The sequence below is a fragment of the Leclercia sp. UBA5958 genome (assembly GCF_002430365.1).
Lineage (GTDB): Bacteria > Pseudomonadota > Gammaproteobacteria > Enterobacterales > Enterobacteriaceae > Enterobacter > Enterobacter pneumoniae.
The window spans coordinates 397,672-453,731 of sequence record NZ_DJCE01000001.1 but is presented as its reverse complement, the minus strand read 5'-3'; the positions used below and the strand labels follow the sequence as shown (position 1 = coordinate 453,731).

Here is a 56,060-nt window from a genome sequence, read left to right as displayed (position 1 = left end):
CGATCGCTTCATCATCGCGTTAAGTAAAATGACTTCTGAATAAACAGAAATAGCACGGCAGAGAGAGGGATTTTTCATTGTCTGCCCCGCGCATTATAAGCCTAAAATCAGGTACTTTCGTGCCACCAGCCCGGTAATGCTTCATACCTGAACAGACTCTCTGCAGGTGAAGAGAATCTGAGGTTAACCTGCAGGCTTATCCCCGCTAAGGGATAATTCAGTATTTATCCCCTGTAAGGGATAATCCATTTACCAGACGTTGATGCAGTCGCAGCACCCCGGCGGTAATGGTTTTAGCTACCCTGCTGGAGAAACCAGCCGGAAGCGCATCGTTCACGCGACGCAGCGCATCAGGAACTTGTTGGGCGAAGGTTTGCATGATCCTCTCCATCTCGCTTTGCGCAAACCCCACTTCTTTTGCCAGCGCATAAAAATGACGCGGATAAATACGATCGATAGCGTTCTTTCGCCCTCTGGAAGCCTTGAGCCCCATCGCCAGCTTCAGGTCGCTGATGTGCAGACCCGCCCCGCCGAGCAGCGGATAAGCTGAAAGAATGTCGTAAAACGGGGTTAGACGGTAACTGCCGCCAGGCTGGATGAACACCGAGAAGTTTTTGGCGTGCCCGTCCGTCGCGGCCAGAAGCCACTGAAAAAGCTGGAACTGCATAAAATGATAGCGATCCTGCAGAGCTTCACTCGATCCCAGCAAAAACGACATAATCGGCAAAATACCGGGCCCGCCGTCGGATTCATACTTCACCGAAGAGGGTAAACCAAAGGCCTGACACATATCCTCCTGCGGCAATCGCAGCAACATAGTGCGATCGGCGTTCCAGCGGCGGTCAAAACGTTCCACCGCCAGCGCCCGAATCTGCCCGGCGGTAATAATGGTGGCGTCAGGAACCGACAGACCCAGCGCCCTGGCAAAGGCCAGACAGAAATATTCGTTATCCACGCTGTCGCGAAGATCAAGGGTGGCATTGGGCTGTCTGATCTCCCCGATGGGCAGCTTAATAATATGGTTGGTGGGGGTTATTCCCTTCGGAATGCACCACGCGTCGTTAATCTGTAACAGCGCCGTCTTTTCCTGGGCACCCGCCACTGAAATACGAAAATCGTTCTCGTCTTTAATCATGCCAAGCGGAATATCGGCCTGATAAGCTGAGAGCACCTTTTCGAGTCGGGGTTCATCCAGCGCCTCCCAGCGCATGATCGGGGCAGAGATGATCGCATCCGGGGGCAGCAAGGTCACGGCACCGACGCTGTCGCGGCCCACTTCCGCCAGCAGATCGAAGGGCTGTTTTGAGCGCGCCTGATAACGTTTAACAATGCGATCCCGCACGACAGCGCTATCCGGCAACAGGTTGTCAAAGAAATTGAAGACCGCATCAGAGGTGAGCGTGCCGGTCTGCAAGGGAAGCGACAGCGAGATGGGCCTGGCGTGGCGGTTATAGAGCCACTCACGATCATATTTAAAGGTATGCGCGCCGTTAGGGAGCTTGGTTAGCTCACCAACTCGCTCATTGTTCATCCACGTCACGAGCTTAGGCATTACCACTCTACATCCTGCTGCTGAATAGAGGTGCTATCCTCGACCGTTTCACCCTTGTCATATAGCACCATCGTTAACTCCAGCGCCTGTAATAGCTTGAAGAAAGTGGTCAGGGTGATGTTGTCGGGGTTGTTTTCGAAATTCGACACCGTGGCTTGCTTGATACCAATCTTTCGGGCCAGTTCACTCTGGGTCCAGTTATTCTTCTGACGCGTTAATTTCAGGTAATTTGCCAGCTGCACGGGGCTGTAGATCATGGGTGGTTTCATATCACTCTCAGGGTGGCGGTGAATATCCCCTACAAGGGATACAGACAGGTTTATCCCTTATCGGGGATAAAGTCAAGCCACTGCTGGCCCGGAGGGGCCAGCGGAAGGTGAAAGCACATAGATGACGAGTTAAAACAGAACGGAGTAGTTCAGGCCGAAGGTTCTGCCACGCCCTTTATAGGTATAGAGGCCGGCATCGCCGTAGGTCGGGCTATAGAGGCCCGGCGCGCGCTGCCCCCACGTGGTGGTGTAATCTTTATCAAGCAGGTTTTCGACGCTGAAGCTCAGCTTACCCAGCGGAAGTTCGTAGCTGCCCAGTAAGTCGACCGTGTTATAGCCGTCGATCTTTTTACCGGCTTCGTCCGACACGTCAAACGTCTGTGTGCTCTGCACACGCAGGCTTAAGGGACCCGGCGCCCATGTAAGCCACGCGCTCACTTTCGACGGGCTGGCGCTATCGACGGTCAGCTTCTGCCACTGCCCATCCACCTGCGTTTCTGATTTGATGGCGTTGAAATTGGTACCGGTACTCCATGCGCTGTCCGGGAAGAAGTAGTCAACCTGCCCTTCAATGCCATAGATCCGGCGCTTGTCGTCCTCAATATTAATGGTCATATCCGTCTTATTAATATTGATCGTTTTGTCAGAGAGCGAGTAATAGGCCGCAATCTGCGTACGCAGGTTATCGCCGTTATAACGCCACCCCAGTTCGTAGGCGTTGACTTTAATACCATCGAGTCTGGAGTCGTTGACGTTCACGCTATCGATCAGACGATAATGACCGTCCACCAGCTGATAAAGGCCAGAGCCGTAATACTTCGCCAGATCGGGAATTTCGAATCCCTGAGAGAAGTTGAACCACACCTGTTGGCGTTCCGTCACACGCCCCAGAATACCGGCGTTAAACAGCAGGTTGTTATAGCTGGTCTCTCCTCCAGGTACGGCATCGGCAGAGAGTGCATCCCCCCGGGCAATGGCCTGCTGTTGGTTATACCCCACAAAGTCATCAACTTTGTTTTTTGTGTACTGATAGCGCACGCCGCCGCTGAGCGTAATGGCACGAATGTCGTAGCTGGATTGCAGGAACGGCGCCAGGTTGGTAATGCTGTAGCTCGGATAACGCCCCACCCGGTATGCATTCTGCAGATCCATCCCCCCGCTCTGCGCGGCCTTCGTCAGGTCGAAGAACTGCTGATTAGCATCAAAGGTCTCATGGTCAGCGTCCACCCCATACGTCAGGGTCAGGTCGTCGACGGGTTGACTGTTGAGCGTCAGTTTGCCGCCCCAGTAATCGGTATTCTGCTGAGAGGCGCCAATGCTCCCCACGCTGCCGCCCGCAAGCGTCGGGAAAGGATAAAAAGTCAGTTTTTCGTCACGGTAGTAGATCTGCGCAACCAGATCCTGGCCCAGAAAATCGGTATTGGAGTACTGGAGGTTGATCAAATGCCGCTCGGTGCCTGGCAGACGATCGGCGTCGAGGTTGCCCGAGTTATAGGCTTTACCTTGCCCGGTAACGGCAGAGAAGTTCTCTCCAAGATGGAGACCGTGTTTACCGTCCGACTCACTTTTGTAGTACTGGGTCGTGAGCTGAATCTGCTGATGATCGTCAATATCCAGCGTACCGGTGCCCATCACGTCAAGACGGTCTGAATACTGCAGCCCCGTCTGGGTATTATCAATAATAACTTCGTCACCGTGGCCATCGTACCAGCCACCATAGCGCTGATACGCCACAGAGAGTCGACCGGAAGCGCGGTCTGTGCCACCGCTTACCGCGGCCGCCACGTTTTCATCATGATCGTTATGGCTGTTAAATCCGCTTTTTATCCCCGTCTGCAATTCAACTTCTTTCTCCGACTGCCCTTTTTTCGTGACAATGTTAATCAGGCCGCCGGTACTTCCGCCGCCGTACAGCGCTGTGGCCCCCGAGATAACCTCAATACGTGAGACATTAAATGGATCGATCGCGTCAAGCTGTCGGCTGTCACTGCGCGAAGAGTTAAGCCGAACCCCGTCAACCATCACCATCATGGAACGACCGCGCATATTCATGCCGTAATTCGTTCGTCCCTGGCTACTGACATCCATACCGGGAATTAACTGGGCAAGAACCTCTTTCAGCTCTTTCCCGCCCTGTACCTGCTGCTCAATCTCAGACTGTTCAATTACCCAGGTGGTTTGTGCCATTTCCGCCACGCTACGGTGCGAACGGCTGGCCGAGACAACGAGCTCGTCCTCTTCGGCGGCGGCCGCCCAGGCTGGGGTGGATAAAAGTGCAAGCAGGCAAGGATTAAGAGCCCATAAAAAGTGACGCTGCATGGGTGTAACGTTTCCTGTAGGTGGAGGTTAAACGTAACGCAGGCCGTACGATGAAGCTTTATCGTGCAAAAACAGGGGGTAAGAATCGTATTCAGCCTGCGGGCTTTGTTCGAAACGATTCTCGTTATGATATTTATTTTTGTTACTTAAACAATGCGGAATGTAATAATTTATTAACAGAAAGGCAGCAAGTATTTCTTTAACGGCTTGATTATTTGGAACAACATCCACTCCCTACCTTTTTTTGCCCATTCATTAAACAGGGTTAATCTCTGGCTGGAGAGGTTAATGACGATTTAAGGGTATCGATAAAGGTGGTCACCCGCAGCGGAAGGAAACGTGTGGTGGGCAGTACCGCCCAGATGGAGAGCGACTGCGGACGCACATCCGCCAGAACGATCTCGACCAGCGTGCCGTCGTTGAGCTCCTTTAATACATCCCAGCGGGTCAACTGTACCAACCCCAACCCCTGTACGCAGAGTTCGCGCACCCCTTCTACGTTATCGGAGCTGAAACGCCCTTCTACGGCGGCGCTGATGATCTCGCCATCACGCTCAAATACCCATTGCGGCACGCTGGTCAGACGTAAGCAGTTATGTTCCGCCAGGTCGGCCAGGGTTTGGGGATGACCGAAGGCGTGCAGATACGCCGGCGAGGCGCAGACAATGCGGGGGTTATCACAAATCTTACGTGCAATCAGGTTCGAGTCTTTCAGCGGAGCAATTCGGATCGCCACATCAATACCCCTGCCGACAATATCCACCACGTCTTCGCCGAGCTGCAGATCAATATTGAGCTTCGGATTCGCCGCAAGTAACCCGGGCACCAGCGGCAATATATTACGCCGACCAAAGCCGGTGGGCGCCGTGATCCGTAACAGTCCGGAAGCCCCCTGCGTGGTGGGTGAAAAGAGCGCTTTCGCCCCCGTTTCGGCATCCACCAGCGCCCGGGCATAGGGCAAAAACTCCATCCCTTCCTGGGTTAACGACACCGAGCGGGTTGTGCGTTGCAGCAGCCGGGTGCCCAGCTCCTGTTCCAGAGAGGCCAGCCTGCGTGAGACGGCCATCGGCGTGACATCCAACCGCTTCGCAGCCTGCGTCAGGCTACGGGTTTCGGTGATCGCCAGAAACAGCGAGACATCCTGAAGATTCATAACAACTCCAACATGGCGATTATAACGATAAATGATATACAGCCTTATCATTTTGCCCGGTTTATAGCGTATTCGTCAGTGATTATAGTGCGTAAAAGAGTTAAAACTGACAGGACTTTTATGAACAGCTCCCCCCTTCTTATCCCTGGCCGCATTGGGCATGTCGCGCTAAAAAACCGCCTGGTGGTGGCCCCCATGACACGCGTCACCGCAACCGTCGATGGGCATGCCACGGAAAGGATGAAGTCGTACTATCAGGATTTTGCGCGCGGCGGCTTCGGGCTGGTGATCTCCGAGGGGATCTATATCGATCGGGCATGGTCACAAACCTATGCCTTCCAGGCGGGGCTAACCAGCCCGCAGCAGGCGGCCGCCTGGCGTAGCGTCACCGACGCCGTGCACCGTCAGCAGGGTAAAATCTTCGCGCAGATCCAGCATGCGGGCGCCCTCTCACAGGGAAACCACTATCTGAGCGGTACCGTGGCCCCGTCGGCTATTCGCCCGGTCGGTCAACAGATGGCCTTCTACCGGGGGGAAGGTGAATACCCTGTTCCACGCGCACTCAATGAAGCCGAAATCGGCGCGATTATCGACAGCTTCTCAGATGCCGCCAGCTACGCCGTGAACGTTGCCGGATTTGATGGCGTGGAGATCCACGGCGCTAACGGGTATCTTCTCGATCAGTTCTTCACCGACTATACCAATACGCGTAACGACCGCTGGGGTGGCGATATCGCCGGACGGTTGCGTCTGAGCCTGGACGTGATCGCGTCGGTACGTGCTCGTGTAGGCGCAGATGTGGTTGTCGGCATACGTCTCTCTCAGGGCAAGGTTAACGACTTTTTCCATAAATGGGCTAATGGTGAAGAGGATGCGCGCACCGTGTTTACGTTGCTGGCGCACTCGGGCATTGATTACCTGCATCTCACCGAGCACGAGGCCTGGCAGCCGGCCTTCCCGGACAACCCGCTCTCGCTGGTGGAACTGGCGCGTAAATACGCCCCACAGTTGACGCTAATGGCGAACGGCAGTTTGCATGATAAGGCGCGAGCGGAAGAAGTCATGGGAATGGGGGCTGATTTTATCTCCCTGGGCCGGGGTGCCCTGGCCAATCATGACTGGCCAAACCGTATTGCCGCGGGGACGACTCCGCGTGATTTTGATAACGCGATTCTTTCACCCATTGCGGATATTAAAGAGAGCGAGCTGGTGGTCTGATAACACCCCGCGCAGCCCGGATTCTGTCCGGGCTCAGATCTTCAGTTCGGGTACCAGCGCATCTTTGCGCTTCATGCACGCAGTCCAGGCATTGCCCGGCGTCCCGTTATCCAGCACCGGTGATGAACGGGAATCCACCGTACGCGGCGGCAATCCATCCCCCATATCATAATCCACGGTCGTTGCTATGCTGTCGGCCGTTTGCCCCTCGGTGGAGAGCTCCATCGTGTGTGCTTTCACCTCTTCCGAGCAGACGCGGGCCGCCTCTTTGATTTGCTGATACTTCTGCTCCTGCGGGGTCAGTGGGCTGCTGGAGCAGCCACCCAACAGCAGGCAAGCGAGCGACACAATACGTATTGTTTTGATCATCATGCACTCCAGTAACCCCAGTCATTACTCTCTGAATAATAGGCCATGGCGTGCCGATACGCCTGAAAGGCCCAAAACCCACCAAACTTCAGGGTTAATTCGCGCATTGCCTGGCGCCTGTGTCCGGTAGGATCACCGGACTGTAAGCCATAGAAAAGACTGGAAAATGAGTGACCTGAGCACCGATTTTTTGCAGCAGCTGGATTCTCTGCCGCCAGAGGCCGTTCCGGAAGTGAATTTCTTTACCGCAGGCGGTTCGGGATATCTGGAGAATCCCACCTCGGATCTGCTGGCATTGTTTATGGGGGAAAACGCGGGGGTACCGCCCTGGTTGTTAAACGCATTGCTACATTGCCTGAACATCGGCAACGAGGGCGACGCGCTGGATACCACGTCCCTTGAGGTCAGCCGGGAGGTCATAACAGAAGACGGCAAGTTTCTCGATCTGCTGATCTATCATCAGGATTTTATTATCGGCATTGAGCATAAAACCTTTTCCGCCATTAATAACCCTTTTGCAAGCTACCAGCAGTTGCTTGAAAGCTGTGTGGACAATGGGCAGCCAATCTATACCTGCATTGTGAAGCCAGACGCTAACCGCTGTCCGCCACAGGCAGGCTGGCCATTTATCAACTACTCCACGCTGGTAGACGCGGCCCGAAACCGTCTGGGACACGACCAGGCGCGCCTCCCTTTCAGCAAGTGGCATGTTTTCTACACCGAATTTTTAAACCATCTTTATGCGCTAAGTGGAAAGGAACCTGAGCAGATCATGAATAACGACAAGCAGACCTTCGTGACGGAAAACTTTCAGCAGTTACTGAAAGCCAACGCGTTATTAGCGGAGTTTGAGGCGGCGATGATTGAAACCGCTAAGCTGACGATGGCAGAGATCTTCCCCGATAAGAATTGTCGCCACCGGGTGAATAACTGGGAGGGCGATTACAAGGCGATTCATCTCTATCCGGAAGGCTGGGGAAATGAAACCAGCTGGGTGACGCTGGTCTACTATCCGGCGGAAAGTGGCCAGACCATGAAGTTCTACGTCAACGGAATAGTGAACGTGGCGGATTGTCCGGAGCTGGTCACCCTGCATCAGGCGATTGAGGAAAACAAACATTCGGCGCTGTTCCTCCCCGCCGCCAACAAAGACGATGCAGAGATCCTGTTGTCGCGCAGCGGCAAAGAGTTAACGATCTCCTTCGGCACGCCGAACGGTACGCTGGAGGAAGGCCGACAGCTATTGAAAGAGATGGCGCTGTTTATTGAGGGCGCGCTAAAAGAGAATGCGTTTGTCGTTGAACTGCCGCGCTAACCTTTTCCAGTAGAGTCAACGCAAAGCAGAAGTGACACCTTTTTGCCATTCAAAAGGTCATGCGTTAAATCGGGTTGCTGACAGAGTTAATTGCAGTGTCCAGGGTGAGCTTCGCGTAACGCCTGTATAGCGTTTGCTATACATCAGTGCTAAGCTGTGTATATCATTTGCTATACAAAGGAGGAAGTATGAAATCTGATGTTCAGCTTAATATCCGGGCAAAAGAAGCGCAGCGAGCCCTGATTGATGCTGCCGCTGAGATTCTCCATAAATCACGCACCGATTTTATCCTGGAGATGGCCTGCCAGGCAGCTGAGAACGTCATCCTTGACCGCCGGATGTTTAATCTTAACGATGAACAATATGCCGAATTTATCGATATGCTGGATGCCCCGGTGACAGCTAATCCGGCGATGGATAAACTCCTGGCGAGAAAACCGCAGTGGGAAAAGTAACGGCTCCAGTACCATTGAATTCGTCACATATTCTCGCTGAATTTCACTGTGGTGAAGCGGCACTGGACGAATGGATTAAGCACCGGGGGTTAAAAAATCAATCCATGGGAGCCGCAAGGACATTTGTGGTATGCCGGGGCAACGCGTCTCAGGTGGTTGGGTTCTATTCTCTCGCGACCGGTAGCGTCACCCATGCTGTTGCACCGGGAAGCCTGCGCAGGAATATGCCCGATCCGGTCCCCGTCATCATTCTGGCCCGGCTTGCCGTTGATGCGAGTTTTCACAGCAAAGGACTCGGCGCTGATTTACTTCATGACGCCGTCTTACGCTGCTGCCGGGTGGCTGAGAACATTGGCGTACGGGCCATTATGGTTCATGCTATTTCCGACCGCGCCAGGCAGTTTTACATCCATCACGGATTCATCCCTTCGCAAACGCAGGAGAGAACCTTATTCCTGCGATTGCCGATCATGACTTGAGTAATAAGGCTGTGAGCCTGGCTGACATTCGCCGGCCCCGCTTTTTTTGCTCTTCTCCGCGACTGATTAAGCACCTACAACGGTTATCCCTTTTGCGCGTATCGCCTTCACCCACGCGGCGTCGGTATCCGGCTCGACCACAAGGGTGTTGACCAGGGAGAGTGGACCGATCTGAAACGGCGAGGCGCTGTTAATCTTCTCTGGCGACGCCATCACCACCGTTTCGGCTGCTCTGCCGGAAAATGCACGTTTGATACACGCTTCTTCGTAATCACCGGTTGTCAGTCCCGCCTCGGGGTGGATACCGGTAACCCCCATAAAGAAGAGATCCGCCTGAATACGTTCTATACCCTCAATGGTGGCCGCGCCGACGGTGACAATCGAGTGTTTAAAGAGCCGACCGCCAATCAGGATCACCTCAATCAGCGGATGTTCAACCAGCGCCAGTGCAATGCCAGGGCTGTGCGTCACCACGGTGATAGCCAGATCGTCCGGCAGACCGCGCACCAGTTCACCGGTGGTCGTCCCGCCATCAATGAGCACCACCTGCCCGGCTGAAATCAGCGATGCCCCCTGCTGCGCCACCCGCTTTTTCGCATCGGTGCGCAACGTTTTTCGTTCAGCAAAATTGGCCACCGCGCCCGAAGCCGGCAACGCGCCGCCATGAACGCGTTGCAAGCGCCCTTCTGCCGCCAGTTCGCGCAGATCCCGGCGGATGGTGTCCTCAGAGACCGCGAATTCAAGGCTTAACGCGCCCGATAATACCTGCCCTTCGGCGTTGAGTTTCTCAAGGATGCGTTGTTTACGTTGACTGGTGAGCATCGGGTTATTCCTGAAGTTGCACGCTTTAACTTGATATTGCACGAATGTGCTGCTTATGATGGTCAGACTACCGAGGGAGAGTAAAACATGCAATCAAAACGTGCAGAAGTACGTATTATCGATACCACAATCCTGTCTGATGACTGGTATAGCCTGAAAAAGTACACCTTCGAACTGCAGCGTCATGACGGGGAGTGGCAACGGCAAAATCGCGAAGCTTACGATCGCGGTAACGGTGCCACCATCCTCCTTTATAACCGTGAAAAACGCACCCTAATCCTGACCCGCCAGTTCCGCTTTCCTGTCTTTCTCAACGGACATGACGGCTATCTCATCGAAACCGCCGCCGGTCTGCTGGACAACATGGACCCCGAAAGCCGCATCAAAGCCGAAGCCGAGGAAGAGACCGGCTATCGGGTCGCACGCCCACAAAAAGTGTTCGAAGCCTTTATGAGCCCGGGCTCGGTGACCGAAAAACTCTATTTCTATATTGCCGAATATCAGCCTCAGGATCGCACCGGCGACGGTGGGGGCATTAAAGACGAAGGCGAAGATATCGAGGTTCTGGAAATGCCGTTTGAGGCGGCGCTACGCGCCATTGATGACGGCCTGATTGTCGATGGCAAAACCATCATGCTGATTTACCATCTCGCCCTGAAGGGCATTTTGTGAGGAAATAATGTCTAAAAAATTGATTTTGATTGCCGGCCCCTATCGTAGTGGCACCGATGGCGACCCTGTCCGTATTGAGGCTAACCTGGCGAAACTGGAGGCCGCGGCGCTGGCGGTGTGGGAGCGTGGGCACATACCGCTGATCGGCGAGTGGCTGGCGCTGCCGCTGGCAAAAGCCGCCGGTTCGCAGCAGCTGGGAGATGAGATAAGCGAAGCGATGCTCTATCCGGTGGCGCACCGGTTAATTACCCGCTGTGATGCCCTCTATCGTATCGCCGGCGCATCGCGAGGGGCGGATCTGGATATTGAGGTCGCCCGGGAGCACGGTCTGACCGTTTATACCGAGCTTGACGCGATCCCGCAGGCATAATAAGGCGGACAGAACAGGAGTTCTGTCCGGATCATCTACACTTGCTGTGTTCATAAAAACAGGAGGCGCTACGATGGATGACTGGAACCCCACCTTATATCTGCACTATGGCTCGGAGCGTACCCGCCCGGCCATCGATCTGCTTTCCCGCGTAAACGTCGAAGCCGCTGATCAGATTGTCGATCTCGGCTGTGGCCCGGGCAACAGCACCGCCCTGCTGCATCAGCGCTGGCCCACGGCCCATATCACCGGGGTCGATAGCTCATCCGCGATGATTGCAGAAGCCAGCCGCACCCTGCCCGACTGTCACTTTCTGCAGGAAGATATGCGTCACTACCGCCCGGATCGCCCCCTGGATCTGATCTTTGCTAACGCCTCGTTACAGTGGGTACCCGACCACTACGATCTGCTGCCGAAACTGGTCTCGCTGTTAAAAATGAACGGCGTGCTGGCAGTACAGATGCCGGATAACTGGCAAGAGCCGACCCACGTCCTGATGCGCGAAGTGGCCTGGGAACAAGGTTACCCGGATCGGGGACGGGAAGCGTTACCGGGTGTGCATGCTTATCATGATATTTTGAGCGAAGCGGGATGTGACGTGACATTGTGGCGAACCACCTATTACCATCAGATGGCGTCGCACCAGGCGATTATAGACTGGGTGAGCGCCACGGGCTTACGCCCATGGCTACAGGAGCTGAATGAGAGCGAACAGAAAAATTATCTGCTCCGCTATCATCAGCTACTGGAAGAGCACTATCCGCTACAGGAGAACGGCCAGATATTGCTTGCCTATCCGCGCCTGTTTATTGTTGCCAGACGCGAACCCTGAGGTGAATCAGAATTGATACACCACGCCGACGGCGACCACGTCGTCGGTATTAATACCAGCTTCACGGGTAAACCGATCTTCATCAACCAGGTTAACCATATAATCTACAAATACGTTAATATTTTTGTTGAAGTTATAGGTCGCACCAAAATCGACATATTTAATCAGATCTTCGTCACCGTAGGTATTTCCGGATACCGCCCTGCCGAGATTTTTACCTTTTAATACATCATAAGCGACGAAAGGTTGCAGCCCAAAATCGAACAGATAACCGGCGTAGAATTCCATAATCTGTGATTTATTGGCGTAACCATAGGCACTGTCACTGGAGCGAGAACCAAATCGGGAGGCATTATAGGCCTGGGTAAACATCGCCGCTAAATAGACATTATTCGCATCATACTTAATGGCGCCAGAATACGCTTCGGCCCGTTTACCTCTACCCATAATACCGGCGGCGGTATTTTGTTCATTAGTACGGTCGGAACTCATCATCGAGCCCGCTACGCTAAAGCCCGCACCGATGTCGTACGTAACAGAGGCCCCGAAGCCGTCACCATTCTGGCGCAGTACGTCACGCACGCCCGGCTCCCCGCCGCCATCGTTTTTACCCTGATACTGCAGCGCAACGTTGAGCCCATCAACCAGACCGAAGAAGTCGGTGTTGCGGTAGGTCAGCACACCATTGGTACGGCTGAAAAGGAACTGATCGGAACCGTAGGTCATGCCATCGAACTCTGGCTGCATGTCGGTATAGGCCAGCGAATCATAGACCACGCCCTTATTACGGCCGTAATCAATAGAGCCATAATCGGCGAATTTCAGCCCCGCAAACGCATAACGGGTGCGCGGGTTATTGCTTTCGCCTTCGGATTTAGAAGCATCGATGTGCATCTGCCACTGGCCATACCCGGTAATCTGCTCGTTAACCTGAGTTTCACCGCGGAAACCCAGACGCATATAAGTCTGGTCGCCATCGTTATCACTGCTGTTAGAAAAATAATGCTCTGCGGAAACTAAACCATAAAGATCCAGTTTGTTGCCGTCTTTATTATAAATCTCTGCTGCGTGTGCGGTTGTGCAGAGCATGGCTGCGCTAATCAGCATGCTCAGTTGATTAATTTTCATTTTTTTATACCCTGATAATCTGCCACTTGCCAAAATACAACCTGAATAAGGTTGCAGGGCATTATTGTTATCACTCCTGTAAATGTATGTAAAACAGTAAAAGCATTAGCGCACGGATCGTTAATTTTTCTTGAAATAAATTCACGCGAAAAGCGCACATATGGATAATGTGCGCCGTCATGATATAAAACCGTAAATTAAAAAATCAGGGGTGTTTATTTAAACAATCAGGTTCTGGCCTCTTTAAGTAATTGCTGAATAACCTGCTCCTGTTTTGCATAATCTCCTTCACCAAACGCGGTGTAACGGAGTTGCCCTTTGGCATCAAAATAGTAGTGTGCGGGCCAGTATTGATTACCAAACGCCGTCCAGATTTTGTAGTTATTATCTGTAACGACGCGGTAAGGGAGTTGCCACTTCGCTACCGCCTTTTTCACCGAGTCGAGCGGTTTTTCCCAGGGGTACTCCGGGGTATGTACGCCAATGACTACCAGCCCCTGGTCACCATATTTTTTTGCCCACTCCCGGACATGCGGGAGCGTGTGCTGGCAGTTGATGCAGTCCCAGGTCCAGAAATCAATCAATACCACTTTGCCCTTTAACGACGCGGGCGTGACCGGCTCACCGTTAATCCATGCCGTGCCACCGCTGAGGGAAGGCATCGCGCTGGACGGGGCCGTATCTACCACCGGCTGTAACTTCGCCGGTCGTGTGATATCGGGAGCCCATTGTAACAGGCGCTGCTCGACCCGATCGGCCACGCCATTTGCCCCCTGTAACAAGCTGTTCATCCCGCTGGCGGTGAGTACTACGGTGCCCAGCATCATCACACCGGCGGTTTTGCGCAGCCCTTCCATCACTCCTCCGCTGGCTTTCAGGCGAGTTAACACCCGCTGACCACAAAAGGCCAACAGCGCCAGCATCACAGCGCAACCGCTGCCATAGGCTGCCAGAAGCGCTCCGGTGGTCAGGGCACTTTCACCCGCCAGTCCCAGACTGAGGATCGCCCCTAATATCGGCCCGGCGCAGGGTGACCACAGTAACCCTACCGCCATGCCTGCGAGCCCGGCGGAGACCAGTCCGCGCGTTTTATGGCTCTGGTCATTAAGCACATTTCCCAGCTTCAGCGCAGGGCCCGCCACGCGCAGGGCTACGCCCGGAAAAATCAGCGACACGGCGGCCATTGCCAGCACCGCAAGGGCCAGCCAGCGCCCCACCAGCGTCGCATCAATTACCCAGTCGCTGGCGACGGTGATAAGCCCGGCAACCAGGGTAAACATCATTACCATGCCAGCCAGCATGGCGGCTATCTGCCGGGGCTGGCCACGAAATCCGGCAAAGAGCAGCGGGATCACCGGCAGCGTGCAGGGGCTGAGCAGGCTCACCATGCCCCCAAAAAAAGCGATTAACAGCGTCATATCGACCTCACTAAGCAGTTATCTGCAACGGCGCAGTGGGACTATTACAGCGGAGTGATGTGTGCGGGATATGTGCAGAAAGGCGAGATTTGTCAGCCTGGGTATCTACGACCCAGGCGGATACAAAAGACTACATTTGCGTAGCAGGTAAAGTCACGGTTACTGCCAGTCCTCCCTCCGGGCGGTTAACGAGCTGCAGTTTTCCGCCCATCTGGCCGGTGAGCTGGGCGGCAATCGCCAGCCCTAACCCCGTACCGCCCGTTTCGCGATTACGGGAAGATTCCACTCGATAAAAAGGTTGCAGCACGGCGGCCAGTTCATCCTGCGGGATCCCCGGTCCGTTATCAGCCACAACGATACTGACCTCACGAGGAGCAAAGTTGAGCGTCACGTCGGCGGCATCACCAAATTTCAGGGCATTATCCAGCAGGTTAGTCACCACCCGGCGCAGGGCTTGCGGTCGTGTCGTCAGCGGCTGTCCGACGCCGTTTGCACGAAATTGCACGTTTTTCCCAATGTCGAGATAGTCGCACACCAGGGTGTCAATAAAAGCGTGCAGATCCAGACGCCGGGGCGTCTCTTCAGACGATCCGGACGAGCGGGCAAAGGCGATCCCCTCCCGCACCAGTCGGGTCATATTATCCAGATCGGCGGTCAGCTTATCGCGCAGCTCTGGCTGATCGGCCATTTCGACACGCAGTTTCATACGGGTAATCGGGGTTTGCAAATCGTGGGAGATGGCGGCCAGGATCTGCGCCCTCTCCTGTAAATATGCCTGGATTCGCTGCTGCATGGCGTTAAAGGCCCGCGCAGCCTGGCGCACCTCCAGCGGCCCCTGTTCGGCCAGCGTCAGGGTCTGGCTGGCTGGCTCCAGCGCATCCACCGCCCGGGTGAATCGGGTAAACGGACGCACCACTTGCCGTACCGCCAGCCAGGAGCAGAGCGCTACAAGCAATACCTGCAGGATAAACACCACCGGTAACCAGCGGGCAACCGGCGGCATGCGCGGGATCAAATCGATGGTAAGCGGCGCGCCGTCGTGCAGGGTGACATGGGCCTGAATGTGCGACACTGGCCCCGGTACGGCGGTAAAGCGCAGCGGGTAGCGGCCCGCAAGGGTGTCGGTAATGGTGCGGATGGCATCCCGGGATCGGGCGTCGTGCGGCGGGTTGCCGGGCTCCCCCTCGCCCAAAAGGTAGCGGTAATTGCCCCGCGCCAGCTGGGGCAGCCACTCCGCCCGCTCATCGGCAGGCAGCCTGTCGAGGATCGCCACGCTGGTGGCAACATCCTGCTCGAGGTTACCCAGCATCACGTTACGGGCGCTGCTCATTCTTTCGATCATCACCAGCGTCAGGCTCAGACCGTTGGCCAGCAGCAGTCCCAGCAGCACAATCAGCAGCAACCGATAGAGGAGCGAACGTGGCCAGAACTTCATTCTCGCGCCTCAACGATGCTGACCGGCATGGAGAAGACATAGCCTTCGCTGCGCACGGTTTTGATATAGGCCGGGGTACGGGCATCCTCGTTCAGGCGTTGTCGCACCCGGCTCACCAGCAGGTCGATAGAGCGCTCGAACAGCTCGGCGTCTCGCCCCTGGGTGAAGTTGAGAAGCTGGTCGCGGGTTAACACGCGCTGGGGATGATCCAGAAACACCCGCAGGAGACGGTACTCCGCCCCGCTCAGCGCCACAATCGTCCCTGCGGCATCCAGCAGATGGCGGGCGCTGGTGTCCAGCTGCCACTCCCCAAAGGCAATGATCCGCCCGGCTTCTGTCACCTGCAAATTAGGTGGCAGGGTACGAAAACGACGCAGAATCGCTTTAATGCGCGCCAGCAACTCCCGGGCAACAAAGGGTTTCACCAGGTAGTCATCGGCCCCCATCTCCAGCCCAAGGATGCGGTCCATATCGTCGCTGCGGGCGGTGAGCATCAATACCGGCAGGTCCTGGTGCTTATCGCTACGCAGCTGGCGGCAGAGCGTCAAACCGTCGTCGCCGGGCATCATGACATCCAGCACCACCAGGTCGATATGTTGTTTATCAAGCACGGCGCGCATCTCTTTGCCGTTGGCCGCCCCGGTCGCGCGGTAGCCCGACTTATGCAGGTAATCAACAATCAGTTCACGAATATCCCTGTCGTCATCGACGACAAGGATATGGTCAGCTGCATCCACGGTAAGCTCCTGTTAATAAGCGATACGCAGAAATTAGCATAGTTTGCTTAAAGATGGTCCGCATCCACCACGGCCTGAACAAAATCGCGCGGATCTTCCTGCGGCGGGTTGTGCCCTATATTGCCCCTAAAGGTGCGGTGCTCATATTTGCCGGTAAATTTGGCGGCATAGGCGGCCGGCAGCGGATGCGGCGCGCCGTTGTTATCCCCTTCGATGGTAATGGTAGGCACAGTGATAACGGGCGCCGCCGCCAGTTTTTGCTCGTAGTTGTCGTATTTTTGCTCGCCGCGCTCAAGACCCAGACGCCACCGGTAGTTGCTGATGGTGACCGCCACATGATCCGGGTTATCCAGCGCTTTGGCGCTGCGATTAAAGGTGGCATCACTAAATTTCCAGCCCGGTGAGGCCAGAGTCCAGATCAGCTTCGCAAAGTCGTGGGTGTTTGCGGCATAGCCCTTCTCGCCGCGTTCGGTAGCGAAGTAGAACTGATACCACCACTGTAATTCGGCCTGCGGCGGCAGCGGTTTTTTACCCGCCTGCTGGTTACCAATCAGATAACCGCTCACCGAAACCAACGATTTGACCCGCTCAGGCCACAGCGCCGCCACGATATCCGCCGTTCTGGCGCCCCAGTCGTAACCTGCGAAAACCGCCTGTTTGATGTTAAGCGCATCCATCAGATTAATGACATCTTTCGCCATGGCGGCAGGTTGCCCATTTCGCGGAGTTTTCGAGGAGAGAAAACGGGTGGTACCAAACCCGCGGTTATAAGGAACAATGACGCGATAACCTTTCGCCGCCAGCGCCGGGGCTACCTCGGCATAACTGCTAATGTCGTAGGGCCAGCCGTGCAGCAAAATCACCGGTTCGCCATTTTTTGGGCCGATGTCAACGTAACCGACGTTCAGGTCACCGGCGTTGATCTGATTCAGCTGATTAAATGCGGCATGGTAATCCGTCCCTGCCGCTTCGGCCTGACAGGCCATCACGGTTGAAAGAGAGAGGGCTGCGACCAGGGTTGAATAAGCCAGTTTGTTTTTCATTTGTCTGTCTCCGGGTTGTGTTTACCCGGACATAACAACATGCCAGTGTAAGGATAATGTGTGCACAACCGGGCCGAACTGCATGCCTGCGTATCGGACCCGGCGCTATATACACTGTGATACAAACAAGGGAAAAATTTAGAGGGTGATGGCCATATTGACGCAGCGCAGCTCGGCGCGGGCCATTGCCGACGGGTGCATACTCTCACCCAGCCACTCAAACCCGTGGCGCAGGTAAAAATCGGCGGCATTCGGTGTCGCTTCGAGCGTCAGCCGGGCTATACCCCGCGCGATCGCCTCATCTTTAATAGCCGCAATAATTTGCGATGCCAGCCCTTTGCCGGTGTAGCCTGGCAGGGTAAAAATCGCTTCTACGCTCGCAGCATTCAGATCGAGATAACCGCTGGCGACCAGTACGCCCTGGGCATCAATAACATAAAACGGGTTATCGATAATCATCTTACGGTAATGTTCGGGCATGGCCTCAGGGGTCCAGTTACAGATAATCTCCGGGCTATAACTGCTGACACAACCGTGGCGGATCGCCAGATTACGCAGATTCCACAACGCTTCGGCTTCATGCGCCTGCGCTTTTCTCAACTGCATCGTCTCTCCTTATTGTTGTTATTTTTGATTATGAAATACAGGCGTTTGCGATGTGCGGTTTCAAATGAACATCGCGTGATCCGCGTCGAGACGCGTAATAATCTTTTAACATGAAAAGGCGGCAGGATGTCAGAGCCAATATTCAGTGCCGGGCAAGAAATTGCGTAATGGCAGCAACCACCCCGGGCGCCAGCGGAAGCGAGGCATCGGAATAAGCCGCCATGTTTTCTTGCAGGCTATCGGAGCGAACCGACTTCAGTACATGATTGGTATCCGGGAGCAGGACCAGAGTGGCATTGGGGTTAGCCGCGCTGAGGCGCCGGGCCTCCTCCGGCTCTACCTGCAGGTCGCGCTCGCCCTGTAAAATCAGCAGCGGTTTGCGCACGGTAGCGATCATGGCCTGCGGATGGCGGGAAAAGAGATCGATAAGAAAGCCTTGAACAGCGGGATTAAAGAGGCTTTGCAACGCCGGATGGGCGTGTGCAACATCGACACGGCAACCCTGCTCGAGCCCGGCAATAATAGCGCTGCCCTCCTCCTGAAGCGCGGCGTTTGCCAGCTGCTGACGCAAGATTTCACCCAGCGGACGCGCTGGCGTTGCGACCAGCATGACCCCTTTTACCTCCTCTTCCTGCGCAGCGAGCGCCACGACGCCGCCTTCGCTGTGGCCCAGTAGCCAGACGGCGGCGGTAGGCACTTCGCGTTTTAGCACTGCTATCCAGGCACGAACATCATCAACGTAGTCCTGCACTGTTACCGCATTGGCATCAGGCACGGCGGATGCGCTGGCGAACATCCCGCGCTTATCAATACGGAGCGTAGCAATGCCGTACGCGACCAGCGCCTGGGCCAAATGTCGATAGGTAGACGCACTCACGCCCAGCGGGTTATTGCCGTCCCGATCGGTGGGTCCGGATCCGGGAAGAATGAAAACGACCTGTTGAGGAGAAGGGACCGGCGAGAGTAACGTTCCCCTGAGCATACCGCAGGGGCCCTGGGCTTCCAGAAGCGTTTCGATAGTCGTGTCTGGCATAAGCGTGAAACCTGCAAAGGTTGCGAAGCTAAACAAAGAGATATCCGTAAGAGATAAAAGGATATCCCTCTGTTTGTCATAGCACAACGAGCCGTTTTCAGCCGTGAACCGTCAATCCGACCAGACGGCTCACCACCGGACGGACCACGAGGATGCAGAAAAAGGCCGCCGGCATGGCAACCTGATAAGCATTCATCACATTTTCCATGTAATGCGGGCCGGCGCCGAATTCAGCCAGGGTAATAACCAGGCTCATCAGAAAGGCCATAATGGTCGCCATATAGAGTGCGAAAACGTAAGGTGAGGCGTGCTTTGGCAAGCGAATACGGGGAGTTTTGTTTGCGATGGTGTCGTTCATGAACCGTCCTTCTTGATTTTGTCAGGTGAAAACAGCCGCTAAACTAACAAGTTAAGCGTTCTCTCAGTAGAGCGGCTGTGCTTTAATCATTATTAAGAGAATGTGATGAATAGAACCTCGGAGACGCGATGGACGTGTTAGGGCTAATCAGCAATTTTATTCGGGTGGTCGAGAATGGAAGCATCGCTGCCGCGGCGCGGGCAAAAGGGATGAGCCCAGCGGCGGTGAGCCAGAGCTTATCCCGGCTGGAGTCGCATTTAGGGGTGCGTCTGATTTCGCGCACTACCCGGAGCATGACGTTAACCGAAAACGGAAAACGTTATTTCGAGAAAGTTCGACATATTCCGCAGGATATTGAGATCGCTTCGCAGGCCGCGGCCACGGAGAGTCGACCGCAGGGCCCGCTCTGCATAGCCACCACGGCCGCGTTTGGTCGCCATGTTATCGCCCCGCTCATGCCGGCTTTTAATCAGGCTTTTCCCGATATTGAGGTGGAACTGATCGCAACCGACCGTAACGTCGATCATCGCCTCGAAGGGGTGGATGTGAGTATCCGCATCGAGGCGCAACTTAACGATCAGCTTATCGCCCGTAAAATCGCCTCCCTCCCCTTTGTATTCTGCGCAGCACCGGCCTATCTGGCGCTAGCCGGAACTCCCAGCTCGCCGGATGAACTGAGCCATCACGCCTGTCTGGTATTTCGTTATCCCACAGATGGACGTTTCCTTCCCTGGACATTCGCCGTCAACGGCCAGCAGGTTAACGCCAAACTCAACCCAAAATTTATCAGTGATGATATTGATATTATTGCCAGAATTGCCGTCAACGGCGGCGGGATAGCGCGTCTGGCAAGCTTTGTCGCACAGCCCTTTATTGATAATGGACAGCTGGTCCCTCTGTTTTGTCACGATACGGAATCCGTGCCGATGACGATTTTCGCCTGTGTTCATGAACGATCGGCGCTGAATGCGAAGGTCAGAGCGTTTATCGAATTCTTAGAAGAGGCAATCCGGGAGTGAGTCATGGCCTGGAGGGCCGGTGAAACGTCATAGCCTTGTACTCATTTACCATTGTTATTAGCGCTTTACGCAGGGCTAAAAATGTTCAATGCTTTTCTTGGCAGCATCTGACCATAAACTCCGGGAGAAGAGTGTGATAGTAGAAACGAAACGCCTGCAACTTCGGCCTGTCACAGAGACCGATGCACAAACGCTGTTCAGCATTTATGGTGACCCGGCGACCAATCAATTTAACCCCGCAGGCCCCTATCCCTCTCTCCAGCATGCAGAAGCGGTGCTTGAACGCTGGCTCACGCACTGGCGCGATAAGGGATTCGGCAACTGGGCGATCGCGTTACGCGAAAATCCTGAACAGATCATTGGCTTTGGGGGATTAAGCATCAGCCGTTATGCCGACATTACTATCAATAATCTCGGATATCGTTTTGCCACCGACGCCTGGGGTAAAGGACTGGCAACAGAGTTTTCTCTCTCTGTCGTGCATTACGGCTTTGAGACGCTCGGACTGAGTGAAATTTCTGCCGTGGTACGGAGTAACCATCTCGCATCGCAAAAGGTGCTGATGAAAACGGGGCTGACCTATAGCCGTGAAGTTGACGACGTGAAGAACGCGCCCCCGAGCCTGCTCTTTACTCTTTCACGAGACGATTGGCGCAAGCGTAGTCCACTGGCTATGTTCTGAACTGTTTGAATTTAAGGAGTAATGAGAGATGAAAATCGTGTTTATTCCCGCGCTGGTGGCAAAAGAGAGAAGATCATGGAGCATAAATGTTGGCCGGAACGGGCCTTTTGACCGGATGGCAACGTTTATCCCTGTCTGCGCAGGCGGATAAGACACGATGAAAAACAGGCTAATTTCTCTGCTTTTATTCCTTTCGGGAGTGCTATGTATGACTGAGGCAATGGCTACATCACCAGAGCAGATGGTAGTGGCATTTCAGCATGATTATAAAATCTGGAACGATGAATCCTTCCAGAATCGTCGTCCAGATGATGTCAATGCGATGAAAACGGCGGAGCAAAATTATGCCGCACTGCTAAAAAAATATACCCAACCTGACTTTCACGGTGAGCCCGTCGCTTATGGTTCTGACGCTTCGCACGACCCGGCGCGGGAGAAAATTATCGGCAAAAACATTCAACAGCAGGAGGCGGTTATCACCACCCAGCTGTCGGCTGAGTACTATTCGCCCGTGTATGAGTACCATTTTAAGCAGGAGAAGCAAAAATGGTATTTAACACAGATTTACCTGGTGGATGAGGATGGGAAATATCCCAGCCTGTGAGATAACTCGCCGGGAATCGCCTGGCGGGTTTTACATCAATTAAAAGCGCATCAACATAGCGACACGTCGGGCGGGATCGAACCCGCTGTTGATTTCATCGGTGATCCGATCCGCCAAATGACACGGCCTTGCTGACCCTTCGATTATTTCAAAACCCAGCGTGGCGTAAAAACGCGCATTAAATGCTGCCAGGCGATCGGTTGTCAGGGTTGCCCCAACAAGACCACGGGCTCGCCCGGTATCAAGTATCGCCCGCATCAACTGAGTCCCCACGCCCTGACGCTGCCAGTCAGGGTGCACATCCACTTCAGCAATATGCAGCCAGTTCTCTTCCACGCTGCCTGCTGCAAAACCGACCGGCACCGCCTCCGGCGTCAAAGCCGTCAGTAACACCCCTTCCTCGCGCAAGGCACCCAGTTCGTCCAGGCTTGCCGCAGAGGCCTCGCCGCTGACCGCGCCGGCGAGCCGTAATGTATCAAATGCCGCCAATTCAATGGCGCGCAACGCGGCAAACTGTTCAGGCTGCGCGGGCGTAATGGTGATATTCATGATTCCTTTCCAGATAGCGGACAGGATAACGACGCTACTGCAGGTTAGTCCTGCGCGCAAGGCCTGGCTGGCGGCTTGGTCGCGTTTACCGATGGGATAATAAACGTCGAGGCGTGCCAGCGTTGCCAACCGCCCCGAACCGTTTCAGGTTAGCTGGTAGTACTTATCAGGCAGGATGCGCGGCGGGATCTTTTGCTCGTCGTTCATTTGTAGGAGGTCTCTTTCCATCGCATTACAAATAGCATCCAGCGGCAGGTCATTGTTTTCAGTGCCGAATGGCTCTTCAAGCTCTTCTGCCAGCGCATCGAGAGAGATAAAGGTATAGGAGATCAACACCGAAACGAACGGCGTCATGTAATGCAGATCCCCCACCAGGGCGAAGGGCAACATGATGCAGAACAGATAGACCGTGCGATGCAAAATCAGCGTATAAGCGAACGGTACCGGTGTATTGGCAATACGCTCGCATCCGGCCAGCACCACAGACATATCATTCAGACGGTTATTGAGGCTGTGAAAGAGGATATCGGACAACTGCCCTTCCCGGCGCCGTACGGCCAGCCACTCCCCCATAATCAACAAAATGCGATTTGCCGGTGTACTGGAATCCATCGTGTGGCGCAGGTTTTCGGGTGACAGGTAGTTCGCCAGCTGGCTGGCCTGCGGTTGGCGGCGGAGCGACATACGCAGGCAATGGGCGAAGGCAATCTGCAGACGCACAAATTCACCCAGTGCCGGATCATCGGGTAGCGTGTTTTTCACCTCGCGGAACAGCGAGCGGGAAGCAATCATCAGTTGGCCCCAGAGTTGCCGCGCCTCGACATAGCGTGAGTAACAGGCGTTGTTACGAAACCCGAGGAAGATCGCTATCGCCACGCCGAGGATACTGAATGGCGCTACGGTCAGTTTGATGCCGAGTGAGGTATACCAGGGCAACAGGATAATGACGGCAATAGAGAGCAAAAAATTAAGAAACAGGCGGGAGGAAATTTTAACCAGCACCGAACCGTGCCAGACAAATATCATCCGCAGCCAGTGCTGTTGAGGACGAACGATCATAGTCAGCTTCTGAAGAATTAAGAGCGGCGACTATTAAACGTGATCGTTGTCACGGTTGCAAGTATGTTAAAGAAGTATTGCACCCTTGCCAGACCTCTGACAGTGCGCACGGTGCCCGACCTTAATCAAAAAAGCAAAATAGTATGTTGTAACTAATGGGCTTGGTGAAAAACCCGGCCGCAGCCGGGTACAGTTAAGGCAGAAGAATTAGCACAGCGGCTCCACCGCCGCACGCATCCCCTGGTGCAAAATCGCATCCAGATCCAGCGTCACCTGCTCGACCAGACCTTTCACCTGCGTCAGGTCTTCCTCCCAGTGTTCGCTTACGCTCAGAACCGCAGTGACCAGTTGGCTGGTTGCGATCTGCTTATCACGATGCTGAGCCCAGAGCTGTTGGAAACGGGTCAGCCAGTGGGCATCATCCTGCACCGGGTAGGATTCGCCGTTACGTTCACCACGGTAGAAGGCAATCAGCGCAGCCAGCGCAAAGGTCAGGCGCGCCGGGAGTTTACCGCTCGCCTGCTGCCCTGCCAGCAACTGCGGCAGAATACGGGTGCGATATTTGGTCATGCCGTTGAGCGCAATCGACAGCAGTTGATGCTTAATGTACGGATTGCGGAAACGCCCCGTCACCGCGCTGGCGAATGACTCCAGCTCGTCGCGCGGCAGATCCAGCACCGGGATAATCTCCTGGTAAATGGCTTTCTCAACAAAGGCGCAGATCTGCGCATCATTCATCGCTTCGCCAACGGTATCCAGCCCGGCCTGGAAGGCCACCGGCACCAGCGCGGTATGCGCCCCGTTCAGAATGGCTACTTTGCGCTCTTTATAGGGTTTGATGTCATCCACAATCAGCACATTAAGCGGCAACTGGTCGAGACGCAGCTCGGCGGCCAGAGATTTATGCCCCTGAATCACAAACAGGTAAAAGTGTTCGGCGGTGTCGAGGAAGGCGTCGTGATAACCCAGAGATTTCTCGAGCGCCGCCACTTCGTCACGCGGATAGCCCGTGACGATACGGTCAACCAGGGTGGAACAGAAGCTGTTGGCCTCGTTCAGCCATTGAGTAAAGGCCGCCGGCAGCGCCCACTCCTGGGCATAACGCAGCACCAGCTCACGCAGCGCCTCGCCGTTATAGTCAATCAGTTCACAAGGAATAATCACCCAGCCTTTATCGCTGGCGCCGTTAAAGTGGCTGAAACGCTCAAATAACAGACGGGTCAGTTTGGCCGGGTAGCTGACGGCAGGCGCGTCGTCGAAGCGATCTCCGGCGTGGTAACTGATCCCCGCTTCGGTGGTATTCGAGAAGACAAAGCGCATCTCCGGGTTGTGCGCCAGCTTCAGAAACTCATCGTACTGATCGTAGACGCTGATCTCGCGGTTAACAGAGCGGATAAGGCGCGCGTCGCTCACGGCTTCACCCTGCTCATTCAGACCGCGAATGATGGTGGTATACAGGCCGTCCTGAGTGCTGAGTGACGGGGGGAAATCACTTTTAATCGGACGCACAATCGCAATGCCGGCATTGAGGTCGGTATGCTCGTTTAGCTGGTCAATCTGCCAGTCGATAAACGCGCGCAGGAAGTTGCCCTCACCAAACTGGATGATACGTTCAGGGTAGAGGGCACCGGGGAAATCACGACGGTTGAGTGTGTTCACTAGGGGGTTCCTTTTATGATTAGTCATACAGCCTGATAAGATTGGTGTAATAACTTACCAAAACTTTACGACCACTAACCCCCGTTTTGATCAAAGCTTGTAGCAGTTTTGCTAAAGACTATAAAAATTTGTAGAACACCGAGGTCGCCGTCATTTCGCCGCCAGGCATCAGCGCATAGCGCGGGATCTCGCCCACTTTTTGCCAGCCGGTACGGGTATAGAAGGTTTCCGCCCCGCTACCGGTGGCGGTATCCAGCACCAGCACGCTTTTATTGTGGGAACGGGCGTGCTGCTCGAGCGCCTGCATCAGCTGTAGACCGGCCCCGAGACGACGCGCATTTTCATGGACCAGCAACTTGGCGACATCCGCGCGATGGGGTTGGTTTGGCGGCTGGTCGGTAATGAGCTGCACTGTACCGATCAGTTCGCCATCGGCGCGGGCCGCGGCCAGTACAACGCGTTCGCCACGCCCAACGCTATCGGCAACGCCGCGCCAAAAATCGCAGGCCTGATCCTGGGTAAACGGCAACATAAAGCTTACCGATGCGCCACCTTGTACGCAGTTGTGCAGAATGTCGGCTAAAGCGGGAAGATGCGTAAGGATTTGTTCACGCGAGAGAGATGAAATAGCGAGTGATGTGGTCATTATTTTCTCCATAATCAACCACATCAGCTTGCTCTTAACGTTTTATTAACACAAGAGGATTTACTTATGATACGCGTCCGGTACCGCGCTGCTGTTTCATGGAGTACATCTTCTCATCGGCGGTGCGTAACCAGCTATGCAGGTCATCGCGATCGTGATCAAACTCGCTCACCCCCCACGAGAAGGAGAGCGCCCACGGGTGCTGGGCGTGCTCATTCCAGACTGCCGCCTGTTCCGTTAGAAACTGCATTGCAATCCAGGCGCCCTTCTCATCACTGTTGGTAAAGAGAATGGCGAACTCATCTCCGCCATAGCGCGCCAGCACGTCGGCCTCCCGGAAGGTGGCTTTCAGCAAATCGGCCATGGCCTTCAGGGCCGCATCGCCATCCGCATGACCATAACGATCGTTAATCTGCTTAAAACGATCCAGATCGAGCCAGGCCAGCGTCAGTGGTTCGGCGCGACGACGGGCGTTATTGATACCCCAGGTCGCCATATGGTGGAAGCCCCGGCGGTTATAGAGCCCGGTCAGGTCGTCGGTGATGGCCGAACTGACGGCAGAAAACTCCACTTCTGCCAGCGCCGCCAGGTCACGCAGACTGGCGATATCCTGCTCGCTAAACTGTCGCGGCCGGTTGTCCAGCAGGCACAGAGCACCTACGACCGCCCCGTTCGGCAGGCTGAGAGGATAACCGGCATAAAAGCGGACCGGCGGGTCATCGGTTACCAGGGGGTTATCGAGGAAACGTTCATCTTTCAGGGTGTCGGGCACGATCAGCGCCGAGGATGAAAGAATGGTATGCCCGCAAAAAGAGATGTTCCGTGGCTGGGCAGCCTCGGACATGCCCACGGCCGACTTCACCAGGACGGTATGCTCGCTCACCAGATTCACCATCGCCATGGGCACATCAAATAACCGTTTCGCCAGCCTGGTCAATCGATCGCAGGTTGGGTGTAAATTGGCCTCAAGGAGACCTGAATCGCGCAGCGATGCAAGACGCTCCGCTTCGTTGGCAGGGAATATGGGTGGTTTCATGTCGTCTCCGGAGGGCGTCCTTTTTAAAAGCTTAGCGCATCTTGCAGTGAATCAATGGGCAAAAATGCGGTTTTTACCTTCCCGTTTCGCCTGATAGAGCGCGGTGTCTGCAGCCTGTAACCAGTCAGTAACACTCTTCATCTCTCTCGTGGCGCTGGCAATACCGATACTTACGGTACACAGCACCGGCTCATCGGCAACTTCATCAATAATAGCAGCGGCATCCATAATACGGGTAGCCACGCTCCGGGCCTCTTCGAGGGAGGTGTCAGGGAGTAAAATGACGAACTCATCCCCGCCCAGCCGCGCGGGAGTGTCGGTTGTCCGAGTAGCAACATGCAGAATATGTGACACTGTCACCAAAAGCATATCCCCTACCTTGTGGCCGAAACGGTCATTCACCTCTTTGAAGTTATCAATGTCGATAAACATCAGCGCCGATTCATGACAGCTTTTACGCAGCTTGTTCAGTTCATGATCGATGCGTGTTTCCAGCAGGCGGCGATTAGCGATATCCAGCAGCGGATCCATCATCGCGATGCGTTCCAGCTCACGGGATTTCAGGCGCAGGCGAATGGCAATGCTGTCGGTCAGCACGCTCAGCGCCAGGGAATAGACGGCAATCAGCGGCAGCGTGGCGTACATGGTACGTTGAGACACCTCAGCAACCAGTGCCATACCCTGAGTCAACCACGTCGCCAGAAATACGGCCACCATCAGCCCCAGCGCCTTTTTCATTAAGGGTACACCGCCTGCTGACAGGCGATCCGCCAGCAGGATGGTGGCAATGGTCACCGAAGGAAGCGGATTGGCGGCCATCATCGCAATCCAGAAACCGCCGGCCCCTGCATCGAGTATCAGGTTCTGATGCTCGGTTTTAAGCGGCGTTGCGGAGTGACGTGAGCGCATCCAGGCGAGAGTTGGCCAGACAAAGGCATTCAGCGCCAACAGGCCAATTAGCCAGCCGGAGCGGTGTTGCTCTACCAAGACGGAGCAGATAGGGATAAAGCAAAGAAAGGTGCCAAGGATCCGCATCAAGTACATGCGTTTGACGAACCGACTTCCTGGTATGCGGGGGGGCTTACTGATTTGGTCAGTTCCGTTCATCACACGTTTTTTCCGATACAATCACCCTGTTATAGTATTGGCGTTAAAAATACGTAGCAAGATATTTATCTGTTAAACAATGATATAAACCCCGCAGCCAGACTGGTCTGCGCGGTTATACCTGTTCACGCGCGGTGGTATTTTCGGCAGGCTGGACCCTTTCGTCCAGCCGACCGCTGGTACGATTTCGTCCCGCTTTTTTCGAACGATAGAGATAATCATCCGCTTCGGTCAGCAGACGGTTAAAGACCTCGGTGAGTTGCCAGGATTCAGATTTACCGCTTCCCAGGCCAATGCTGACCGTGATGAAGAGCGTCTGCCCACGCCAGTGGAAGGGATGCTGCTCAATAGAGGCCCGGATGCGTTCGGCCAGCGCATAGCCCTGCTGTGCCGATGGAGAGTTGACGACCACCGCAAACTCTTCGCCCCCCATCCGCGCCACCAGACCATCTTCTCCCACGGTGGTTTGCACCTGTTCTGCGAACGCCTGGAGCACCCTGTCGCCGCACTCATGGCCATAGTTATCGTTGATACTTTTAAAGTAATCGATATCCAGCAACATCACTGTCAGGAAGCGAGGGTGCCGGTGCGACTCCTCATGTTTGAGCGCTTCGTACAGTCCGGACCGGGAGTAAACACGGGTCAGGAAATCATAGTCCGCGCGCAGCGAGACCTGGCGGATAAGCGAGTTGATCGCCGCCACGCTCACTGCGACCATCACCGGACAAATCGCCATGGTAGCGACCCCCAGACGCGCCGAAAACATCATCGGCGTGGTTAGGGGCGACGTCACGGCGATATCAATAATCGAGTTGGCGATAAGCGTGATCTCTGTAGCACCGGTCACGAAGGTCAACAGACAGGTTGCCGGCACTGAATAGCGTACTGCACACCAGATGAGCGCAGGCAGCGGGAAGGCAAGGCTCCCGGCACCTCCGATCAATACAGAGGCGAAGACCGAGACGATCAGCGCCGCTACTGGCATCAAATTTTGCAGGCGAACCTGACGAGTCAGTTCAGGCCACCGGATGGTCAACAGACAGGGCACAATCAGCACCCCGGTAGAGAACTGTTCACTGAACCAGTCGGCCACCGACGGCCAGAAGGTCTGACTGGCAATACCCACAGCACCCGCCGCCCCGATTAACGCACAAAACAGCGCAGCAACAAGACAGTAGCCAAACAGGCGCAGGGCGTTGAGCGGATCCGGCGTACCTTTATTGAGCCGTTTATCGCGGATCACCAGCAGCGCCAGGGTCACGATAAACGCCATATTCGAGAGGTTGATCACCAGCGAGGCGATACCCCAGTTGGTTGTGATGGCATCGTAACCCAGCATCGCCACGTATGAGATGGCGTAGTAGCGCAACCGGTTGAGGTAGATATAGCGGGCAAAAATCCCGGCCATCACGCCATTAAGCGGCCAGAAGACCGACAGCGCTTCGATCAGACGTAACTTCGCACCGATAAAGTAAAACAGCGTGGTTAACAAAAAGATCCACACCGCGTTACGTAACGGGTTGTTCTTAGCAAAGAAAGTAAATCTGAAGAAAGGAGAAGCTGACATTCAATCTCTATCCATATCACTGCTTGTGACAGACAATGATCTAGCGGCTGGCGGAAGTGTTAAAAGATTAGCATCAATATATAACACAGAGGTAACACTGCGGTACCCATCAACGTTTTGCGTTCATTTCCTGCACCAGCCAGAAATGAATGACTTGGACAACATAGTGCTGCTGCGCGGCGGTCAGTGCAACCCCTTCCGGAATATTATGCCATTTGGCAAGACAGCCCCGACAGCAGGTCGCGGTAGCATGCTGTGCAATAAACACCGGGTGTCCACGCATCGGCGTCTGTTTGCCATCCTTCGCTGGGCGCGCCGGGGCTAACCGTTTGGCAATAAAATCGGCCGCATGCTGATCGATAGTTTCTGCCCCTTTATCCCAGCAGTACTGTCGCTCTTTCACTCCCAGACGAAAACTGGAACGAAACGGCGAACGTGCCAGCCGGGTAAACAGCGGAGTGAAATCAGTCATTAGTATACAGAACGCCCCAGTCGGTGGGTGAGCTGCTCCAGTGCCGCGACCCCCGCCAGTGAATTACCCGTCTCGTCCAGTTCCGGGCTCCAGACGGCTATGGCCATCTCATGGGGAACAATCGCCACCACGCCGCCGCCCACGCCCGATTTCGCCGGCAGCCCCACGCGCCAGGCAAACTCCCCGGCATTTTGATACATGCCGCTGGTCGCCATCAGGGCGTTAATCTGCCGTGCCTGTAGCGGTGACACCACCTCCTGCCCCAAATGGGGAGCCGAACCCTGGTGGGCCAGAAACAGGAAGGTGCGCGCCAGCTCTACGCAGTTCATCCGCAGCGCGCAGTAGTGGAAATAGTTTTGCAAAACGGTGGTCACGTCGTTGTGGAAATTGCCAAACGACTTCATCAGCCAGGCAATGGCGGCATTGCGCGCCGCGTGTTCAAACTCCGAACGGGCTACGGTGGTGTCGTAGGTGATATCCGACTGGCCGCTGAGCTGGCGCACAATTTCCAGCATCCGCTGACGCGGCGCGCTGAGGCGGCTTTGCAGCATATCGCACACCACCAGCGCCCCGGCGTTAATGAAGGGATTGCGCGGTTTTCCCTGTTCCATCTCAAGCTGGAGTAGCGAGTTGAACGGCTGTCCGGAGGGATCTTTTCCCACGCGCTGCCAGATCTCGTGCTCGTCGTACTGGCGCATGGCCGCTACGAGGCTCAGCACCTTGGAGATCGACTGGATTGAGAAGCGTTCGGTGGCATCACCGGCCTGAAACTGCTGTCCGTCGAGGGTGCAGATGGCGATGCCGAGCTTATTGCCCTTTACCGAGGCAAGCGCCGGAATGTAATCAGCTACCTTACCCTGCCCCAGTAATGGGCGCACCTGCGCCAGAATCTCTTCCAGCATCTGATTGTCGATGACCGCAGCCACGTCTTACTCCTTGCTCACAGCCCAAAAACGGGCTGCGAGTATACCAGAGGCAAATGTATTGCGTCAGGCTGGAAGTCGAAAACGCGAAACCGCCTGAATCAGCAAACCCGACTCATCATGCAGGCGTTGAGACGCTTCGGTGGCGGTGTTCACCAGGAGATCGGTTTGCTGCGCCACGTTGTTCAACCCCTGCAACTGGCGGGTCATATGGTGAATGCTCTCTCCCTGGCTCAGGGTCGCCACCGAGATATCATTCAGCAGGCTGCAGAGATTCCCCACCAGGCTCATGACCTGCTGCAGGTTATCTTCCAGTCGGGTCACCGCCTGCGAACCGTCATCGATCCCCTGCAGGGAGCGGTTAATCAGCTCCTGGATGGTTTGGGTCGAGTGGCTGCTCTTGCGGGCCAGCAGCCCGACTTCCCGCGCCACTACGGCAAATCCTCGCCCCTGATTACCGGCGTGAGCCGCCTCTATCGCCGCATTGAGCGCCAGAATATTGGTCTGAAACGCGACGTTATCAATCATTGCTACGATGCCGCGCATTTCAGACGAGCGCTCGACGATGGCCGCCATCGAGGCATTAACGGTAGCCATCATGCGATCCCCGCCTGCCGCCACCTGGCGGGCCTCGTCGGCGCGAGAACTGGCGAGCTTCGCATAGCCGGTGTTACCTTCCACGTGAGTCTCGAGGGTGGCGATATGGGCGGTGACCTCTTTCAGCTCTCGCGCCTGCAGGGTGGACTGGTGATATAACGCCCGGTTCCCCTCGGCCAGCGAGCCGATATTCTCTACCATCGCCGTGGTGGCGTCGCTCACCTGTCTCACCAGCTGCTGCAGGCCGCACTGCAAGGTATGAATGCTGTCATCCAGCTGCGAAATCTCCCGGTTGACCTGTTTTATCGCAGGCGGCGTACCTGAAAGATCCCCTGCGGCCAGCTGATTGATCCAGCCAATCAGGCCGCGCAGCGGTGTAATGACCCAGCGCGACATGCCAAACCAGACCAGTACAGCAATGGCCACCAGCAGTAGCGGAGAGAGCATAAACAGCGCCTGTAGATTCGACAGGCTACTGGTCAGACGCTGGCGCCCCTCGGCGGCAAGCTGGCTACTGGTCTGCTGATAGCGCGCATAGTTGTCGTTAAAATCGGCCTGGAATGCCTGGGCCGGTACAGCGAAGAAGGCGTCAATGGACTGCGTTTTCACGAGCCCTTCCACCTGCTCCTGAATCGCACCGAAGAAGAGTTGATAGCTGCTCACCAGCGCGTCGTCCTGTCGCGGCTGCATTGCCTGCCAGCTCGCCCAGGCCTTTCCCGAAGCCGCCAGGGCGCTCCGTGCCTCGTCCATCAGGCTTTGCCAGCTCCCTTCAGAACCTGTCTCTTTGTCCTGCATAAAGTAGACCCCGGCACGGTTGAGCAGATCGCTTGCCGACAGCAGAGCGATACGCGCCTCGTCGAGCTTTTCCTGCTGGGTCAGGGCGAGTTGATTTCGTTGATCGTTGCGCTGGGCGTCGCTCAGCGAGAACGTAAGCAGCACGGAGGAGGAGATTTGCAGTGCGGAGAAAAGCGCAATAATACAGAAGATCCCCGCCAGCAGGCCAAACTGCCGTGGCCTGAGTCGCTGAACAAGGGGACGAAAAATTTGCGTTAGGTTCATATTTGTGTTCTGTAACAAGACGTTAGACGCCAGCGAGTCTACGGTTTATAAATGACAGAACTATTTCAGCAGCATGACAAAGGCCTGCGATCCGCAGGCCTTTACCGGGTTTTGTTACAGACGATCTCTCCACACTGTCTGCACGTTACAGAACTCATGCAGACCAAAGTGGGACAGCTCGCGACCGAAACCGCTCTTTTTCACCCCACCGAACGCTACGCGGGCATCGCTGGCGCTAAAGCCGTTGATAAACACCCCGCCGCACTCCAGCCCATCCGCAAACTGCTGCGCAGTGGTATCGCTGGTGGTGAAGACCGTTGCCGACAAGCCAAAATCACTGTCGTTAGCCAGCGCCAGGGCATGGGCGGCATCGTTCGCCACGGTGATGGCCGCAACCGGCCCGAACAGCTCCTGGCGAAACGCGGTCATTGCAGGCGTAACGTTACCCAGTACGGTTGGCGCATAATAGTTGCCCTCGCCCGCTATTTTCTCGCCGCCCAGCAGCAACGTCGCCCCTTCGGCCAGGGAGGCCTGAACCTGCTGATGCAGTTCATCACGCAGATCATACCGCGCCATCGGCCCGATAAAGGTCTCTTCCTGCTCCGGCGCGCCCATCTTCAGTGCGGCGGTAGCGGCGACGAAGCGCTCGGTAAAGGCCCCGGCAATGCCCGCTTCCACAATAAATCGCTTGGCGGCGGCGCAGACCTGCCCGGTGTTCTGATAACGCCCCGCGACCGCCGCTTTGACCGCCAGATCCAGATCGGCATCGTTAAGCACGATAAAGGGATCGGAACCGCCCAGCTCCAGCACGCATTTTTTCAGCGCCGCCCCGGCCTGGGCGCCGATGGCGGCCCCGGCGCGTACGCTACCGGTGACGGTCACGGCGGCGATACGCCGATCGTTAATCGCCTGGCTCACCCCTTCGTTGGTGGCGTTGATCTGGGCGAATACCCCCTGCGGGAAGCCGGCGGCGGTAAATATCCGGGCGATCAGATCCGCGCATCCCAGCACGTTGGGCGCATGTTTCAACAGATAGCTGTTACCGGCAAGAATAATCGGTACCGCGCCGCGTAATACCTGCCACAGCGGGAAGTTCCACGGCATCACCGCCAGAATCGGCCCCAGGGGACGGTACTCAATGACCGCTTTTTCCACCTGCGTAGCTTCCGGGCTCAGCATCGCCGGACCGTGATCGGCATACCAGTCGCAAAGGCTGGCGGATTTCGCCACTTCGCCCCGCGCCTGAACAAGAGGTTTGCCCATCTCACGGACAATGGTCTGGGCCATCTCTTCGCCGTGCTGGCGCAGTGCCGCGCCGAGATCCCGCAGAAGCTGCGCGCGATTGGCCAGCGGTACGGTACGCCACTGGCGGTAGCCCGCATCAGCATTGGCGATCGCCGTCTCAACATCAGACGCCGTGGCCCACGGCCAGCGGGCAAGGGTTTCACCGGTCGTCGGATTGACCGAAAAAGCATGTGTAGCTGAGGAGTAATTCATCTTGTGCTCCAGTGAATAACAGTTGCCTAAGTGTGGCCTGGTCTGCTATTTCTGAAAAATGAATAATATTGACCACCTTTTTCACGAATCGAGAATGGCATGGATTTAACGCAGCTGGAAATGTTTAACGCCGTAGCTCAGACGGGGAGCATCACCCTGGCGGCGCAGAAGGTGCACCGCGTCCCTTCTAACCTCACCACCCGTATTAAACAGCTGGAGGCCGACCTGGGCGTGGCGCTCTTTATCCGCGAAAACCAGCGCCTGCGGCTTTCTCCTGCCGGGCATAATTTTTTACGTTACAGCAGGCAGATCCTCGCCCTGGTGGATGAGGCGCGGATGGTGGTGGCTGGCGATGAACCTCAGGGACTTTTCTCTCTGGGGGCGCTGGAGAGTACCGCTGCGGTGCGCATTCCCGCCTCGCTGGCGCAATTCAACCAGCGCTATCCGCGCATACAATTCGCTCTGGCGACCGGCCCCTCCGGCACCATGATCGACGGCGTACTGGAGGGGACACTCAGCGCGGCCTTCGTTGACGGGCCATTAACGCATCCGGAGCTGGAAGGGATGCCGGTCTACCGGGAAGAGATGATGCTGGTGGTGCCGGCGGGTCATGCGAAGGTGGCGCGCGCCGCCGAGGTAAGTGGTCAGGACGTTTACGCGTTTCGCGCAAACTGCTCTTATCGCCGCCATTTAGAAAGCTGGTTCCATGCCGACCGGGCCACGCCCGGTCGGATTCACGAGATGGAGTCTTATCACGGCATGCTGGCCTGCGTGATTGCCGGGGCGGGTATTGCCCTGATGCCGCGCTCGATGCTGGAAAGTATGCCCGGACATCATCAGGTCGAGGCCTGGCCGTTGGCCGAAAACTGGCGCTGGCTCACCACCTGGCTGGTTTGGCGCCGGGGAGCAATGACCCGGCAACTGGAGGCTTTTATAGCGCTGCTAAACGAACATCAGCCACCAGCGCCTTCTCCATAAAATGGCTTAGCGGATCGGCGGCGTAGGGCGGGAAAGCCTCGCAGAAATGATATCCCTGCTGGGCATAAAGACGAATGGCGGCATCCTGCTTAATGCCCGTCTCAAGGCGGAGAGTATGGCAGCCGCGGCTCAGGGCTTCATCCTCCAGCGCCGCCAGCAATCGATTTCCCAGGTGCTGCCCGCGATGCGTCGGATCGATATAGACCCGTTTCATCTCGCCGGTACCGTCACCGTTCAGCACAATGGCGCCGCATCCCACGGCGCGTAGCTGCAGATCGCGGATCGCCATCATAATCAGGCTGTCGGCGGGCAGCGCCGTTAAATCGAGCAGGTGGTTACTTTCAGCCGGGTAGAGTTCGCCTTGATACCGGTCAAGCGCGGCAATCAGCGTAACGATGTCCGGATGAGCGGGTGATTCAGAGGTAATTGAATACATAGCAGGCTCCTTTTGTCGTTTTTCTCTACCCTACCCCTTCACTATGACGGGTTATTCATATTTTAAACTTATAGCTACCCGCGCCCGTTGCGCCGCCCGTTCCCGCGGCGTAACGTTGAAGGCAGTTAACGGTTAAAACCTCAGGAAAAACAATGCACACCAAAGCCCGTAAAGTGATGATTATTGGCGCCGGTAATGTCGGCACCTCCGCCGCTTACGCCCTGTTAAACCAGAATATCTGCGAACAGCTACTGCTGGTGGATCTTGATAAGGCGCGCAGCGAGGGGCACGCCTGGGATCTGGCCGACGCCGCGGCCTACATGCCGGGGATGATGACCATTTCCACCCGCGAAGTGAGCGACTGCGCGGATGTGGATATCGCGGTGATCACCGTTTCCGGCGGCGCGTTAAAGCCCGGCCAGACCCGGCTCGATGAGCTGACCGGGACGGCTAACATTGTCAAAAGTATTGTGCCGCAGATGATGGCGGGCGGCTTTAAGGGCATTTTCCTGATCGCCACTAATCCGTGCGACATCATCACCTGGCAGGTGTGGCAGCTCTCCGGCCTGCCGCGCAGTCAGGTGATCGGTACTGGCGTCTGGCTGGACACCACCCGTTTACGCCGCACCCTTGCGCAAGCGCTGGATATTGGCGCCCAGAGCATCGATGCCTTTATTCTGGGTGAACATGGGGATACCCAGTTCCCGGTGTGGTCGCACTCATCGGTCTACGGCTCACCTATCGCCGAAGTTTATCAACGCCATACCGGCAATACCCTGGACTTCGACGCCCTGGCCGAACGCGTGCGCAAGCAAGGGTTTGAGATTTACGCCCGTAAAGGGTGCACCGAATTCGGTATCGCCGGAACCATCGCTGAAATCTGCCGCAATATCTTTACTGGCAGCCACCGGGCGCTGGCGATCTCCTGCATTCTGCAGGGGGAATATGGCGTCGATGAGGTGGCGATTGGCGTACCGGCCGTACTGGCGCAGAGCGGGGTTCAGCAGATTATCGAACTGAAACTGGCGGAAGAGGAGCAACAAAAATTCCGCCAGTCGGTAGAGGTCATTAAAGCCAATATTGCTCGTCTGCCCTGACGCTCAGGGTGCCAGCGTCAGGGTGGCGTCGAGCTGACTTAGCGTCTGTTGCGCATCTTCATCCAGATGGCGGTCGGTCACGATATCGGTCAGCGAGTGAAGGTGCGCAACGTTAAACAGCGACCAGGCGCCATACTTTGAGCTGTCTGCCAGCAGTATACGACGGCGGGCATTAGCAATCAGATCGCGCTTTAACGCCGCTTTTTCTTCCGTTGGCGAGGTTATGCCTCGCTCCACATCCCAGCCATTACAGCTGACAAACGCAATATCCGGCCAGATGTTTTGCAGCAGACGGCGGCCATGTTCGCCGATGCAGGATTGGCTGGAGTCATCGATGCGCCCACCAATAATGGTGACCTCAATCTGCTTAAACTCTGAAAGAAACAGCGCGATATGCAGATCGCTGGTAATGACGCGAAGCGGCAAATGCGTCAGCTGTCGCGCAAGTTCAATCATGGTGGTGCCGGCATCCAGCACCACCGCATCGCCGGCCTTAACGAAGCTCGCCGCCGCGCAGGCGATGGCATGTTTTTCAGCCAGGCTGCGCTGCATCTTTTCACTGGTGGTGGGCTGGGAAGGAATAAACCGGTTCAGGGTTACGCCGCCGTGGGTACGGCTGATAACCCCCTCCTGATCGAGCTTAATCAAATCCCGACGTATGGTCGCCGGGGAGGCGTCAGTCACGGCCACCAGTTGGTCAACCGTCACCAGATTGTGCCCCTTCAGGTAGTCCATTATCTGCTCTAACCGGTTATATCCCTTCATATTATTCCCGTGTGATTTGCATCGCTAACTGGATAGAAACCGTCATGCTCTCAGACTTCGCTTTACCTGTCCACGCAATGTCGAACGCGGTGCCATGGTCAGCGGAAGTGCGGATAAACGGCAGCCCGGCGGTGATGTTGACACCATCATAAAACCCAAGCAGTTTCAAGGGAATATGCCCCTGATCGTGATACATCGCCACCACCATGTCATACATACCTTCATGGCACTGCATAAAGACCGTGTCCGGCGGGCAGGGTCCAAAGACATTCAGCCCCTGCGCTTTCATCGCCTCGACGGCCGGGCCAACGATGGTGATCTCTTCATCGCCAAAAAGACCATTCTCTCCCGCGTGCGGGTTCACCCCCGCCACGGCGATGCGCGGGTTGGTGTAGCCTACGCGCTTAAGGAAGGTATCGGCAATGCCAATCACCGTTTTTACCCTTTCCGGGTTCAGGGTATCAAGGAATTTGCGCAACGCAATGTGGGTGGTGATGTGAATGACCTTAAGCTGATCGGTATAGAGCACCATCGCGTAGTCTTTACTGTCGGTCAGATGTGCCAGCAGCTCGGTGTGCCCCGGATAGAGATGGCCCGCCAGATGCAGCGCTTCTTTATTCAGCGGAGCGGTGGCAATGGCTTTTACCTCTCCGGCCATCGCCAGCTCGGTAGCGCGCCGCACGCAGCGATAGGCCAGATCGCCGGCCTGAGCCTGTACCACGCCGGGCTGCAAGGCCTGCGGATCGGCCAGGGGTTCGTCGAGCACGTTGATGATAGCCGGGCCAAAGTGGGCATCGCTGACGCGGGTAATCATCCGTAATTCGGCCGCAGGTGTAATGCCCTTCTCCAGTACGCGCTGCAGCGTCTCTGCGCATCCCACCACCACGATCGGTGCACCAGAGAGTTCCCCCCCGGTCAGGGATTTGATAATGATCTCCGGGCCGATGCCCGCCGGGTCGCCCATCGTTACAGCAATGATATTAGTCACTCATCTTCTCCTCGATAAAATGCAGAACCTCAAGCAGCGTGGTTTCACTACCAAAACCGCCCGCTTTGGTCATGACTGGCCCCTGCCAGCGACAACCTAAAAACCGACCGAAGGGTACGCAGCGCGCCACCTGCCCGGTGATTTCAAACCCTTCGGCGTGAAGCGCACTGGCTACCGCCATTGCCACATCCCCCCCGGAGACATATAACGCTGCCGGGTTGCTGCTCTCCAGCACCTGGCTCGTGAGCGCGCCCAGAAATGTGCTGATTTGCTCACCCAGCGCCGCACGACGCAGCCCGTACTGTTGGCACAGCGCGTCAATTTGATGACGCGCGGCGTGATCGGAACAGGTGTGCACCACGCAGTGTTCTCCAGCCGCCAGCGCCACACTAATCTGCTGCGCATAACCGCTTATTCCGTCGCGAAAGAGATCGGTGATGTCGATAAAGATCGAGCGGACGTTCTGCTGCTGGCGTACTCGCAGAATCTGCTTTTGCGCGATTTCACTCATCGAGCCAACCACCGCCAATAAAGGACGCGGACGCGCCAGGTGACGCGCCAGGGCATCACACAGTCCGGCAGAACCCACCAGCAACGGACGCGGGTCGCAGGCTGCGGCTACGGCCATGATCTGATCCAGATCGTCATCGCTCTGGGCATCCACAATCAGTAATCGGGTGTCGCCAGTCAGGGCTGCGGCCAGGGTCGACGCCGTAACCACCTGGCTTGACAGCGCCGTCTGCTCTGCCAGCACTGCGGCAATCTGCGCATGCCGCACGGGCGTTTTGGGGTCGCTGGCGAATTCGGTTTCCGTCACCGGTAGGCCGAACACGCGACAGACACCCTGCTCGGTGGTACGCCCGGCCTGCGGAAACGCCGGCGCGATAATCGCCTGACGCTGGCCGGTCGCCTGCAGAAGCGCCTCCACTTCCGCCCCGGGATTACCCCGCAGGGTGGAGTCGATTTTTTTCACCTGCCACTGTGCCTGGCGCATTTCAGCACCATAGCCCGCCACCTTTTCAGCGGCCTCTGATGCCGTTAGCGCCCTGCTATCGCTATTAATAACCAGCGCGTCGGCATGACCGGTAAAGGGAGTCTGAAACGCCACACTGACTTTTTTACCGCGCAACGCCAGGCTCACCCCCGCATCGTTAGCGCCGGTAAAGTCATCGGCAATGACTACGACCTCTCTTTTGCTGTTCACTTTCATCCCCACTCCGGGTTTGCATTTCTTGTTAATGATTATATTCAATCATGATTGATTATATGTGAGCAAGATCAAGTTATTCAGTTTGTGAATAAATTATAAATTTAAGGACACGATGACTGTGATTGCCTTTTAATGAGCGAAATCAATCACAGACACAGCAACAGGAGATTCATGTGTTAACCATCAACAGTACGATCATCAGCGGCGCGGGCGCTATCCCCGCTATTGCCCCCCTGCTGGCAGGTAAAACGCGTCTATTACTGGTCACCGACGGCAATATCGCCCGTCTCGACGCCGCCCGCGCCATCCGCAGCCTGCTGGAGGCCGATGGCCGCCAGCTCAGCGTGATTGACAGTGTGCCACCGGAGCCCACCAGCCACGACGTGCGCGCCCTGCTGGCTGAAACAAAAGAGACCGCCTTCGATCTGGTGGTCGGCGTAGGTGGCGGCAGCGTACTGGATGTGGCCAAACTGCTTTCGGTGCTGTGTCATCCCCACTCCCCTGGGCTGGATGCCCTGCTGGCAGGCGAAAAACCGCAGGTTCGCCTCCCCTCGTTGCTGATTCCGGCCAGCGCCGGCACCGGTTCCGAGGCAACGCCAAACGCGATTCTCGCGATTCCCGAGCAGAGCACCAAGGTTGGCATCATTTCCCCCGTGCTGCTGCCAGATTATGTCGCGCTGCTGCCGGAGTTAACGACCAGCATGCCGCCGCATATTGCCTCTTCAACGAGTATTGATGCCCTCTGCCATCTGATTGAGTGTTTCACCGCAACCGTGGCCAACCCGGTAAGCAATAACGCGGCGCTGACGGGGCTGCGCAAATTGTTGAACAACATTGAAACCGCCTGCGCCGAGCCGCACAACCTTGCCGCGAAGCTGGAGATGTTGTGGGCCTCTTACTACGGCGGCGTCGCCATTGCCCATGCGGGCACCCATCTGGTTCATGCCCTCTCTTATCCTCTGGGTGGGACGTACCATCTGCCCCATGGCGTGGCGAATGCCATTTTGCTGGCCCCCTGCATGCGCGTGGTTCGTCCGGATGCCGTTGAGAAATTTGCGCAAGTGTGGGATCTGGTGCCCGGCGCCGACACCTCCCTGTCGATGGAAGAGAAGTCGCACGCGCTGGTGGACTACTTCGCCGCCCTGGTACGTCGCCTGAATTTACCCGACAACCTCGAAACGTTGGGGGTCCCGCGCGATGACATCGCCTCTCTGAGCGATGCCGCCCTGAACGTAAAACGTCTGATGAATAATGCCCCGCGCCAGGTCAGCCATGCCGAGGTCGCAGGTATTTATCAGACTCTGTTTCCAGCCAGTTAACTTCAAAGGAGTGTGTAATGCGTAACAACATTGAGGGCGTGCTGACGGCGATCGTCACCCCCTTCACCGACGACGGGGCGCTGCACCTGCCGGGACTAAAACGTCAGATCCAGCGTCAGCTGGCGGCGGGCAACGGCATCTTTTGTGGCGGTACTAACGGAGAGTTCTTTGTGCTGACCGAAGAGGAAAAAGTGGCCGTCACCCGCACCTGCGTGGAAGAGGTGGCCGGGCGCGCACCGGTGGTGGCACATATTGGCGAAATTTCGCCCCGGGCAACGATTCGTCTGGGTAAACAGGTCGAGGCGCTGGGGGTGGACGCGGTCTCCGTTATCACCCCGTGGTTCGTTCCACTCACCCAGGCTGAATTGATCGCCCACTACACCACCATTGCCGATGCGCTGAACGTACCGGTGTTCCTCTACAACATCCCGGCGCGAACCGGCAACACCATCGCGCCTGAGACGGCCCGGGCGCTGGCCGCTCACCCCAATATTATCGGCATTAAAGACAGCGCGGGGAGCCATGAGAGCCTGAGCGGTTTTCTGAAAGCCGTTGAAGATATTGACGGTTTTGACGTGCTGAATGGCCCGGATTCGCTCATTCATCAGGGCTTTGTTGAGGGATGCTCCGCCTGTATTTCTGGCCTGGCGAACGTGGCGCCGAACGAGATCAATGCCATCTGGGCGCGTTTTCGTGCCGGGGATATCGCGGGCTCGCGGCAGGCCCAGGAGAGCGTGACCGATCTACGTACCCGACTGTACAGCGTCGCTTTTTCGCCTGCGGCCGTGAAAAAAGCGCTGCAGGTCATGGGTGAAGAGGTGGGAGAGAGCCGCTACGCGGTGGCTTTCGATGCGCAACAAACAGACCAGATCCGCCAGATAGTGACGAAGTCACTGCAGTAACCGGCGTTTGCTTTCGTCCATAAGAATTCGGGTGCCCTCTGCGCCCAGGATTCATACGCCCTGAAGAGAGGCTAAGATGAACAACTTTACCGCTGAAGATACCCTCATCATCGTAGGCATTGTGATTGTCTACATTCTGTTTACTACCTGGCTGACGTTCCGGTTACGCAGTAAAAACACCGGTGATTTTATGGAAGGCTCGCGCGCGATGCCGGCGTTTATCGTCGGGATCCTGCTGATGTCGGAATACATTGGTGCGAAATCCACGATCGGTACCGCACAGGCGGCGTTTGAAGATGGCTTTGCCGCCTCCTGGTCAGTCATCGGCGCGGCTATCGGCTTCCCGCTGTTTGGGCTGCTGCTGGTGAAACGCATCTACAGCACCGGCAAGATCACCATCTCCGGGGCGATTGCCGAAAAATACGGCACCAGCACCAAAAACATTATCTCCATCATTATGATCTACGCCCTGCTGCTGGTGAACGTGGGTAACTACGTGAGCGGCGCGGCGGCGATTTCGACGGTACTGAAGGTGAACTTGCCTGTTGCCGCCTTTATCACCGCCATCGTCAGTACCTTCTATTTCGCTTTTGGCGGCATGAAGGGGGTGGCGTGGGTGACCCTGCTGCACAGCGCCCTGAAGTATTTCGGTATCCTGGTGATTATGGGCTTCGCCTTGTCTAAAACCGGCGGCTTTACCCCCATGATTGAACAGATGCCATCTTACTACTGGACCTGGGACGGCAATATCGGCGCCAGCACCATTGTCGCCTGGCTGATTGGCACCATCGGCTCCATTTTCTGTACCCAGTTCGTGATTCAGGCCATTTCCTCCACGAAAGATGTGAAGTCAGCTAAACGTTCCACCTGGATCGCCTTCTTCTTCTGCCTGCCCATCGCGCTGGCGATTGCGGTAATTGGCGTGGCGGCGAAGTACCTGCATCCGGAGATTAACAGCCTGTACGCAATGCCTATCTTCCTGCAGGACATGAATCCGTGGCTGGCGGGACTGGTGACAACGTCACTTGTTGCCTCCATCTTTGTCAGCGTCAGCACCGTGGCGCTCGCTATCGCCTCGCTGGTGGTGAAAGATTTCTACGTGCCCTACCGCAACCCGACCCCGGAGCAGGAGTTTAAAGCGACCCGCTGGCTGTCGTTGTTGATTGGCTTCCTGCCGTTAATCTTTGTGCTGCTGGTCCCGGAAGTCCTGAAACTGTCGTTCTTTACTCGCGCTATTCGTTTGTCGATTACGGTTGTGGCCATCATCGCCTTCTACGCCCCGTTCTTTAAGAGCGCCCGCGGGGCGAATGCCGGGCTGATTGGCGCCTGCGTAGTCACCTCGGTCTGGTATCTGCTGGGCGATCCGTTTGGGATTAACAATATGTATATTGCGCTGGTCACCCCGGCGGTGATTATGGTTCTCGACCGTTTGATCCCCAATAAAGCGGATCGCAAAGCGCCTGCCCCTGTTCAACATAATGGAGTCTGATATGTCTGTAACCGTAACCCGTGACGGGATTGTTCGCCCGCTGCCGCAGGATGCCCGCGTGGAAACGGCCATGCTGCCCTCTTCCTGTCCGCAGAACCATGCCGCCAACCTGCTGCCCCTGCCGGATGGCACGCTGATGTGCGTCTGGTTCGGCGGCACCCAGGAAGGGATTGCTGATATTTCTGTATGGGGGTCACGCCTGGCTCCCGGTAGCAACCAGTGGAGCGAGGCGGTAAAGCTCTCTGACGATGCCAGCCGCTCCGAGCAGAACCCGGTGCTATTCCTCGCGCCGGACAACGTACTGTGGCTGCTGTGGACCGCGCAGATCTCCGGCAACCAGGATACCGCCATCGTGCGTTACCGCCAGTCTCGTGATCTTGGCCAAACCTGGGGTGAGATTGCTACTCTGCTGGATAAACCGGGTACCTTTATCCGCCAGCCCATCACCGTTCTCGAAAACGGTAACTGGCTGCTGCCAGTCTTCTATTGCCGCACCCGACCGGGCGAGAAATGGGTCGGAAACGATGATATTAGCGCGGTGAAAATCTCTGCCGATCGGGGGAAAAGCTGGCGCGATGTCGAGGTGCCGCAAAGTCTGGGCTGCGTCCATATGAACATTACGCCGCTGAAAAATGGGCATCTGGTGGCGCTCTACCGTAGCCGCTGGGCGGATAATATCTATATCAGCCAGTCGCAGGATCAGGGCGAAAGCTGGTCTGTACCGGAACCCACGGCGCTGCCGAACAACAACTCCTCTATCCAGGTCACCACCCTTGCCAGCGGTGAGCTGGCGCTGGTGTTCAACCACATGAGCGCAGCCGGAGCGCTGGAGCGTCGCGCCTCACTGTATGACGAGATCGACGATGGTGATGACCGTAAAGAACCAGAAGCGACCGGAGAGCGCACCGCCTTCTGGGGTGCCCCGCGCGCACCGATGACGGTAGCTATTTCGGCCGACGGCGGAAAGAGCTGGGCGTGGCAGCGCAATCTTGATGAAGGCGATGGCTACTGCATGACGAATAACTCGCTGGAGAAGCTGAACCGCGAGTTCTCCTACCCCAGTATTAAACAGGGCGCCGACGGCACGCTACACATCGCTTACACCTATTTCCGTCAGGCGATCAAATATGTGCGTGTCTCGCCTGAATGGGTTAAGGAGTCATCACAGTGATCATCGGCCATCTGAACGCCCTGCCGCTGGCAGGGCTCCCCACCGCGCTGCTGTCCATCCTGACGCGCGCTGACTGCACCCTGGCGGCGCTTGCCGCCCGGGACGATGGTCGCTGGCAGCCGGAAGGTTGCGCATGGTTTTGCCATATCGGCCCGGCGCAGACCCAGCCGCAGACCCAGCGCCATACGGAGTATCATCACCAGTGGGCGGATATTCAGGTTATGCTGGCCGGCATCGAGATGATCAACGCAGGTGTGCAGTCGCTGGCGCAGCCGCAGGATGAAGAGCGCAAACCGGATCTCTTTATCGCCACCGGCGCTGCGCTCCCGGTCAGCATCAAGTTAACTCCCGGTGCTTTTGCAGTTTTCCTGCCCGGCGAGCCGCATCAGGCGTTATGTGCCTTAGACGATTCCATGACCGTGCGCAAAGCGGTATTCAAGGTGCCGCGCGCCCTGCTGGAGGTGTGACATGCCCAGTGCCATCGTAACGGGTGCAAGCTCAGGAATCGGCGAAGCCATTGTGCAGCGCCTGCTTGATGAAGGCTGGCAGGTTATCGGCCTGAGCCGGCGCGGTTTACCCCTGGATCATGCGAACTATCGCTGCGTGAATGTGGATCTTAGCGACAGCGACGCGCTTGCCGCCGCACTCGCTACCCTGCCTGTACCGCAGGCGATCGTCCATGCCGCCGGCATGATGGCTGCCGCCCCGCTCGGCGAACTGGATCCGACCATCAGCGCCCGGCTCTGGGGCCTGCATGTTCATGCTGCCGAGCAGCTTTTTAACCACTTTGTACCGCAAATGCGCCCCGGTGGACGGCTGGTTGTTATCGGCAGCCGGACCTCCCGGGGTGCCGCGGGCCGATCGCAGTATGTCGCCACCAAAGCCGCGCTGGTAGGGATGATTCGCAGTTGGGCGGCGGAACTGGCGCCACGGGGTATCACCGCCAATGTGGTCGCGCCCGGCGCGACCCAGACGCCGATGCTTAGCGACCCCGGACGCGTCTCTTCCCCACCCAGAGTCCCCCCCATGGGTCGCCTGATCCTTCCTCAGGAGGTGGCCGCTGCGGTGAATTTTCTACTGAGTGAGGAAGCGGCCCCGATCACCGGTCAGGAGTGGGTGCTCTGCGGTGGGGCGTCGCTGGGTTAAGGTCATTAACAAGGTACGCGAACAGGCATGCTCAAAACTGCGAGGCGCTTTCCGGGAAAACGTTGGGAGGGGGATTGGCTGCTTTTAACGCGGGCGGAATTTCACGCCGCCCGCGGGATGTTAACGAAGAAACACCGTGCCTTTCAAATAAAGCGCCGCCTGGCCGCTCATCAGCACGCGGTCTCCCTTGAGTTCACAGCGCAGATCGCCGCCGCGAGCGGAAACCTGACGTGCGGTCATTTGGGTTTTGCCGAGTTGCTCACTCCACCAGGGGATCAGCATACTGTGCGCGGAGCCGGTGACCGGGTCTTCTGCCACCGATTCGCCCGGGCAGAAGAAGCGGCTAACGAAATCCACTTCATCGCCTGGCGCAGTAACGCACACCATTTTACCTAGTGGTTTCAGCGCCTCGATAGCCGGGGTCAGGGATTCAACCTGCTGCTGGTTTTCCAGCACGACCATATAATCACGCCCGACCCGCACCGCGCTGGACGCCGGAATACCGAGCGCACTAAACAGCAGCGCGGGGGGATTGTCGACCGCGTCGCTGCTCCAGGCCGGGAAGTCCAGCGTGAGCCAGTCGCCGTTACGCGAGACCTTCAGGTCGCCAACAAAGCGGGTGGAAAAGAGGATCTCCGTTGCCGGGTAGTCGAGGTATTCAAAAATGACGTGCGCGCTGGCAAGCGTCGCATGGCCGCAGAGGTTAATCTCATCCTGGGTGGTAAACCAGCGCACCTCGAAGCCTGCGTCCGTGCGGACAAAAAAGGCCGTCTCGGACTGGTTATGCTGTTGTGCCATCTTTAACAGGATGTCGTCCGGCAGCCAGCTTTCAAGCGGACAGACGGCAGCAGGGTTGCCACTAAAAGCGCGATCGCTAAACGCATCGACCAGATAAAATGCAATTTCTTTCATTGGGTTACCCCTTTGTTATTCACGAATAAACAGCTGCCCTTTCATATACAGCGACGCCTTCCCGCCCATCATGACGCGATCGCCGTTCAACTGACAACGTACCTCACCGCCCCGGGCTGAGACTTGTCGCGCCAGCAGAGTGGTCTTAGCCAACTTGTCCGCCCAGTAAGGGATAAGCATGGTATGCGCCGAGCCGGTGACCGGATCTTCCCAGAGTGCGACGCCCGGTGAAAAGAAACGGCTGACAAAGTCATACTCGCCCTCGCCCGGGGCGGTAATACACACTTTATGTTCACCGGAGATCATAGCGCTGATATTCGGAGTGACGGCTTCCACCTGCTGTCGATTTTCCAGCACCACGACCCAGGCACGGCCTTTACGAGCCTCGACGTAGCGCTCAATCCCCAGCGCGGCCAGCATTTGCGGAGGCGGCGTTTGCTTCTCTGTCGGACAGGCCGGGAAATCGAGCGTGAGCCAGTCGCCGTCGCGGGTCACCGTTAGCGTGCCGGAGGCGGTCTCAAAATGGAGGCGGGGATCTGGGTAACCCAGTTCATTAAACAGGACATATGCCGTCGCCAGCGTCGCATGGCCGCAAAGATTCACCTCCGTGGTGGTGGTAAACCAGCGCAGCGTGATGCCCTCTTTATGACAGACAAAGAAGGCCGTTTCTGACTGATTGTGCTCTTGCGCCATCCTGAGGAGCGTATCGTCCGGCAGCCAGTCTGGTAGCGGACAGACCGCCGCAGGATTACCGCTAAATGGGCCGTCGCTGAACGCATCTACCAGATAATAATCATATTTCTGCATCGCTTTTCCGGTTGTTAATGTGATGTTGCATCCTATATTCATGCAAATTGTCCGATTTCACCACCCTTTCTCTAACGGTGATTTTGAGATCTACGTCACAAAATGATTGTCTTTTCACCAGCGATGGTTTTAAGATCGCCTCCTCTTCTTTACGTAACGATTCCCAGACAAATTATGACAATCAACACTGATTCCCGCAGGGTCGCGTGGCTACGGGTGGTTACGCTTGCGATTGCAGCGTTTATATTTAACACCACCGAATTTGTGCCCGTTGGCCTGCTCTCCGACATTGCCAGCAGCTTTGGCATGGAAACCGCGCAGGTCGGGATCATGCTGACCATCTATGCGTGGGTGGTGGCAATGATGTCGTTACCCTTTATGTTGCTCACCAGTCAGGTGGAGCGGCGTAAATTGCTGATTGCACTTTTTGTGTTGTTCATTGCCAGTCACGTGCTGTCGTTTCTGGCGTGGAATTTCACCGTGCTGGTGGTGAGCCGCATCGGTATCGCCTTTGCTCATGCCATCTTCTGGTCGATCACCGCCTCGCTGGCCATTCGTCTGGCCCCGGCGGGCAAACGCGCTCAGGCGTTGAGCCTGCTGGCAACGGGCACCGCGTTGGCCATGGTGCTTGGGCTGCCGATTGGCCGCCTCGTAGGACAATATTTTGGCTGGCGCACCACGTTTTTTGTCATCGGAATGGGCGCGCTGATCACCCTGCTGTGTCTGATTAAATTACTCCCAAAACTGCCGAGCGAACACTCTGGCTCGCTGAAAAGCCTGCCCCTGCTTTTCCGTCGCCCGGCGCTGATGAGCATCTATTTGCTGACCGTTGTCGTGGTGACCGCCCACTACACGGCTTATAGCTACATCGAACCTTTTGTGCAGACGGTTGCCGGCTTTAGCGCCAGATTTGCCACAGTTCTGCTGCTGATATTGGGTAGCGCGGGCATTGTTGGCAGTGTGTTGTTTGGCAAGCTGGGTAATCGCCACGCCTCGTTACTGGTTAGCGGCGCGATTGGCCTGCTGCTGGCGTGTCTGCTGTTGCTGCTACCGGCGTCGGGGAGCGAGTCGAACCTTGCCATTCTGAGCATCTTCTGGGGCGTGGCGATCATGATTATCGGCCTGGGCATGCAGGTTAAAGTGCTGGCGCTGGCGCCAGATGCCACCGACGTGGCGATGTCGCTCTTCTCCGGCATTTTTAACATCGGCATTGGTGCGGGCGCGCTGGTTGGAAATCAAATCAGCCTGCATCTTTCGATGTCCGCTATCGGTTACCTGGGGGCGATACCGGCGCTGGTGGCGTTAATCTGGTCAGTGCTGGTGTTTCGTAAGTGGCCGGTGTCGCTGGAAGAGCGGCCGCAACACGGATAAAAAAAGGGTGGCTCAAGCCACCCTTTTTTATTAGTGATAGGTCTTAATAATTTCCAGCACGCCATTAATGATGAACTGCACGCCCATACAGACCAGCAGGAAGCCCATCAGCCGCGAGATAGCCTCGATCCCGCCCTTACCTACCCAGCGCATAATGGCGCCCGAGCTGCGCAGGCTGGCCCATAAAATGACGCCTACCAGCGCAAAGATCAGCGGTGGGGCCACCATGATGACCCAGTCAGGAAAGGTTGTATTATCGCGCACGGTGGAGGCGGAACTGATGATCATCGCGATGGTACCCGGCCCGGCCGTACTGGGCATCGCCAGGGGAACAAAGGCGATATTCGCACCAGGTTTATCCTCCAGCTCTTCCGATTTGCTTCTTGCCTCCGGGCTTTCGTGCGCTTTTTGCGCCGGAAAGAGCATACGGAAACCGATAAAGGCCACAATCAGGCCCCCGGCGATACGCAGGCCAGGAATCGAGATCCCAAAGGTGTTCATCACCAGCTGTCCGGCGTAGTAAGCCACCATCATGATTGCAAAGACGTAAACCGAGGCCATCAGAGACTGTTGGTTACGTTCCGCGCTGTTCATGTCCCCCGCAAGACCGAGAAAGAGCGCCACGGTCGTTAACGGGTTTGCCAGCGGCAGCAGGACCACCAGCCCAAGACCGATGGCTTGTAAGAGCTCTACCATAGTGCGTGTCATCCTTTTCCATTCATCAACTCAGGAAGTATACGGTGTTAAAGCGGGTTTAGGCTACGGCGCGCCAATTCTGACTCTTTACGCCCGGTGATAAATAATCTTCAGTTATGTAATTGATTTGAAAAAGCTAAAAAAAAGTTCATGAAACGTTTTAGCAAATCGTGGCATCGGGGAATACATTCAGTTGACTTATACTTGCCTGAGCAATAATATCTGCCGTGATTAAACTACTTGCCAGGGCAACCATTGTGAAAAGCACCAGTGATCTCTTCAACGAAATTATCCCACTGGGTCGCCTTATCTATATGGTTAACCAAAAAAAAGACCGCTTGCTCAATGACTATTTGTCGCCGCTGGACATCACTGCCACCCAGTTCAAAGTCCTTTGTTCTGTGCGTTGCGAAGGGTGTATCACGCCGGTTGAGCTCAAAAAGGTCTTATCCGTCGATCTTGGCGCCCTGACGCGCATGATGGATCGACTGGTCTGCAAAGGATGGATTGAAAGACGCCCTAACCCGAATGACAAACGCGGCGTACTGGTGCAGTTGACCAGCGACGGCGCAGCAATGTGTGAGCAATGTCATCAATTAGTAGGGCAAGAATTACACCAGGAACTAACAAAAAACTTAACGGCGGATGAAGTGGCAACTCTTGAGCATTTGCTTAAGAAAATCCTGCCGTAAACAGAAAGAGGTATGACGATGTCCAGACGCAATACTGACGCTATTACAATTCATAGCATTTTGGACTGGATCGAAGATAACCTGGAATCGCCGCTCTCACTTGAGAAGGTGTCTGAGCGTTCAGGTTATTCCAAGTGGCACCTGCAACGGATGTTTAAAAAAGAGACAGGCCATTCATTAGGTCAATACATCCGCAGCCGCAAGTTAACGGAAATCGCCCAGAAGCTGAAAGAGAGCAACGAGCCGATTTTGTATCTGGCGGAGCGTTATGGGTTTGAATCGCAACAGACCCTGACCCGCACGTTTAAAAACTATTTCGACGTGCCGCCGCACAAGTATCGCATCACCAACATGCACGGTGAGTCTCGTTATTTGATGCCGCTAAACCACTGTAGTTGTTAATCGCCTTTCAAGACGTATCGAGGAAATCATGAAATTGTTTATCTCCGCCGCCCTCACCCTGTTGGTGCTGGTCTCCGGCCAGAGCTTTGCGGAGCAAACTCCCCGCGCTGTGCAGCAGAATAATCGCGATGCGATGATCCTGCCTTCTGCACATGACCAGTCGCCGTTCGATTTTAACCATATGGGCGCTGGCAGCGATAAATCCGACGAATTAGGCGTGCCGTACTACAACCACGACCTGTAATTCGTATTTGCCCCGCGCTTGCGGGGCTTTTTTTAGCCCCTTACCTGCGCCGCCCGGCGAAAGCGAAACCCAAAGACGTTGATATAAAGCCCCGCCATAATCAGTACCGCCCCGAGCAGCTGCAGTGCACTCAGCTTCTCGTCCAGCAGCAGCGCCGCAGAGGCCAGCCCTACCACAGGAACCAGCAGCGACAGCGGTGCCACACGCCAGGTCTCATAACGTCCCAGCAGCGTTCCCCAGATGCCGTATCCGACAATGGTGGCGACAAACGCCAGGTAGACCAGCGATAAAATGGTGGTGAGATCGATATTCACCAGACTTTGCAGCATCGCCTGTGGGCCATCCAGCAGCCAGGAGGCCACCATAAAGGGCAGAATGGGGATCAGCGCACTCCATACCACCAGCGACATCACCGGCGGGCGCGACGCCAGCAGCATGATTTTTTTATTGAAAATGTTTCCGCAGGCCCAGCTAAAGGCGGCCGCCAGGGTGAGCATAAAGCCCAGTAACGCTACGTGCTGGCCATTCAGGCTGGACTCTACCAGTACCAGTACGCCAAAGACCGCGAGCGTGATCCCTGCCAGCTGTTTGCCCTGCAGCCGTTCGCCAAAGGTTACGGCCCCCAGAATGATGGTGAAGAAAGCCTGGGCCTGAAGGACCAGCGAGGCGAGTCCGGCTGGCATACCGAAGTTAATCGCGCAAAAGAGGAAGGCGAACTGTCCAAAGCTGATGGTCAGGCCGTAGCCCAGCAGCAGACGAAACGGCACCTGCGGGCGGGCGACAAAAAAGAGCGCGGGAAAGGCCACCAGCAGAAAACGCAGCCCGGCCAGCATCAGGGGCGGCATATTGTGCAGCCCAACTTTGATGACCACAAAATTGAGCCCCCATACGACCACCACCAGTAACGCCAGTAGCCCGTCTTTACGCGTCATACTCTGCCCCTGTTTATTAAATTTTTGTAAAGAGAACCAAAGTAGCGAAAAAAAAGCGTGAAGAACAGATCATTAATTCTGGCAGTCAGGCGAAGCACTTAGGGATAAATTAGGTGCTATACAAGCCGCTTATGCCGTGTTAATCCTGATAAGACACAACAAAATAATCATAAGCAATTGTCGGGCAGGAATAATGAAACCATCACTCAGGCGCTCAACCGCAGCGCTGCTGGCTTCGTCATTGTTATTAACAATTGGACGCGGCGCGACCTTACCTTTCATGACCATCTACCTCACCCGCGTCTATGCGATGAGCGTGGAGAATATCGGTTATGCGCTGACGGTGGCCCTGACGATCGGCGTGGTGTTCAGTATGGGGTTTGGCATCCTCGCGGATAAGTTCGATAAAAAGCGCTATATGCTGGTCTCCATTACGGCTTTTATCTTTGGCTTTATCGCCATTCCGCTGGTGGATAATGTCACCCTGGTGGTGCTCTTCTTTGCCCTGATTAACTGCGCCTACTCGGTCTTCGCCACCGTGCTGAAAGCCTGGTTTTCCGATGTGCTTACCCCAGGCCAAAAGGCGAAAATTTTCTCGCTCAATTACAGCTTTCTCAACATCGGCTGGACCATCGGCCCGCCGATTGGCACCCTGCTGGTGATGTACAGCCTGCAACTGCCCTTCTGGCTGGCGGCGCTCTGCGCTGCGCTGCCGCTGGTCTTTATCCAGCTATGGGTGCAGCGTGTCGAAGCCGCTGCCAGCGAATCCGCGCCCGTCGCCTGGCAGCCTTCAATACTGCTGAAAGACCGGGCGCTGTTCTGGTATACCCTCTCTGGTCTGCTCGCCTCCTACGTGGGCGGCTCCTTCGCCAGCTGTATCTCTCAGTACGTCCTGGCCGCCGATTACGACAGCGACTTTGCCCAACAGGTGGTGGCGGTGGTCCTGCCGGTCAACGCGGCGATGGTGGTCTCTTTGCAATACCTGATTGGCCGTAAGCTGACGGGTAAAAATATCCGCCCACTAATGACTCTGGGGACGCTCTTTTTCGTGCTGGGGCTGGCAGGCTTTATGGTGTCGGGCAATAACCTGATTTACTGGGGCGTGGCAGCGGCGATCTTTACCGTCGGCGAGATTATCTATGCCCCGGGGGAATATATGTTGATCGACAATATCGCGCCGCCGGGGATGAAGGCCAGCTACTTTTCCGCACAGGCGCTGGGCTGGCTGGGCGCAGCCTTTAACCCCATGATCACCGGAATTATCCTCACCCATCTGCCGCACTGGTCGCTGTTTGCCATCATGATGGTGGCGATCGTTATTGCCTGGCTGATGATCCTGCGAGGGATGAATGTGAAGGCGTGGCAGGGGGACGTTCCTGAGACCGTATAAAACAGAGGCGAGGATCCCCTCGCCTTGTAGAAATTAGTGGTGCAGCATCTCGTCAACCACCTGCTCTTTGTACATCTCGTTCGGATAGTAGGTTGGCCAGTTATCCATCTCTTTCAGCAGCGCTTCATGCGAGGTGTTGCCCATAAAGATATGGAAATGGGCTGACTGACGCGGGCCAATGGTGTGGTCACTGAACTGAACGAACTTTGGCGCCTTGCTGCTGGCATCCTTACACTCGAACAGATAACGCACTCCCTTCTTACCTGAAGCGTAGGTCAGGATTTTATAACCGTTAGAGACGTATTCACAGCGGCTCACGTTCTTGCCGGTGTGGAACTCCATCACGTTGTTTTCAATTCCGATGGTCTCTACGTCGGTGGCATAACCCGTGCGGTAATAGGCTTTAATCTCGTCAAAAGATTTGCTCTTCTCTTTTTCCGCTTTCTTTTTGAATACCGGGTCTAAATCACCGCTCAGCAGGAACGGATAGACCGACTGCCAGACGCCGTCCCAGTTGGAGAGCGGGCGCTCTTGCACATCTTTATCGTCAAATACGCCGTTCGCCGCTTTCTGTTCCGCTTCGGTCATCTGATGACCGTGTGAATGGGCCCAGGCCTGCCCACCCATTAACAGCGCCCCCAAAGTCATTGCAAGTTTACCAATCTGTCCAGCCACTCTTATGTCCTCACTCCGTTGTAAAGAGTAAGGATGTTATAATATAACATCACTAAGCGCAACGCCCTTTAAATGGCGACCAGACCGCGTACCCCCTCCTGCTCCATATTCTCGCCGCGGCCACGCTGAATGATGCTCCCCCGCGACATCAGCAGATAACTGTCCGCCAGCCCGGCGGCAAAATCATAAAACTGCTCGACCAGTAAAATGGCCATATCTCCCCGATTCGCCAGCTCGCGGATCACCTGGCCAATCTCTTTGATCACCGAAGGCTGAATGCCTTCGGTAGGTTCATCCAGAATAAGTAACTGCGGCCGACTGGCCAGCGCCCGGCCAATGGCCAGCTGCTGCTGCTGTCCGCCGGAGAGATCGCCGCCGCGGCGGTGTTTCATCTCCTGCAGAACGGGGAAAAGCTGCCAGATATCGTCTGGCACCCGCTTCGCTTCACGCGCCGGAAAGCGCGATAACCCCAGCAGCAGGTTCTCTTCCACCGTCAGACGGGGGAAGATCTCCCGTCCCTGCGGCACATAGGCCACCCCGGCCTGTACCCGCTGGTGCGGCGAGGCTTTGGTGATCTTTTTACCCTGCCAGAACACCTCGCCAGTGCGGGCGGGCACCAACCCCATCAGGCATTTCAGCAAGGTGGTTTTCCCCACCCCGTTACGCCCCAGCAGGCAGGTCACCTCTCCGGTATGCGCCTCGAAGCTCACGCCGCGCAGGATATGACTACCGCCGTAATACTGATTCAGTTTGTTAACCTGTAGCATGGCTGGCTCCTTAGCGGCCAAGATAGACTTCAATCACCTGTTCGTTGGCCTGAACGTCACGTAATGAGCCTTCTGCCAGGACCCGCCCCTGATGTAACACCGTGACGTGATCGGCAATAGTTTCAACAAACCCCATATCATGCTCTACCACCATCAGAGAGTGTTTTTCCGCCAGGGTGCGAAACAGCTCGGCCGTGTATTCCGTTTCCGCATCGGTCATGCCGGCGGCAGGTTCGTCCAGCAAAAGGAGATGCGGATCCTGCACCAGCAACATGCCAATCTCCAGAAACTGTTTCTGCCCGTGCGAAAGGAGTCCTGCCAGACGATCCCGCTCGGCGCTCAGCCGCAGCAGAGTCAGCATCTCATTGATGCGGTCCCCCTGCTCGCTGCTCAGACGCGCCCGCAGGCTGGCCCAGACCGTTTTATCGCCCTTCATCGCCAGCTCAAGGTTTTGCCAGACGGTAAGCGCCTCGAAGACCGTCGGTTTTTGAAACTTACGCCCGATCCCCTGACGGGCAATCATCATCGGCTCCAGGGTGGTGAGATCGGTCGATTGATCGTAAATGGCCCGCCCGCTCTGGGGGCGCGTTTTGCCGGTAATCACATCCATCAGCGTGGTTTTGCCCGCCCCGTTGGGACCGATTACGCAGCGCAGCTCGCCCACGCCAATATTGAGCGAGAGATCGCTCAGGGCTTTAAAGCCATCGAAGCTGACGGTAATGTTTTCCAGCTGCAGAACCGGGTCGGTCTGGTCGCGGAAGCGATCCCCCGGCAGCTGGCGGGTAAAGAGGGTTTCGGCGGGCTGCATTATTTTTCTCCCTTACGTAACAGGCCAATCACGCCGCGCGGCAAGAATAGCGTGACGGCGATGAAAATCAGGCCGAGGAACAGCTGCCAGTATTCCGGCATTGCCACGGTAAAGACGCTTTTGGCCCCGTTGACCAGCGCCGCCCCGATCACCGGGCCAATGAGCGTGCCGCGCCCGCCCAGCGCCACCCAGATGGCGGCCTCAATGGAGTTTGTGGGCGACATTTCGCTGGGGTTGATGATGCCCACCTGCGGCACATATAGCGCACCTGCCAGCCCGCAGAGGACGGCCGAGAGGGTCCAGACCAGCAGCTTAAAGCCGCGCGGATCGTAACCGCAGAAGGTAAGGCGGTTTTCCGCGTCGCGTACCGCCGTCAAAATGCGGCCAAACTTGCTTTTCGCCAGCGCATAGCCGATAGCCAGCGAGGCGGCCAGCAGCAGCACGGTGGCAAGAAACAGCGTAATGCGCGTCGAGATGGCGGTAACCGGGAAGCCCAGCAGCGTGGTAAAACCGGTGAAGCCGTTGTTGCCGCCAAAGCCGGTCTCATTGCGAAAGAAGAGCAGCATTCCGGCAAAGGTGAGCGCCTGAGTCATGATCGAGAAATAGACCCCTTTGATCTTTGACCGGAAGGCAAACCAGCCGAATACCAGCGCCAGCAAACCGGGAGCCAGAACAATCAGCGCCAGCGCCCACGCAAAGTGCTGTGTCCCCCACCAGAACCAGGGTAACTCGTTCCAGGAAAGAAACGACATAAAGGCGGGCAACGCATCGCCCGAGGCCTGACGCATCAGGTACATACCCATG

60 protein-coding genes (1 of these 60 running past the window's edge) are annotated in these 56,060 nt (G+C 56.1%); 23 read left to right on the top strand and 37 right to left on the bottom strand.

All coding sequences use genetic code 11. The features are described from left to right. Positions 1–217 precede the first annotated feature (217 nt). The 4 genes from B2Q93_RS02280 to B2Q93_RS02265 form a co-directional block, all read right to left on the bottom strand. On the bottom strand, positions 218–1,552 hold the full coding sequence (locus B2Q93_RS02280) for a type II toxin-antitoxin system HipA family toxin (protein WP_286931701.1): 1,335 nt from the start codon (positions 1,550–1,552) through the stop codon (positions 218–220). After that, complete coding sequence (hipB, locus tag B2Q93_RS02275; RefSeq protein WP_046885646.1) at positions 1,552–1,821, bottom strand: type II toxin-antitoxin system antitoxin HipB; 270 nt, start codon at positions 1,819–1,821, stop codon at positions 1,552–1,554. Before hipB ends, B2Q93_RS02280 begins: the two co-directional genes overlap by 1 nt. A gap of 129 nt (positions 1,822–1,950) precedes the next feature. After that, positions 1,951–4,140: a TonB-dependent siderophore receptor gene (locus tag B2Q93_RS02270; RefSeq protein ID WP_286931700.1), complete on the bottom strand. Its 2,190-nt coding sequence runs from the start codon at positions 4,138–4,140 to the stop codon at positions 1,951–1,953. 265 nt (positions 4,141–4,405) lie between these two features. Next, the gene (locus B2Q93_RS02265; protein WP_286808940.1) at positions 4,406–5,293 is read right to left on the bottom strand and encodes a LysR family transcriptional regulator; all 888 of its coding nucleotides are present in this window, start codon (positions 5,291–5,293) and stop codon (positions 4,406–4,408) included. 120 nt (positions 5,294–5,413) lie between these two features. On the opposite strand from B2Q93_RS02265, the gene B2Q93_RS02260 reads away from it, so the two are divergent. After that, positions 5,414–6,511 (top strand): NADH:flavin oxidoreductase, encoded by a 1,098-nt coding sequence (locus tag B2Q93_RS02260; RefSeq protein WP_286781986.1) that lies wholly within the window; start codon positions 5,414–5,416, stop codon positions 6,509–6,511. 33 nt (positions 6,512–6,544) lie between these two features. On the opposite strand, the gene B2Q93_RS02255 is transcribed toward B2Q93_RS02260, so the two are convergent. Further along, on the bottom strand, positions 6,545–6,880 hold the full coding sequence (locus tag B2Q93_RS02255) for a hypothetical protein (protein ID WP_286931699.1): 336 nt from the start codon (positions 6,878–6,880) through the stop codon (positions 6,545–6,547). Between the two features lie 166 nt (positions 6,881–7,046). On the opposite strand from B2Q93_RS02255, the gene B2Q93_RS02250 reads away from it, so the two are divergent. From B2Q93_RS02250 to B2Q93_RS02240, 3 genes are all read left to right on the top strand, one after another. After that, the gene (locus tag B2Q93_RS02250; RefSeq protein ID WP_286808938.1) at positions 7,047–8,195 is read left to right on the top strand and encodes a PD-(D/E)XK nuclease family protein; all 1,149 of its coding nucleotides are present in this window, start codon (positions 7,047–7,049) and stop codon (positions 8,193–8,195) included. 188 nt (positions 8,196–8,383) lie between these two features. Further along, entirely contained in the window at positions 8,384–8,650 is a 267-nt protein-coding gene (locus B2Q93_RS02245; RefSeq protein ID WP_046885640.1) for a DUF1778 domain-containing protein, read from the top strand. Further along, entirely contained in the window at positions 8,638–9,129 is a 492-nt protein-coding gene (locus B2Q93_RS02240) for a GNAT family N-acetyltransferase (RefSeq protein WP_286808937.1), read from the top strand. The genes B2Q93_RS02245 and B2Q93_RS02240 overlap by 13 nt, the downstream gene beginning before the upstream one ends. Before the next feature lie 66 nt (positions 9,130–9,195). Here the strand turns inward: B2Q93_RS02240 and B2Q93_RS02235 are convergent, their stop codons facing one another. Beyond that, positions 9,196–9,951, bottom strand: coding sequence for a DeoR/GlpR family DNA-binding transcription regulator (locus tag B2Q93_RS02235; protein ID WP_286931698.1), 756 nt, complete (start codon positions 9,949–9,951; stop codon positions 9,196–9,198). An 87-nt stretch (positions 9,952–10,038) separates the two neighbouring features. Between B2Q93_RS02235 and B2Q93_RS02230 the strand changes: the two genes are divergently transcribed. The 3 genes from B2Q93_RS02230 to tam all read left to right on the top strand — a co-directional run bounded on the left by B2Q93_RS02230 (position 10,039) and on the right by tam (position 11,825). Next, the gene (locus tag B2Q93_RS02230) at positions 10,039–10,623 is read left to right on the top strand and encodes a GDP-mannose pyrophosphatase (RefSeq protein WP_040075708.1); all 585 of its coding nucleotides are present in this window, start codon (positions 10,039–10,041) and stop codon (positions 10,621–10,623) included. 7 nt (positions 10,624–10,630) lie between these two features. Then, positions 10,631–10,993, top strand: coding sequence for a DUF4406 domain-containing protein (locus B2Q93_RS02225; RefSeq protein WP_212476130.1), 363 nt, complete (start codon positions 10,631–10,633; stop codon positions 10,991–10,993). Between the two features lie 73 nt (positions 10,994–11,066). Then, complete coding sequence (tam, locus tag B2Q93_RS02220) at positions 11,067–11,825, top strand: trans-aconitate 2-methyltransferase (protein ID WP_286781975.1); 759 nt, start codon at positions 11,067–11,069, stop codon at positions 11,823–11,825. Between the two features lie 6 nt (positions 11,826–11,831). Here the strand turns inward: tam and ompC are convergent, their stop codons facing one another. From ompC to B2Q93_RS02180, 8 genes are all read right to left on the bottom strand, one after another. Then, positions 11,832–12,953 carry a porin OmpC gene (gene ompC / locus B2Q93_RS02215; RefSeq protein WP_286781973.1) on the bottom strand — a complete coding sequence of 374 codons (1,122 nt, stop codon included), beginning with the start codon at positions 12,951–12,953 and terminating at the stop codon, positions 11,832–11,834. 227 nt (positions 12,954–13,180) lie between these two features. Next, on the bottom strand, positions 13,181–14,371 hold the full coding sequence (locus B2Q93_RS02210; RefSeq protein ID WP_286781971.1) for a cytochrome c biogenesis protein/redoxin: 1,191 nt from the start codon (positions 14,369–14,371) through the stop codon (positions 13,181–13,183). 130 nt (positions 14,372–14,501) lie between these two features. After that, positions 14,502–15,806: an ATP-binding protein gene (locus B2Q93_RS02205; RefSeq protein ID WP_286781969.1), complete on the bottom strand. Its 1,305-nt coding sequence runs from the start codon at positions 15,804–15,806 to the stop codon at positions 14,502–14,504. Then, the gene (locus tag B2Q93_RS02200; RefSeq protein ID WP_040075715.1) at positions 15,803–16,543 is read right to left on the bottom strand and encodes a response regulator; all 741 of its coding nucleotides are present in this window, start codon (positions 16,541–16,543) and stop codon (positions 15,803–15,805) included. Before B2Q93_RS02200 ends, B2Q93_RS02205 begins: the two co-directional genes overlap by 4 nt. 47 nt (positions 16,544–16,590) lie before the next feature. Then, positions 16,591–17,586 (bottom strand): alpha/beta fold hydrolase, encoded by a 996-nt coding sequence (locus tag B2Q93_RS02195; RefSeq protein WP_286781967.1) that lies wholly within the window; start codon positions 17,584–17,586, stop codon positions 16,591–16,593. Positions 17,587–17,724: 138 nt separating this feature from the next. Beyond that, complete coding sequence (locus B2Q93_RS02190; protein ID WP_233802455.1) at positions 17,725–18,192, bottom strand: GNAT family N-acetyltransferase; 468 nt, start codon at positions 18,190–18,192, stop codon at positions 17,725–17,727. Positions 18,193–18,334: 142 nt separating this feature from the next. Further along, positions 18,335–19,225 carry an alpha/beta hydrolase gene (locus tag B2Q93_RS02185; protein WP_233802456.1) on the bottom strand — a complete coding sequence of 297 codons (891 nt, stop codon included), beginning with the start codon at positions 19,223–19,225 and terminating at the stop codon, positions 18,335–18,337. A gap of 97 nt (positions 19,226–19,322) precedes the next feature. Beyond that, entirely contained in the window at positions 19,323–19,583 is a 261-nt protein-coding gene (locus B2Q93_RS02180) for a DUF2798 domain-containing protein (RefSeq protein WP_040075719.1), read from the bottom strand. 128 nt (positions 19,584–19,711) lie between these two features. Here B2Q93_RS02180 and B2Q93_RS02175 point away from each other — a divergent pair, with 128 nt between their 5' ends. The 3 genes from B2Q93_RS02175 to B2Q93_RS02165 all read left to right on the top strand — a co-directional run bounded on the left by B2Q93_RS02175 (position 19,712) and on the right by B2Q93_RS02165 (position 21,888). After that, positions 19,712–20,602, top strand: coding sequence for a LysR family transcriptional regulator (locus tag B2Q93_RS02175; protein WP_212476144.1), 891 nt, complete (start codon positions 19,712–19,714; stop codon positions 20,600–20,602). 133 nt (positions 20,603–20,735) lie between these two features. Then, the gene (locus B2Q93_RS02170; RefSeq protein WP_286931697.1) at positions 20,736–21,284 is read left to right on the top strand and encodes a GNAT family N-acetyltransferase; all 549 of its coding nucleotides are present in this window, start codon (positions 20,736–20,738) and stop codon (positions 21,282–21,284) included. A 157-nt stretch (positions 21,285–21,441) separates the two neighbouring features. Then, on the top strand, positions 21,442–21,888 hold the full coding sequence (locus B2Q93_RS02165; protein WP_233802458.1) for a hypothetical protein: 447 nt from the start codon (positions 21,442–21,444) through the stop codon (positions 21,886–21,888). 39 nt (positions 21,889–21,927) lie between these two features. Here B2Q93_RS02165 and B2Q93_RS02160 read toward each other — a convergent pair whose 3' ends face one another. From B2Q93_RS02160 to sad, 11 genes are all read right to left on the bottom strand, one after another. Beyond that, positions 21,928–22,437: a GNAT family N-acetyltransferase gene (locus B2Q93_RS02160; RefSeq protein WP_233802459.1), complete on the bottom strand. Its 510-nt coding sequence runs from the start codon at positions 22,435–22,437 to the stop codon at positions 21,928–21,930. Positions 22,438–22,581: 144 nt separating this feature from the next. Beyond that, positions 22,582–23,496, bottom strand: a complete 915-nt coding sequence (locus B2Q93_RS02155) for a bestrophin family protein (RefSeq protein WP_212476152.1) — start codon at positions 23,494–23,496, stop codon at positions 22,582–22,584. A 207-nt stretch (positions 23,497–23,703) separates the two neighbouring features. Beyond that, positions 23,704–25,155, bottom strand: a complete 1,452-nt coding sequence (locus B2Q93_RS02150) for a tagaturonate reductase (protein WP_233802460.1) — start codon at positions 25,153–25,155, stop codon at positions 23,704–23,706. A gap of 118 nt (positions 25,156–25,273) precedes the next feature. Then, a complete protein-coding gene (locus B2Q93_RS02145) occupies positions 25,274–25,801 on the bottom strand; it encodes a GNAT family N-acetyltransferase (RefSeq protein ID WP_233802461.1) in 528 nt (175 codons plus the stop codon). 64 nt (positions 25,802–25,865) lie between these two features. Further along, a complete protein-coding gene (locus B2Q93_RS02140; protein WP_046885622.1) occupies positions 25,866–26,837 on the bottom strand; it encodes a sensor domain-containing diguanylate cyclase in 972 nt (323 codons plus the stop codon). 51 nt (positions 26,838–26,888) lie between these two features. Further along, positions 26,889–27,881 carry a diguanylate cyclase gene (locus B2Q93_RS02135; RefSeq protein WP_233802462.1) on the bottom strand — a complete coding sequence of 331 codons (993 nt, stop codon included), beginning with the start codon at positions 27,879–27,881 and terminating at the stop codon, positions 26,889–26,891. Positions 27,882–28,059: 178 nt separating this feature from the next. After that, positions 28,060–29,511, bottom strand: coding sequence for a GGDEF domain-containing protein (locus B2Q93_RS02130; RefSeq protein ID WP_286931696.1), 1,452 nt, complete (start codon positions 29,509–29,511; stop codon positions 28,060–28,062). 109 nt (positions 29,512–29,620) lie between these two features. Further along, positions 29,621–29,983, bottom strand: a complete 363-nt coding sequence (locus tag B2Q93_RS02125; protein ID WP_046885619.1) for a DUF4186 domain-containing protein — start codon at positions 29,981–29,983, stop codon at positions 29,621–29,623. After that, entirely contained in the window at positions 29,983–30,909 is a 927-nt protein-coding gene (gene glsB, locus B2Q93_RS02120; RefSeq protein ID WP_040075734.1) for a glutaminase B, read from the bottom strand. The genes B2Q93_RS02125 and glsB overlap by 1 nt, the downstream gene beginning before the upstream one ends. A gap of 63 nt (positions 30,910–30,972) precedes the next feature. After that, on the bottom strand, positions 30,973–32,562 hold the full coding sequence (locus B2Q93_RS02115; RefSeq protein WP_286931695.1) for a methyl-accepting chemotaxis protein: 1,590 nt from the start codon (positions 32,560–32,562) through the stop codon (positions 30,973–30,975). A gap of 114 nt (positions 32,563–32,676) precedes the next feature. Next, the gene (gene sad, locus B2Q93_RS02110) at positions 32,677–34,059 is read right to left on the bottom strand and encodes a succinate-semialdehyde dehydrogenase (protein WP_286931694.1); all 1,383 of its coding nucleotides are present in this window, start codon (positions 34,057–34,059) and stop codon (positions 32,677–32,679) included. A gap of 99 nt (positions 34,060–34,158) precedes the next feature. On the opposite strand from sad, the gene ptrR reads away from it, so the two are divergent. Next, positions 34,159–35,037: a putrescine utilization regulator PtrR gene (gene ptrR, locus B2Q93_RS02105; RefSeq protein WP_046885616.1), complete on the top strand. Its 879-nt coding sequence runs from the start codon at positions 34,159–34,161 to the stop codon at positions 35,035–35,037. Here ptrR and B2Q93_RS02100 read toward each other — a convergent pair. Then, on the bottom strand, positions 34,991–35,473 hold the full coding sequence (locus tag B2Q93_RS02100; RefSeq protein WP_286931693.1) for a GNAT family N-acetyltransferase: 483 nt from the start codon (positions 35,471–35,473) through the stop codon (positions 34,991–34,993). The genes ptrR and B2Q93_RS02100 overlap by 47 nt on opposite strands. Before the next feature lie 152 nt (positions 35,474–35,625). On the opposite strand from B2Q93_RS02100, the gene B2Q93_RS02095 reads away from it, so the two are divergent. Beyond that, positions 35,626–36,570 (top strand): L-lactate dehydrogenase, encoded by a 945-nt coding sequence (locus B2Q93_RS02095; protein WP_286931692.1) that lies wholly within the window; start codon positions 35,626–35,628, stop codon positions 36,568–36,570. A 3-nt stretch (positions 36,571–36,573) separates the two neighbouring features. Here the strand turns inward: B2Q93_RS02095 and B2Q93_RS02090 are convergent, their stop codons facing one another. From B2Q93_RS02090 to dtnK, 3 genes are read right to left on the bottom strand one after another with little or no spacing between them, the layout of a single operon-like run. Beyond that, positions 36,574–37,335 (bottom strand): DeoR/GlpR family DNA-binding transcription regulator, encoded by a 762-nt coding sequence (locus B2Q93_RS02090; protein WP_286931691.1) that lies wholly within the window; start codon positions 37,333–37,335, stop codon positions 36,574–36,576. Between the two features lies 1 nt (position 37,336). After that, a complete protein-coding gene (locus B2Q93_RS02085) occupies positions 37,337–38,323 on the bottom strand; it encodes a D-threonate 4-phosphate dehydrogenase (protein ID WP_286931690.1) in 987 nt (328 codons plus the stop codon). Next, positions 38,316–39,533: a D-threonate kinase gene (gene dtnK / locus B2Q93_RS02080; RefSeq protein WP_286931689.1), complete on the bottom strand. Its 1,218-nt coding sequence runs from the start codon at positions 39,531–39,533 to the stop codon at positions 38,316–38,318. Before dtnK ends, B2Q93_RS02085 begins: the two co-directional genes overlap by 8 nt. Positions 39,534–39,706: 173 nt before the next feature. Between dtnK and B2Q93_RS02075 the strand changes: the two genes are divergently transcribed. From B2Q93_RS02075 to B2Q93_RS02050, 6 genes are all read left to right on the top strand, one after another. Beyond that, positions 39,707–40,852, top strand: coding sequence for an iron-containing alcohol dehydrogenase (locus B2Q93_RS02075; protein ID WP_286931688.1), 1,146 nt, complete (start codon positions 39,707–39,709; stop codon positions 40,850–40,852). A gap of 17 nt (positions 40,853–40,869) precedes the next feature. After that, positions 40,870–41,754, top strand: a complete 885-nt coding sequence (locus tag B2Q93_RS02070; protein ID WP_286931687.1) for a dihydrodipicolinate synthase family protein — start codon at positions 40,870–40,872, stop codon at positions 41,752–41,754. Positions 41,755–41,830: 76 nt separating this feature from the next. Next, the gene (locus B2Q93_RS02065) at positions 41,831–43,243 is read left to right on the top strand and encodes a sodium:solute symporter family protein (RefSeq protein WP_040075745.1); all 1,413 of its coding nucleotides are present in this window, start codon (positions 41,831–41,833) and stop codon (positions 43,241–43,243) included. Position 43,244: 1 nt separating this feature from the next. Then, positions 43,245–44,414 carry a sialidase family protein gene (locus B2Q93_RS02060; protein ID WP_286931686.1) on the top strand — a complete coding sequence of 390 codons (1,170 nt, stop codon included), beginning with the start codon at positions 43,245–43,247 and terminating at the stop codon, positions 44,412–44,414. Further along, positions 44,411–44,881 carry a YhcH/YjgK/YiaL family protein gene (locus B2Q93_RS02055; protein WP_286931685.1) on the top strand — a complete coding sequence of 157 codons (471 nt, stop codon included), beginning with the start codon at positions 44,411–44,413 and terminating at the stop codon, positions 44,879–44,881. The genes B2Q93_RS02060 and B2Q93_RS02055 overlap by 4 nt, the downstream gene beginning before the upstream one ends. Before the next feature lies 1 nt (position 44,882). Further along, entirely contained in the window at positions 44,883–45,560 is a 678-nt protein-coding gene (locus B2Q93_RS02050) for an SDR family NAD(P)-dependent oxidoreductase (protein WP_286931684.1), read from the top strand. A gap of 120 nt (positions 45,561–45,680) precedes the next feature. On the opposite strand, the gene B2Q93_RS02045 is transcribed toward B2Q93_RS02050, so the two are convergent. Together B2Q93_RS02045 and B2Q93_RS02040 are read right to left on the bottom strand one after the other, a co-directional pair. Then, positions 45,681–46,472 carry a PhzF family phenazine biosynthesis protein gene (locus B2Q93_RS02045; protein ID WP_286931683.1) on the bottom strand — a complete coding sequence of 264 codons (792 nt, stop codon included), beginning with the start codon at positions 46,470–46,472 and terminating at the stop codon, positions 45,681–45,683. Positions 46,473–46,487: 15 nt separating this feature from the next. Beyond that, positions 46,488–47,279, bottom strand: coding sequence for a PhzF family phenazine biosynthesis protein (locus B2Q93_RS02040; protein WP_286931682.1), 792 nt, complete (start codon positions 47,277–47,279; stop codon positions 46,488–46,490). A 174-nt stretch (positions 47,280–47,453) separates the two neighbouring features. Here B2Q93_RS02040 and B2Q93_RS02035 point away from each other — a divergent pair, with 174 nt between their 5' ends. After that, positions 47,454–48,650 (top strand): sugar transporter, encoded by a 1,197-nt coding sequence (locus B2Q93_RS02035; RefSeq protein ID WP_207291777.1) that lies wholly within the window; start codon positions 47,454–47,456, stop codon positions 48,648–48,650. A 30-nt stretch (positions 48,651–48,680) separates the two neighbouring features. Here the strand turns inward: B2Q93_RS02035 and B2Q93_RS02030 are convergent, their stop codons facing one another. Then, entirely contained in the window at positions 48,681–49,346 is a 666-nt protein-coding gene (locus tag B2Q93_RS02030; protein WP_286781914.1) for a MarC family NAAT transporter, read from the bottom strand. Between the two features lie 257 nt (positions 49,347–49,603). Between B2Q93_RS02030 and marR the strand changes: the two genes are divergently transcribed. The 3 genes from marR to marB are packed head-to-tail and all read left to right on the top strand — an operon-like array spanning position 49,604 to position 50,684. Continuing rightward, positions 49,604–50,038: a multiple antibiotic resistance transcriptional regulator MarR gene (marR, locus tag B2Q93_RS02025; RefSeq protein ID WP_046885601.1), complete on the top strand. Its 435-nt coding sequence runs from the start codon at positions 49,604–49,606 to the stop codon at positions 50,036–50,038. A gap of 18 nt (positions 50,039–50,056) precedes the next feature. Beyond that, on the top strand, positions 50,057–50,440 hold the full coding sequence (marA, locus tag B2Q93_RS02020; protein ID WP_154298843.1) for an MDR efflux pump AcrAB transcriptional activator MarA: 384 nt from the start codon (positions 50,057–50,059) through the stop codon (positions 50,438–50,440). Positions 50,441–50,468: 28 nt separating this feature from the next. Then, the gene (marB, locus tag B2Q93_RS02015) at positions 50,469–50,684 is read left to right on the top strand and encodes a multiple antibiotic resistance protein MarB (protein WP_046885600.1); all 216 of its coding nucleotides are present in this window, start codon (positions 50,469–50,471) and stop codon (positions 50,682–50,684) included. A gap of 32 nt (positions 50,685–50,716) precedes the next feature. Here the strand turns inward: marB and eamA are convergent, their stop codons facing one another. Continuing rightward, positions 50,717–51,616 (bottom strand): O-acetylserine/cysteine exporter, encoded by a 900-nt coding sequence (gene eamA, locus B2Q93_RS02010; RefSeq protein ID WP_046885599.1) that lies wholly within the window; start codon positions 51,614–51,616, stop codon positions 50,717–50,719. Positions 51,617–51,809: 193 nt separating this feature from the next. Between eamA and ydeE the strand changes: the two genes are divergently transcribed. Then, positions 51,810–53,006, top strand: a complete 1,197-nt coding sequence (gene ydeE, locus B2Q93_RS02005; protein ID WP_040075762.1) for an efflux MFS transporter YdeE — start codon at positions 51,810–51,812, stop codon at positions 53,004–53,006. Positions 53,007–53,039: 33 nt separating this feature from the next. Here the strand turns inward: ydeE and zinT are convergent, their stop codons facing one another. The 4 genes from zinT to urtC form a co-directional block, all read right to left on the bottom strand. Then, on the bottom strand, positions 53,040–53,681 hold the full coding sequence (zinT, locus tag B2Q93_RS02000; protein ID WP_207291779.1) for a metal-binding protein ZinT: 642 nt from the start codon (positions 53,679–53,681) through the stop codon (positions 53,040–53,042). 68 nt (positions 53,682–53,749) lie between these two features. Then, the gene (gene urtE, locus B2Q93_RS01995; RefSeq protein ID WP_286931681.1) at positions 53,750–54,448 is read right to left on the bottom strand and encodes an urea ABC transporter ATP-binding subunit UrtE; all 699 of its coding nucleotides are present in this window, start codon (positions 54,446–54,448) and stop codon (positions 53,750–53,752) included. A gap of 10 nt (positions 54,449–54,458) precedes the next feature. Next, positions 54,459–55,256, bottom strand: a complete 798-nt coding sequence (gene urtD / locus B2Q93_RS01990) for an urea ABC transporter ATP-binding protein UrtD (protein ID WP_286931680.1) — start codon at positions 55,254–55,256, stop codon at positions 54,459–54,461. After that, positions 55,256–56,060: the 3' portion of an urea ABC transporter permease subunit UrtC gene (gene urtC / locus B2Q93_RS01985; protein WP_046885595.1), read on the bottom strand. Its footprint extends 269 nt past the window's final position; 805 of the gene's 1,074 nt are visible here — the last part of the coding sequence; its start codon lies off the right edge, out of view; its stop codon occupies positions 55,256–55,258. Before urtC ends, urtD begins: the two co-directional genes overlap by 1 nt.

Bases quoted from the DNA above. Each gene is read 5' to 3' on its own strand.
- B2Q93_RS02115 (WP_286931695.1), bottom strand. From the start codon at position 32,562: ATGAACCTAACGCAAATTTTTCGTCCCCTTGTTCAGCGACTCAGGCCA.
- ptrR (WP_046885616.1), top strand. From the start codon at position 34,159: ATGGATTTAACGCAGCTGGAAATGTTTAACGCCGTAGCTCAGACGGGG.
- B2Q93_RS02130 (WP_286931696.1), bottom strand. From the start codon at position 29,511: ATGTCAGCTTCTCCTTTCTTCAGATTTACTTTCTTTGCTAAGAACAAC.
- hipB (WP_046885646.1), bottom strand. From the start codon at position 1,821: ATGAAACCACCCATGATCTACAGCCCCGTGCAGCTGGCAAATTACCTG.
- B2Q93_RS02245 (WP_046885640.1), top strand. From the start codon at position 8,384: ATGAAATCTGATGTTCAGCTTAATATCCGGGCAAAAGAAGCGCAGCGA.
- B2Q93_RS02050 (WP_286931684.1), top strand. From the start codon at position 44,883: ATGCCCAGTGCCATCGTAACGGGTGCAAGCTCAGGAATCGGCGAAGCC.
- B2Q93_RS02140 (WP_046885622.1), bottom strand. From the start codon at position 26,837: ATGAAACCACCCATATTCCCTGCCAACGAAGCGGAGCGTCTTGCATCG.
- B2Q93_RS02040 (WP_286931682.1), bottom strand. From the start codon at position 47,279: ATGCAGAAATATGATTATTATCTGGTAGATGCGTTCAGCGACGGCCCA.
- B2Q93_RS02155 (WP_212476152.1), bottom strand. From the start codon at position 23,496: ATGATCGTTCGTCCTCAACAGCACTGGCTGCGGATGATATTTGTCTGG.
- B2Q93_RS02225 (WP_212476130.1), top strand. From the start codon at position 10,631: ATGTCTAAAAAATTGATTTTGATTGCCGGCCCCTATCGTAGTGGCACC.
- dtnK (WP_286931689.1), bottom strand. From the start codon at position 39,533: ATGAAAGTGAACAGCAAAAGAGAGGTCGTAGTCATTGCCGATGACTTT.
- B2Q93_RS02165 (WP_233802458.1), top strand. From the start codon at position 21,442: ATGAAAAACAGGCTAATTTCTCTGCTTTTATTCCTTTCGGGAGTGCTA.
- marB (WP_046885600.1), top strand. From the start codon at position 50,469: ATGAAATTGTTTATCTCCGCCGCCCTCACCCTGTTGGTGCTGGTCTCC.
- B2Q93_RS02045 (WP_286931683.1), bottom strand. From the start codon at position 46,472: ATGAAAGAAATTGCATTTTATCTGGTCGATGCGTTTAGCGATCGCGCT.
- sad (WP_286931694.1), bottom strand. From the start codon at position 34,059: ATGAATTACTCCTCAGCTACACATGCTTTTTCGGTCAATCCGACGACC.
- B2Q93_RS02135 (WP_233802462.1), bottom strand. From the start codon at position 27,881: ATGTACTTGATGCGGATCCTTGGCACCTTTCTTTGCTTTATCCCTATC.
- B2Q93_RS02255 (WP_286931699.1), bottom strand. From the start codon at position 6,880: ATGATCAAAACAATACGTATTGTGTCGCTCGCTTGCCTGCTGTTGGGT.
- B2Q93_RS02230 (WP_040075708.1), top strand. From the start codon at position 10,039: ATGCAATCAAAACGTGCAGAAGTACGTATTATCGATACCACAATCCTG.
- urtE (WP_286931681.1), bottom strand. From the start codon at position 54,448: ATGCTACAGGTTAACAAACTGAATCAGTATTACGGCGGTAGTCATATC.
- B2Q93_RS02100 (WP_286931693.1), bottom strand. From the start codon at position 35,473: ATGTATTCAATTACCTCTGAATCACCCGCTCATCCGGACATCGTTACG.
- B2Q93_RS02235 (WP_286931698.1), bottom strand. From the start codon at position 9,951: ATGCTCACCAGTCAACGTAAACAACGCATCCTTGAGAAACTCAACGCC.
- B2Q93_RS02205 (WP_286781969.1), bottom strand. From the start codon at position 15,806: ATGAAGTTCTGGCCACGTTCGCTCCTCTATCGGTTGCTGCTGATTGTG.
- B2Q93_RS02070 (WP_286931687.1), top strand. From the start codon at position 40,870: ATGCGTAACAACATTGAGGGCGTGCTGACGGCGATCGTCACCCCCTTC.
- tam (WP_286781975.1), top strand. From the start codon at position 11,067: ATGGATGACTGGAACCCCACCTTATATCTGCACTATGGCTCGGAGCGT.
- B2Q93_RS02035 (WP_207291777.1), top strand. From the start codon at position 47,454: ATGACAATCAACACTGATTCCCGCAGGGTCGCGTGGCTACGGGTGGTT.
- B2Q93_RS02260 (WP_286781986.1), top strand. From the start codon at position 5,414: ATGAACAGCTCCCCCCTTCTTATCCCTGGCCGCATTGGGCATGTCGCG.
- B2Q93_RS02195 (WP_286781967.1), bottom strand. From the start codon at position 17,586: ATGAAAAACAAACTGGCTTATTCAACCCTGGTCGCAGCCCTCTCTCTT.
- urtD (WP_286931680.1), bottom strand. From the start codon at position 55,256: ATGCAGCCCGCCGAAACCCTCTTTACCCGCCAGCTGCCGGGGGATCGC.
- B2Q93_RS02265 (WP_286808940.1), bottom strand. From the start codon at position 5,293: ATGAATCTTCAGGATGTCTCGCTGTTTCTGGCGATCACCGAAACCCGT.
- B2Q93_RS02060 (WP_286931686.1), top strand. From the start codon at position 43,245: ATGTCTGTAACCGTAACCCGTGACGGGATTGTTCGCCCGCTGCCGCAG.
- B2Q93_RS02160 (WP_233802459.1), bottom strand. From the start codon at position 22,437: ATGAATATCACCATTACGCCCGCGCAGCCTGAACAGTTTGCCGCGTTG.
- B2Q93_RS02030 (WP_286781914.1), bottom strand. From the start codon at position 49,346: ATGGTAGAGCTCTTACAAGCCATCGGTCTTGGGCTGGTGGTCCTGCTG.
- B2Q93_RS02190 (WP_233802455.1), bottom strand. From the start codon at position 18,192: ATGCAGTTGAGAAAAGCGCAGGCGCATGAAGCCGAAGCGTTGTGGAAT.
- B2Q93_RS02210 (WP_286781971.1), bottom strand. From the start codon at position 14,371: ATGACGCTGTTAATCGCTTTTTTTGGGGGCATGGTGAGCCTGCTCAGC.
- B2Q93_RS02180 (WP_040075719.1), bottom strand. From the start codon at position 19,583: ATGAACGACACCATCGCAAACAAAACTCCCCGTATTCGCTTGCCAAAG.
- ydeE (WP_040075762.1), top strand. From the start codon at position 51,810: ATGAAACCATCACTCAGGCGCTCAACCGCAGCGCTGCTGGCTTCGTCA.
- B2Q93_RS02090 (WP_286931691.1), bottom strand. From the start codon at position 37,335: ATGAAGGGATATAACCGGTTAGAGCAGATAATGGACTACCTGAAGGGG.
- B2Q93_RS02065 (WP_040075745.1), top strand. From the start codon at position 41,831: ATGAACAACTTTACCGCTGAAGATACCCTCATCATCGTAGGCATTGTG.
- B2Q93_RS02095 (WP_286931692.1), top strand. From the start codon at position 35,626: ATGCACACCAAAGCCCGTAAAGTGATGATTATTGGCGCCGGTAATGTC.
- B2Q93_RS02145 (WP_233802461.1), bottom strand. From the start codon at position 25,801: ATGACCACATCACTCGCTATTTCATCTCTCTCGCGTGAACAAATCCTT.
- B2Q93_RS02250 (WP_286808938.1), top strand. From the start codon at position 7,047: ATGAGTGACCTGAGCACCGATTTTTTGCAGCAGCTGGATTCTCTGCCG.
- B2Q93_RS02175 (WP_212476144.1), top strand. From the start codon at position 19,712: ATGGACGTGTTAGGGCTAATCAGCAATTTTATTCGGGTGGTCGAGAAT.
- eamA (WP_046885599.1), bottom strand. From the start codon at position 51,616: ATGACGCGTAAAGACGGGCTACTGGCGTTACTGGTGGTGGTCGTATGG.
- marA (WP_154298843.1), top strand. From the start codon at position 50,057: ATGTCCAGACGCAATACTGACGCTATTACAATTCATAGCATTTTGGAC.
- B2Q93_RS02280 (WP_286931701.1), bottom strand. From the start codon at position 1,552: ATGCCTAAGCTCGTGACGTGGATGAACAATGAGCGAGTTGGTGAGCTA.
- B2Q93_RS02270 (WP_286931700.1), bottom strand. From the start codon at position 4,140: ATGCAGCGTCACTTTTTATGGGCTCTTAATCCTTGCCTGCTTGCACTT.
- B2Q93_RS02125 (WP_046885619.1), bottom strand. From the start codon at position 29,983: ATGACTGATTTCACTCCGCTGTTTACCCGGCTGGCACGTTCGCCGTTT.
- B2Q93_RS02185 (WP_233802456.1), bottom strand. From the start codon at position 19,225: ATGCCAGACACGACTATCGAAACGCTTCTGGAAGCCCAGGGCCCCTGC.
- ompC (WP_286781973.1), bottom strand. From the start codon at position 12,953: ATGAAAATTAATCAACTGAGCATGCTGATTAGCGCAGCCATGCTCTGC.